The sequence below is a fragment of the Paenibacillus sp. FSL H7-0703 genome (assembly GCF_038003485.1).
Taxonomy (GTDB): Bacteria; Bacillota; Bacilli; order Paenibacillales; family Paenibacillaceae; genus Paenibacillus; species Paenibacillus polymyxa_B.
In genome coordinates this window covers 4,972,511-5,030,181 of sequence record NZ_JBBOPF010000001.1, presented here as the reverse complement: position 1 = coordinate 5,030,181, position 57,671 = coordinate 4,972,511, and the positions used below count along the sequence as shown (strand labels likewise).

The following is a 57,671-nucleotide window of genomic DNA, read 5'->3' as shown; positions in this document are numbered from 1 at the left end:
CAACCATTCTTTTCTCCATTGGCCCCCTGCATTACTTGGATTGGAACCTCTTCTATAGCCCTCGTTAAGAGCTCATTCCGATTAGAGAACATAATAGAATAGACAGCCTCATTTGTGCCCTGTATCTCTATCTCTCCAATCGGCGATACATACTTCAATACGTAAAGTTCACTCATAAAAGGATACAACCTCCTTCCTTATCTATTCCTTATTCAACTTTCTATACTCACTAGGAGAACAATGGTTCAAGCTGCGAAACGCCTTATAGAAATGGGAGGGACTTTGGAAGCCCGTCTCATAGCAAATCTCAAGATTCGTAAGATTTGTACTTTTAAGAAGATAGGCTGCCTTATCTACTCTTATTTTTTCCAAATACGTACGCGGGGTTTCGGCGGTTTCCTGTTTAAAGATCCGATCCAAGTAAAAGGAGCTTATTCCGATATGATCCGCAATATCCTGCAATACAATTTTTTCCTTGTAATGATTGACCAAGAAGGTTACTACATTCTGCACAAGTCTGATATACGGCGAATGGTCTGTATGGGGCTGGCATCTTTTGCAAGCACGAAAACCCGCCTTTTCCACTTTGTCCAAATCAAAGTAAAACTCCACATTTATTTTTTTCGGCTTTTTGGATCGACAGGAAGGTCGGCAGTATATGCGAGTTGTTTTCACAGCGGTAAAAAACAACCCGTCATACTTACGATCACATGCTATAATTTTCTCCCACATTTCTTCAAAAGAAAGACTAAGGTTAGCCATGATCGAATGCTCTGTCCTTTCTATAGTTCATATTCATCTAGCTCAAGGATTTTGCAAAATCCTGATATAAATGTGATGTATCTTGTAGCTCTATCAACTGTTCGGCATTCTTTTGCAAAGCAACTATTATCTTATCAGAAAATGCATTTCCAAAGCTAAACCGTTTAACACCTAACTGCTGAAGCTGGTGGACATTCGTCAGACCCGGCAGGGATAAAACATTAAGCGGAGCATGTACATGAAACACAACTTCCCTGATCTCTTCATCACTCTTTAATCCTGGAACAAAAATTCCGCTCGCACCACTATCCACATACGCTTTGGCCCGCTCTATGGTCTCTGAAAGTGGGGCATCCATCTGCAAATATGTATCCGTTCTTGCGTTTATAAAAAACTTTTGAAACCACGCCCATCCAATGCTGTTCTTATTTTGGACAACAGGTTACTGTGCAGGCCCACTTCTCGAAGTCCCTTTTGCGTTTTCAAAGAATCCTCAATATTAATCCCTGCAACTCCCACATCGGCTACCCTTAAAACATGCTCAACAATCGTTGCCGTATCCTCCCCATATCCTGCTTCAATATCTGCCGACACTGGAATCTGAACATGCTCTGCAATCGTCCGAATAATGCTTACATGCTGGTCAAAATCAATAAGCTCTCCATCTGAGAATCCAAGCGTATTGGCAATTCCCCAGCTCGTCGTACCTATCGCCTTAAATCCTGCCTTCTCCAGAGCCACCGCAGATAGCATATCCCAGGCGTTCCCTAAAAATAAAAGTTCCTCTGATGTGTGAAGTGCATGAAACTGATGAATTTTGTTCATAAATTTAGCCTCCTGATATGTGATGTAACTCATTTTATCAAGAGGCTATATTTGTTTCGTCCTCATTCTTGCACTTATGGTCTGTAGGAATCTAGGAACAACTAGGTCCATTTATTCACATTTAAATCATAATTTTTGAAAAAAACGGTTATTTAAGCTCTATTCAATCCTATGCTTCTTATCTATACTCTTGCTAAATCAATTCGAGTTAGATGCAAATCTACGCTTTTAGTCTTTCACAATTACATTATTATAGGAGGAGTTATATGTATAAAACAAAGTTCCTTATGATCTTACTAAGCTTTACTGTAATCGCTTCTTTCTCTAGCTTGGCCGGCCCTTCACCTAGCAAGGCTTTTGCTGAAGAGAATGGAACTCCGGTGCAGAAAACGATCGATTTAAATGAGGGCTCAAATGAAGCTAGTATAGAGCCATTATCCCTCACCAGCGAAGAAGCTACTAGCCAAGCAACGGTTACAGCTATTGATCATGATGCTAATTTCTCACCTTCAACACTTCAGTTTCTGAAGGCTAATACAGGACTCGACGGTGAGCAATGGGATAATATTATGAAGCTAGTGAACAAACCAGAGCAAGATTCTTTGAAATGGACTGAATTCTATGGCTATGCTGAAGATATCGGCGATAATCGCGGATACACAATCGGTATCTTTGGAGCAACAACAGGCGGTTCAAATGATACAGGACCCGATGGTCCGGACTTATTCAAAGCTTTTGATGCTGCTAGTGGAGCTAGTAACCCTTCCATTGCAGGTGGATTAACACGTGCTGGTCTGAAGGGGAAAATGAGTGGTTCGATTCTAAAACTCAGCGATAGCGATAGTGTAATCAAGAAGAAGATCAACGCTCTCCAAAACAATGAAGCTTGGAGAGAAGCCATGTGGCGTACGTTCTATGACACCTATATCGAATACAGTGTACAGCAAGCACAGAAACGCGGATTTAATACTGCTCTGACGATTGGATCATTTGTCGACACAGCACTCAATCAAGGCGCTACTGGTGATTCAGGTAGTCTTGAAGGAATCCTCTCACGCTCAGGCAGTAGTACGAATGAGAAGAAGTTCATGACTAGCTTCTATGCTAAGCGTACATTGGTTGTCGATACCAATGATTATAACCAACCTCCCAATGGTAAGAATCGTGTGAAGCAATGGAGCTCTCTCTTAGCTTCTGGCGAAACAGATCTTAAGAACGCAGATGCAGCTGTGATCAAAGCAACGAATTGGGAACTGAAGTAAATATAATATACGTCATTAGGAGGGCATATCGTATGTCCTCCTTTATCTATTTTTCATGAACATTGAGTTCGATGACTGCTAACAACATCCCATTCTCCCATACAGTTCCTCTCATCATTCGAGTATGTAGGTCGCGTGTACAAATAGAGAGACTGTCCCAGAAGCCCGAAAGTTGCAAGCTCCTGAAACAGTCTTGTAAAATGGTTTATGAAGTCGAAATAAGGCTGTTAGATGATTCGATAGCCAGATGGCAGTCTACCGCTACTGCGGATATTACGGATTTGCTGCAACGTCAAACGTTGATTGGTAGAGATAATAGATTCCACATCATTCCCGCGAATCAGATCATCCAGGTCGGCGATGTTGCGATTGCCTCTAAACACACGGAAGTTACCTCTAAACCGCGTGCCAGTAAAGAGTACAAGTGTAGCATTGCTGCTGGTAGAAAAGAAACGCAGACTTTCGATGCCGTCGAGAATGTTATCGGTATTACGAATGCCTAGGTTTCCTCTGAATACTCTCCTGGAACCCCGAAAATTTTCTTCGTTGTAGACTGTAAGACGTGGATACGTTTGAGATACATATGCTTTGTTGTCCATGTTGTAATTCCTCCTTTCAACTTTATCTTATGCTTCACCATCCGATTGGCGCGGGCCTCGCAGCATCCATCTAAAAATAGTTATGTGATTGAATAGAGCAGATGTAGACTTGAAAAAGGAACATATGTTCTGTATAATCTAGCTTAGCAATTTGGAAAATCCTGAACTAACGGAGATGCGGACATGGACGATAAATTTATTGAGGAACTACGTGAAATTAGCAGAAACGACAAGCGAAGATCCGAATTTCTTATTAAGGGTATGAAGGAAACACTTCAGGAAAGAAAAGAAAAAAACTTTATCGAAAGATGGATTTGGCGACAAAAAAATAAGAAGCTTATAGCGCGGAAGTTTAAATCCTAGTAGATATAACAACTGGATCTTCATAGCATCTTACTTTTCATAGCACTTTAAAAGTGCTTAGGTCATAGCTCATTTTTAGGAGGCCGAGTCATGATTGAGCTACTAGTCCCAAACGACGATATATTAAATCAAAATCAATTTTTGGCTGATGAAGTTCGATACAATTTGATCCATCGAATTTGTGAGTCAGAAGGGTCAACATGCCTCAAAACGTCTGATAAAAATATGATCTTTGCTCAATCCCCCGGACATAAGGCTTGGTATGGATCTCACAACAAATCACAGATAATCATAAGTTGACCTATATAGAAGAACTCTTACGTTATTTAAAAGGAACCACACTATCAGGTGTATGTGGTGATGCCAAAACAGTCGAGAAGTTCGCAAAAGCTTACGCACAGCGTCATGCTGCTCAGGTACATACCCACATGGTTATGGAATCTTATTTCTGTCCTAAATATAAAAAGCCCTCGGGCGTTGAGGGAATGATCCGACAATCCATCACAGAGGATGTACAATTAGTTGCCCAGTTTCTAGCTGGTTTTTCAGAAGAGGCTTTTGGTAGTTCTATTGATCCGGTTAGTCAAATATCAGTTGCGGAGAAGACCATCAGGACAGGAAATTTGTACCTTTGGATAGTAAATAACATGCCCGTATCCATGGCTAATATTGCTCATTCAAATCAAACAAGGCCCGCAATGTTATCCATCGCTGGGCCTCCTCTTCACTTATCTATGCACTTTACTCCGTAACACCCAATCCCGTGTGAACTGAGGATCTTCGTGAAAGTAAATATACAGCTACAATGGCGATGACGACACCTGCTGCTCCAAACCAAGTGATGGAAGCCAGCGAAACCTGACCAACAACTACACCGCCGATTCCGGCTCCGGCTGCCATAGCAAGCTGCATCGTAGACTGATTGAGACTCAGCATCACACCGGAAGATTCAGGCACAAGTGTGACCAGATTATATTGTTGAGTAGGTCCAGTTGTCCAGGCTGCGAACGACCAAAGGATCAATAAAGCAAATACTGCGATCAGGGAATGAGCGGCAAAAGGAAGTAAGAGTAAGGAAATACCGTGCAACACCATGCCCCCTAATAATGTAAAGGGTATACCCTTTTTATCCGCACTGTACCCACCAATTTTTGATCCGATTAGACTGGCAATTCCGAAGGCGAGCAATACTGAGCTTAGCATATCCTCTCCTACACCTGATACATTCAGCAAATACGGTGAGATGTAAGTATACGCGAGTGAATAACCTCCTAGCCAAAAGAAGGTAATACCTAATCCCAAAGCAACTTCAGGCTTTTTCAGAAGAGCAAACTGTTGTAGTAAGGGGACTGGTCGATCTCCTTTTAAGCGGGGAATTGTCATAGATATAACAATTAGGGCAATAATCCCTGTCAACGCGATGCCGAGAAATACGGTTTTCCAGCCATATGCAGAAGATATCATTCTCCCAAGCGGCACCCCGATAATCAGCGAAGCTGTAAAACCCATAGTGATTGTAGCAATAGAACTGGCCTGCTTGCCGGCTGGGGCAATTTTTGCTGCAATGCTCAGTGCTGTAACCACGACCATCCCCGCCCCGAGGGCCATAAGAATACGCGCGGCGATAAACATTCCAAAACCAGGCAGAATAAAGGAGAGGACATTAGCTACTGCAAATAATCCGAGCGAACTCAAGAGCAGCTTGCGTCTGTCCCATTTAGCGGTTACTGCCATCAGAATCGGCGTGCCAATCGCGTATGCAAGAGAAAAGACTGTAATCAGCTGGCCCGCTGCGGACACCGTAATCCCCATGGTTGTCGCAATTTGATCCAAAATGCCTGAGATAATGTACTCGGATGTGCCTACCAAAAAACTAACAATTGCCAAAATATACACTTTCCACGTGCTCTGCATTTTTAAATAACGCCTCTTTTCTTTTGATATTTTTATATTTTTACAAATATCGAAATTAAGACTAAAAAAATTTATGTTATTAGGAACGGGGCATATTTCTGCGCTGCTTCCACATCCAAGCTGTAATAAATAAACGTCCCCTCTTTACGGTATGTGAGCAGCCCCGACTCTGCCATTTGCTTCAGATGGTGCGATAGTGTTGAAATAGCTACACTGTTCAGCTTCTCGCCCAGCACAGAGCAGCATTGGTCACTTTCCTCTTTTAGCAGAAGTGCTATTTTGAGACGAGTCGGTTCTCCAAGTGCTTTATATATTTTTACAGCCTGCTGCATCTCTGTTGTATCTTTCACCTTGTTCGGCTCCCTTCTGTTCCAGTCTTAATTTCGATGTTTGTCGAAATAAAATTATCACAAACATTTGTAAAAGTAAACCCGTTTATTATAAAGGTACAGCTATTTTACACTCTGTGGTGTGAATAATGTTCTTTCTCATCCGATAAATCCCCCCATCCATAAAGGATGGAGGGAAAAATGACTGAGTAGAGAGGGGGAATCTTAGACGCCATGGCGTTAATTCGGGCTTGCCGTGGGTCTGACAATAATTTCATTAACAGTACATGGCAGAATGTAAAAAAACAGCAGAAAACAGCCGCTCCTCCGGTAGAGACGCGGCCGTTCAATATATTCCTCTATCATGTGGTCATCACTATTTGAGCATCAATACGGATTATCCAGCTTGACCAACAAGGCTCGAATGACATCCTTCTCTGCCGAAGTAAGCTTTTGTCCTGCCTGCCATTGTTGAATCTCTTTCTTGACTTCCTTGGGTTCTCTATAGCTGAGAGCATACCCGATGCTTCCTATACCTTGTGTGCGGTTGGTTTTGTCCATATTTGCCAATGCTCGGGTCATCGCAGTTCTGTCTCTTGTAAACAAATCTCCCATAAGACCAGCATAGCTTTCGCTTAAAGCTCCATCCAATCCGTCAGAAGCCTGGATCACATTTGAAAAACTTTCCGATGGAATAAAAGCGCGCTGCCTATACAGATATTCGATAATTTCCAGGCTTTGATGTTCATTGATTTTTTTCATCTTTCCCCATTGAATTCCTGCTAAATGGTCCGTCATATGACGGACTTTTGCTTCATCACTGAGGGATGAATCCTTATAAAAGGACAGCACTAGCTCCTCTTTACTTTGCTGGGTATGCTGCGTATTGACTGCAGTTTGCTTGGACTCCCCATTGTTTGCCCCGGACGGCGCCGCAGTTTCAGCATCCTGTCCCACTGGATGGGGAGTGCACCCTATGGTTACAGCCAGCAATAGTGCAGTACAAGCTACAGATACAAACCCATTACCTTTTAACATGAATCCACTCTCCTGTCTGAACAAACAATGGTCGTTATAATTGCCCAAAATCCAATCATACCCTACTACTCATCACGCCCTACCGTGGGCTTACGGATCACAGAGACGCTCGATTCCCTCACGATCAGACGAGGTTCGAATTGCACACGCTCATACTCCCCAGGTGTCTGTTCCTGAATCCGCTTGAGCAGCAGCTCCGCAGCCAACCGTGCCACCTCTTCCCCCATGATGGAAACTGAGCTGATCTGAGGGGTCGTTACCATAGCCCACAAATTGTTATCAATACCGACTACAGCAACCTCATCTGGCACCTTTACACCCAAATCCTTAAATCGATTGACGATCCCTATCGCCACCATATCATTAACCGCATAAATAGCATCCGGCATATGTTTCAGGCTGAAAAAATAATCGGCTGCACGCAGCCCTGTCTCAAAGGAAAAATCATCGCCAAAATAAACGAGTGAAGGGTCAACATGCTGGAGAGACTGCTCATAAGCGAAATATCTCTCCTCGATTTTGTCCTTCGCAGCGCCTGCATAGGCGATTCTTGTTCTGCCGATTTTAAGCAAATGCTCCATCACGAGTCTTCCCTCTTGTCGGGCCAGACTGACGATATCCGCTTTGACATCTTCGCCCAGCTTCTTGCCATAGTTAATAATGGACACAGGAACGCTGGCTTTGTTAATCAGATCTACCAACATTTTGGGATACGCCAGCGGCATAATGATGAGCCCGTCGACATGCAGCTTCTTGACCTCACGAACTGTTTCAAGCTCCATTCTGGCATTCCCGGCGGTATTGATTTGCACGACACGGTAACCATGCTGCTTGGCAGCCTGCTCTACGGACCAAGCGATCTCCGGAATAATCGCGTTACGGATATCCGGTACGGCCAGCGCAATTTGGCGTGTCTGACGTACCTTTAGACTCTGAGCCGAGGTGTTGGGCGTAAACCCCATCTCTTCAATCACTTGCAAAATCAAGGCTTTCGTTCTCGGGCTGATGCCCTCACTATCATTAATAGCTCTGGAGACAGTCGCAATACCGACTCCTGCCCGCTTGGCTACATCCTCTATGGTTACTTTCTTTTGATCTGTCACGCCCAAAATCCTTTCAAGAACGGAATCGTTTTCTGACTTTCTAAAATAAAGTCTTAATATTGATATTATACCACAGAATGAGTATCTAAAAATTGAAGTCGTTTTCTTCTTGTCTTTGCTTCACCTAAAAAATTTGCAAAATCTCTTGGTATAAAAGTAAGGAGCCAAATATAGCACTGTAGTCACAAGTGATTATATTCACAAAAAAATCAAGTGCTTTTTGCATTAAATTGGTTTGACAATGTGTAAAAATTGTGACATATTATCTTTCGGAAACGTTTCCTAATTCATTCACTTTTATAGAGGCAATGATCATATATTCTTCAAGGAGATGACAAACATGCAAGCATTGAGATGGCATGGAGTAAAAGACTTACGTTTGGAAAACATTGAGCAGCCCGCTGCTCTGGCAGGAAAAGTAAAAATCAAGGTAGAATGGTGCGGCATTTGCGGAAGTGATCTTCACGAATATGTAGCAGGACCGATCTTCATTCCCCAAGATGCTCAGCATCCATTAACTGGCGAAAAAGCGCCGATCGTAATGGGACATGAATTCTCTGGACAAGTTGTCGAAATCGGCGAAGGTGTAACCAAGATTCAAGTTGGCGACCGTGTAGTTGTAGAACCGGTGTTTGCATGTGGAGAATGTGATGCATGTAAACAAGGCAAATATAATCTTTGCGATAAAATGGGCTTCCTCGGTCTGGCAGGCGGCGGTGGTGGATTTTCTGAATATGTCGCAGCTGACGAGCACATGGTTCACAAAATTCCAGAAAGCGTATCTTTCGAGCAAGGCGCATTGGTAGAGCCTTCGGCCGTTGCTTTGTATGCTGTTCGTCAAAGCCAACTGAAAGTCGGCGACAAAGCTGTAGTATTTGGCGCTGGTCCTATCGGATTGCTGGTTATTGAAGCGTTGAAAGCTTCGGGTGCATCTGAGATTTATGCAGTAGAGCTTTCCGAGGAACGCAAAGCTAAAGCTGAAGAGCTGGGTGCTATTGTGCTTGATCCTAAGACTTATGATGTGGTGGAAGAACTGCACAAACGGACTAACGGCGGTGTAGATGTAGCCTATGAAGTCACTGGAGTACCTCCTGTACTGACTCAAGCTATTGAATCCACTAAAATTAGCGGACAAATCATGATCGTCAGCATTTTTGAAAAAGAAGCTCCGATCAAGCCTAACAATATCGTTATGAAGGAACGCAATCTGACTGGTATTATCGGCTACCGTGATGTATTCCCAGCTGTTATCAGCCTGATGGAAAAAGGTTATTTCCCTGCCGACAAGCTGGTTACCAAACGTATTAAACTCGAAGAAGTGATTGAGCAAGGTTTTGAAGGTCTCCTGAAAGAGAAAAATCAGGTTAAAATCCTGGTATCTCCGCAAGCCTAATATCGAAAACAAACCAGATGTCTGCTCTATGCAGACATCTTTTTATAAAAAAACGCTCTCCTTCCTGCGACATGCTGTCGTCAAGATGAGTAGCGTTTTTTGATTACCATTTGGATTACTGAGTTACATTTTTCAAAACATCGTCGATCATTTGACTGTTTGCAATTGTACCTGTATACAACCAGCTGGAATCCTTACCAAAATCGTATACATGGCCTTCTTTAACGGCTGGAATTCCCGCCCATACAGGATCTTTTACAATATCTTCTTTACTTACGTTTTTGCTGTTCACGATAAAGATATAATCCGCATCCAGCTCGGCCAGCTTCTCCAGCGATAAATTACTCCAGTTCGCCTTAGCTGTTTTGGAAATCTCCTGTACGACTTGTGGAATCTTGAATCCCAAATCCTTATACAATACATCACCGCTGGATAGATTCTGGTTTACGACATACACATTTTTATCCGTTACCCACAATGCCGCCGCAGTTTTTTGTCCTACCGTCTGACTCAGCTTGGCTTTAGCCTCTGCTGCTTTTTTGTCGTAGTTGCTCACTGCCTGCTTCGCTTCACTGCTCTTATTCAGCACCTCACCCACGGTCAGCAGCTCTTGACGCCAATCATTGTTCATATTAGTGCCTACCACGTAGGTTGGAGCAATCTTAGAGTATTGATTATATTTGTCGCCTTCCACCATGTTCGCACTGTCCATAATGATTAAATCAGGTTTGAAGTTCAGAACCGCCTCAAACGGAAGATCTGAAGCAATGGTAGGAACGTCCTTCAGTTCTTTTTGCAGGTAACCTTGAACTGAATTTTTCCCTACCGACCATTGGGCTACAGGTTTGACCCCCAGCGCAACCAGATGATCCTCCAGATAAGAAGCGATCACACGCTGAGGCTGAGCCGGAATTTTTACCTCATGCCCAAGTGCATCCTTCAGCACCCTTTCCTGTGATGTTGGTTCCGCTGATGTATTATTGGTCCCTTGGGAAGCGCCATCGGTTGCCGTAGGACTTGATGTGCCTGAGCACGCGCTGAGCAGCAGGGTAAAACTAAGCAATAAAATAAATGCCATGGAATGCTTTGCGTTACTATTCATTCGTAAAATCCCTTCATCATGATTTTGATAATGATTATTATCCTCAATAACAGTATGCAGGGGGCCACTTATCGAATCAATGGAACATCCGGACATGCTTAATGGATTATTCAGACTGGTATCTCTCACAAAAGCAGATGAATATAGGCTGTCCCGGTAATGAACCGGGGATACACCCGTATATTTTTTGAATGCGCGACTAAAGAAATAGACATCCGGGTACCCCACACTGACAGCGATATCCTGCAAAGTCGCATCCGTCTTCCGCAAAAGCTCCTTCGCCTTGTCCATTCGCAGTTGAATCAAGTACATAATCGGGCTACAATCCGTTTGTTTTTTAAATAACCGGGTCAAATGTCTCGGACTGCATTCCAACAATCCGGCCAAACGTTCCAGCGTTACGGACTCCGCATAATGGACCTGCATAAATCGAATCGCCTGTGTCACGATATCCCGTGCAGAAGTTCGAGCCTCCGGTTCCTGCAATTGCCGTATACATTCATATGCAAAATCATAGAACCGACCCTGAGCCTGAATCTTGGATAGCGTCTCTTGGTCCTGCCATGCATCATCCAGTAGTTGCAGCTTTTGATACAGTATAACCGGATAGGGCGGTATAAAACCATGAGCTATCGAAGGATGATTATACACCGTATGTCCAGATAGAGAAGTCGCTTTATATAGTACAAGGATATATTCTATCCCGCATTGCGAGGGTTTCATATTCAGTTCAAAGCCTTTGCTGCCATGCAGTACGTACCCTGAATGTGGCGTATCCTTCCAATCACCATCCAAACGCACGCTACCCTGCAATACAAATACAAAAGCCTGCGCTGGAAGACGATACGGTTGAAGCAACGCTTCTGGCTCCAGTCGAATATGCCGGACATCCATGACACGGATCGACGAATGGAGCCATAGGGACAGCAGTTTGTTTAACTCATCAGCTTCATGTCCCTTGCTCATCCCGATATAGGAACCTGCCTGCTTTTGCCGATCCTGCTTCACGTATCAAAGCCTCCGCTTCATAAATATCATACTTTTTTTCCAAACCAACCTCATTATATATCATCTTTTACTGCGTCTACCATGAGACAAATATTCCTGCGCGAAACAAGGTGAATATACCATTTCCATGGTACAATTTGTATAAAAACAAGATTTAAAATACATAGGGGGTTTGACAGCATGAGCGGTCCCAATATTGCATTGAGTACAGGAGCTAATGCACCATTCGGTAAGGAAGATACAGTGCGGGTCACCATTACATGGAAGCATGCACCTGCCGAACTGGATGTTAGCTGTTTTATGGTAGGAGCAGACGGAAAGGTTTCCTCAGATGACTATTTCGTTTTTTACAATCAACCCGCTGACCCGCACGGCCATGTACGGTTACAGCGTCCAAATGACAGAACCACTGAGTTTACTGTAGCGCTCCAGGAACTGGAACGAACCGGGGTGGAAAAATGTGTGTTTGCGGCCACACTGGACGGCCCAGGTACTTTTGCCGATGTGGTCGGCTGCTCAGTTACTGCTCAAGGCAAGCAATCCCATATCACCTACAGCATCACCGAAGCCACCAGTGAGACATCGCTTGTACTGGCAGAAGTGTATCGTCATACGTCTGGCTTTAAGCTTCGCGCAGTTGGACGCGGTTTCAACGGAGGACTAAAGCCGCTTGCCGAGGCTCACGGTGTCACCGTAGAGGAGACGGAATCGCCAGCAGCACCGTCAGCGGATACAACCAGCGTGAAGAAGCCTTCTCCTGTGAATGGAAGAATTAATCTGCTTAAACAGAAGGTACAAATTTCACTCCAAAAGAAGCAGATAGACCGTGAAAAAGCACGAGTAGCGGTTGTATTCGATGCTTCTGTTTCTATGTTCAAATTGTACACGGGTGGGACGGTGCAAAAAGCCTGCGAACGTGTGTTGGCTGTAGCCGCCTGTATGGATGACAATGGTGAAATGGATGTATGGTTTTTTGCAGACAAAGCCAAGCGTGCTCCAAGCGTCACAGAGAGGAATTTCGAGAATTACATTCATAGGAATTATGCTGAGCCTAGTGAAGATAGTGAGCTGGGGTGGGGCAATAACGAGCCGGAAGTCATGAAGGATATCATACTTAAATACACAAAGGAAGATCCCAACGATATAATCCCGACCTACATTATCTTTTTCAGTGATGGAGGTATTTATGAACAGAAAAAAATAGAACAGCTGCTGATTAAAAGCTCAAGCACTCCGATTTTCTGGCAATTTGTAGGTCTTGGTAAAGCCGATTACGGAATCCTTCGAAAGTTGGATAAGATGCGCGGCCGCGTAGTGGATAATGCAGATTTCTTTGCCTTGGATGACATTGACTCCGTGACAGACGAAGAATTGTACGACCGTCTGCTGAATGAGTTTCCTGGTTGGCTCAAGCAAGTGCGGGCTAAAGGAATATTGCGGAGCTAATCCTTCACCGCAATGCGATACTCCTACATGATCACTTAAATATCCACCGAGCAGAGCAATAGAGGCAGAATGACCGCAGATAGAGCAATCATCAGCGCCAGCATTCTGCCTCTGTTTTCTTCAGTTTGTCCTTTATCGATTTCAATCTCCCTACCAGATCCTATTTCTTTCATTTCCTAATTGGATATTTTCATGTAGTATAAGTCTAATTGAAGTAACCCTGTTTGGGCTATGCTGAAGCTATACACTATATGAAGGAGGATTTCATATTGAAATCAAATGAAGCAACTTTGCACAAAAAGCTGCTCCCACGGCATATTACCTTTATGGCTATGGGTGGAGTCATCGGAACGGGAATTTTTAAAGGAAGTACCGAAACGATTAGCTTGGCGGGACCTGGAGTTATTTTATCCTATGTCTTCGCGGGACTCCTGCTCTTGGTCGTTATGGGCGCAATTGCCGAGATGGCTACCGTCTATCCCAACATGAATATGAAGGATTTTATTCGCAAAGCTTTTGGAGAACGACTGTCCTTTATTATCGGCTGGTTGTATTGCTTCATGTGGCTGGCCGTCTGTATCATTGAGGTCATTGCTGCGGGAAGCTTCCTGCAATATTGGTTGCCAGATGTTCCTCTATGGGTACTCAGTTTAGTGAGTGCAGCTTTCATTATTGTCGTCAACATGCTGAGTGTCGGCGGTTTTGGGGAGCTAGAATTTTGGCTTGCGGGTATTAAGATTGCCATGATTATTATCTTCATCGCCTTGGGTGGCTGTATACTGTTCGGGATTATTCCCACTGAAACTCCACCTTATCTAAGCAACTACGCGCAGCACGGCGGATTTCTACCCAATGGCTGGTTGGCTATCTTTTCAGCGCTGCTGGTCGTTACCTTTTCATACGGCGGGTCCGAGCTGATTGGACTGACGTTGACGGAGACAGAAAATCCGGAAAAGGTACTGCCTAGAGTGGTTAAAAGCTTTATTCTTCGCGTTGTTTTGTTCTATACGTTGCCCATTCTCATCATTTGTGGCTTGATTCCCTGGAACCAACTGGATGCGAATACCAGCCCGTTTGTACAGGTATTGTCTTCTGTAGGGCTTCAAGGCTCGGCTCATGTCATGAACTTTATTCTGATCACTGCTGTACTGTCTGCCGCCAATTCGGGGATTTACGGGGCTACACGTATGCTACATTCGCTGGCTATCAATGGAGAAGGTCCCAAATCACTCGCCCGCTTATCTTCAAACGGGGTTCCGGTAAATAGTCTCAAATTGTGCGCTGTAGTCCTGATTGTCGGTTCCATGGTTGCTTATGTCGCTCAGGACGGGCTGTTCCGTATTTTGATGGCTGTACCTGGCTTCGTCGTGTTGCTCGTCTGGAGCTGCATTTGTCTGTCCCAATTGAAATTGCGCAAATCTTATCCAGTGGAGCCTACTTTCAAGATATGGGGATTCCCCTATGTAACGGCGGTTACAGTGGGATGCCTATGGGTCATTGCGTTCCTATTCTTGCTTGACCCGCAAAATCGCATCAGCATTAGCGTGTGCGTGGCTTTCATGGCATTTCTAATCATCTGGTCTTTGGTGAAATTCCGGAGAAAGCAGGCGTAAGCAGCACATGATTCAATCGTATCTATTTCCTGTTTCGTATGCCTTTCTTGCGTTTCCTTTTGCTGCGTTATTGTTTACACTGCCTTTTCTAATCGTGCAATATCGCAGGCATGGCTATATTCACAAAGCTAGAGCATGGCTGCTTTACTTGATGCTTTTATACTTGATGAACGTCTTCTTTCTGGTCATACTCCCGCTTCCGGCATCGCGTCATAATGCTGCATTAGCCGGGGGAGCGTTGCAGTTGATGCCCTTGCAGTTCGTTCATGACATTATAAGAGAAACATCCGTCTCACCCGCCCATCCCTCCAGCTATGTTCATTTGCTGAAGGAGCGCGCTTTTCTGCAAGTCGTTTTTAACGTTGTGATGACCGTGCCTTTCGGTATGTTCTTACGTTATTATTTCCGTGCACGATGGGGATGGTGTCTGATTCTGTCCTTTATCCTCTCCCTCTTCTTTGAGGTGACGCAGCTGACAGGACTGTATGGATTTTTTGACCATGCGTATCGCGTGTTCGATGTGGACGATCTATTGGCTAATACCTTGGGCGGTATGCTAGGCTTTCTATTAGGCGAATGGTTTTCACGCTTCCTGCCCCGCTTGGAACATCTGGACAAGCATGTGGACATGGCAACGAAGCGAGTGTCCTATACCCGACGGGGCGTAGCCTTTTTCGTGGATTCTATCATATGGATCGGGCTGCTCGGCATCATGGAGTCTCTGCATGTTCCTGCTGCTTTCTGGGTTTCCAGTGGGGTCTACTTTATGGTGGTCCCTTACTTAACGAATGGACGAACTCCAGGGAAATGGCTGGTGCGTATTCATCTTATAGGGACAGGACAACGGATTTCCCTGTGGGGGCTCATCAAGCGTTACAGTCTCTTGTATTGGTTGTATTTTGGACTTAATTACGTACTGGGTGGACCCGTGCTGTGGTCTCAAGTCTCTCCATGGGTAAGTGTTCTGATCAGCCTTTTGTTGTTGGTGATGAATGGATGGTTTTTTTTCCATCTGGTCATACGTCTAATCAAGAAAGCCCCGTTATTTTATGAGGAGCTTAGCCATACTTCGCACCAAATTATATGGCCCAAGCATTATCATCATCCTCAGAATGACACCGCTGATTCGGCAGAGACGTCGGGAGAAAATACCGTGACATGATAACCGAAAGACTGACAACGTGATAAGCACCCGCGATCTACGTTGCATCCAAGCAAATAAAAAACAGGCGAAGCAAAGGAATTTCCTTTGTCCGCCTGTTTTTTTATGTTGTGTATAGATGTTAGTTCGTTTTCCTTATTTCCACTGTGCAATTTGATCAATGGGCAATCGTGTGGACGGATGACCATCGTTGATACCTTTACCCATGGAAATGAGCATAACAGGGACATAACGATCTTTGTCCAGACCAAAGGCTTCAGCAATTTGATCCTTTTCAAAACCACCAATAGCGTTAGTGTCATAACCATGAGCGCGCGCTACCAGCATAAGCTGCATGGATACCAAACCACCGTCAATCAGGACCGTTTCTTTGTTCACAACTGGATCAAGCGCTGCAAAATGGGCTGCTACTTTTTCCTGTTGCATTTCTTTAATGTCTTTTGGCATATAGCCCAGTTCTACAGCTTCTCCGAAAATTTGTTCGAAATTATCAAAGTTGTTCAAATCTCCAAACACAGCGATCACTGCCGAAGATGTTTCTACTTGACGTTGGTTGAAACGGGCCAATGGCGCTAGTGTGGCTTTACCTTCTGGGCTGTCAATGACGAGGAAACGCCAAGGTTGCAGGTTAATGGAAGATGGTGCGCGCGTAGCTTCCGTCAAAATCTCTGTCATTTCCTCGCGGCTGATCTTCACGGACGGATCGTATACTTTTACAGAACGACGTCCCAGGGCGATTTCTTTAAAATCATTCGTTTTTACAGTACTGGATGTGTTCGTATTATTCATTCCAATCTCTCCTTATCCCTCTGTGGGTATAGTAATGTTAAAAAAATGTTGTCAGTCCATATCGGATATATGACTATTCATCACTTGCAGCATATCAGCTAGTTGGTGCCGTTGGGTCTCGTCGAAGCTCTGTAGCAGCTGAGCTACAAACTGCGAGCGCTCCTGCTTAAAGATGACAATGCGTGCACGCCCATAATCGGTCAGGCTTACCAAGGTAACCCTGTTGTCCTCTGGCTTCGTGCGTCGTGTGACCATTTCTGTCGCTTCCAGTTGTTTCAAATGGCGCGTTACGGCTGCAGCATCAATGCCAACCTCTTTTTGCAGCAGAGTTTGACTAATCTCCTCCACTTGATACAATTTGCACAATAACTGCAATCTGGATGCGCTGACTCCTGCACAACGCTCAAACTTGGAGCTAATCTGCTTGTTCAGCAACAACAGCATGTCAAAAATATACTCAGGTTCGGATGGTGTCTGGGTGATATCAATCTCTCCTCCCTTAAGCATATCGCTGGGCTTCATGATCCGACCTTTGATCTATCAATTATTGATCTATCAAGTAATATACATCCTCTTTAAAAATAAATCAAGTCCCTGAGAAAAATAAAGTGCTCTTTGCAAATAAAAGCTGAGCGGCTCACACAGGGCCACTCAGCTTTTGTTTTCATTAGCTTACTTATTCAATCATCAATCATCATGTAATAGGAGATAAGGGTTGGTATACCGTTAAGTTAAATAATCCCGTGGGACAGCATTGCGTCAGCCACACGCACAAATCCTGCGATATTGGCTCCGACAACCAGATTGCCCGGCACGCCGTATTCCTCAGCCGCCTTCACGCTGTTAGCATAGATATTTTTCATAATATCATGCAGCTTAGCATCCACTTCCTCAAAGGTCCATGACAGGCGCATGCTGTTCTGCGACATTTCAAGCGCCGAGACCGCTACTCCGCCTGCATTGGCTGCCTTGGCTGGTCCAAACAGAACCCCATTGTCCAAAAACACTTCAATGGCCTGTAGCGAGGATGGCATATTGGCACCTTCGCCAATAGCTTTTACGCCATTACTTACCAGCAGCTGGGCTGCTTGCTCGTCAATTTCATTCTGTGTTGCGCATGGCAGTGCGATGTCGCATGGGATCGACCAGATCCCCGAACAGCCTTCTGTATAGATTGCTCCTGGACGCTCTTGAGTATACTCGCTAATCCGCAGACGATTCACTTCTTTCAGCTGCTTCACCAGCTTCAGATCGATACCGTCTGGATCATAGATGTAGCCATTCGAGTCACTACATGCCACGACTGTAGCACCGAGCTGCTGTGCTTTTTCAATCGCATAAATGGATACGTTCCCCGAGCCCGACACGACGACGCGTTTTCCTTCAAAGGACGATCCCTGCGCCTGCAACATCTCGTTTACAAAATATACACAACCGTAGCCAGTCGCTTCTGTACGTGTGAGACTGCCTCCGTAATGAATCCCTTTACCCGTCAGGACGCCACCTTCATGTCCTCCGCGAATCCGCTTGTATTGTCCGAACATGTAACCGATCTCGCGGCCACCTACTCCAATATCCCCAGCCGGAACGTCGGCATCTGGACCAATATATTTATACAACTCAGTCATGAAGCTTTGTGTAAAACGCATCACTTCGTTATCTGATTTCCCTTTGGGATCAAAATCCGAACCGCCTTTACCACCACCGATGGGAAGACCCGTCAATGCATTTTTGAAAATCTGCTCAAAACCCAAAAATTTGACGATTCCCAGATATACAGACGGATGGAAGCGAAGTCCACCTTTATAAGGCCCTATCGCACTGTTAAACTGCACGCGGAAGCCGCGGTTGACCTGTACAACCCCCGCATCATCCACCCAAGGTACACGGAAGGTAATGACTCGCTCCGGCTCCACTAGCCGTTCCAGAAGCCCCTGCTGCATATACTTAGGATGCTTAGCCAATACCGGAATTAGCGAATCCAATATTTCCTTGACGGCCTGATGGAATTCATTCTCATGAGGATTGCGCGCGATAACCTTCTCAAAAACGGACTGCACATATTCGGCTGCTGCTTTTTGACTCTGCTCTGGACGGATCATGGTCATTATTTAATACACCCCTTTTATAATTAGCCCCTCTGTTAAATGACGGAACGACGTTATTCTGCACCTTCGAGAGTGGAACTTTATGTATTCATAAAATTTAGTTAACTATACATGATTTTTTATAATAATACATCTAATTCGCCTATAAAAAATTTTTGTATCCTTCATCAAATAACTCTATGAACCTCTCATTGCCTGTTAGTTTATTAAAGCTAAATCCCTTGATTCACGGGCTTTTTTCACGATTTCTAAGGCCCTAACACCTTACTCCACATGGCATTATAATGTGAACAAATTGAAACTAAAACATACAGCACATCTGGAAAATATGGAAATAAAAAAGAGGCTGCGCGCAGGGCGTAGCCTCCTTTCCCATTCTTTTACACATAAAAAGCTTCAAGCTGACGCACAATTTCTGCCTCGTCATGCTCTACCACCTGCTGATGCTGCGATTTGGAGAACAATTGTTCAATTTGCGCCGGGAACTCCTGCTTGATGTCCACCAGACGGATGGCTTCATCAAATTTGGCCGGATGCGCTGTCGCAAAGGTCACACATACTTCATCCGCGCCATTATACGCCTCATACGCAGCAATACCGCATGCCGTATGGGGGTCCAGCAAATAATCGTACTCGGCTTTGTATTTTTTGATCAGCTCCAGACACTGCTCATTCGAAGCACCCAGCGCTTCAAAATCCTGCTGGACACGCTTCAAATCCTCTGCACCGATCACAATCCGTCCCTCGGTTTTGAGGTTATTCATGTATTCAGATACCTTGGCTGTATCTTCACCGAGAAAGTAATACAGGTATCTTTCGAAATTGCTCGCCACCTGAATATCCATCGAAGGACTGTATGTGCTTTTAAAGTCGCCTGGCTTGTATTCGCCTGTCTTCACGAAGCGCTCCAAAATATTATTTTCATTGGTGGCAATAATCAGCTTATGGATCGGCAAGCCCATTTTTTTCGCAAGAAAGCCAGAAAAGATATTGCCAAAGTTGCCGGATGGCACGCTGATATTAATCTTTTTCGTACCGGCAGACTCCTGCGCCCGGAAATAAGCATAAAAGTAATATACGGTTTGCGCCAAAATGCGCACAAAGTTAATCGAGTTAATTGCCCGCAAATGATGTTTAGCTTTGAAATCCAGATCGGCAAACAGGTCCTTAATGACCTTCTGACAATCGTCAAAGTTCCCTTTGACGGACAGATTCAATACATTTTCATCGTCAACTGTCGTCATTTGCAGCTCTTGTACCTTGCTCACCTTTTGGTGTGGGTGCAAAATACAGATTTTAATGCCTTCCTTGCCACGCACGCCCTGAATAGCTGCTGCCCCGGTATCGCCTGAGGTTGCACCCAAAATGTGAATGATCTCATTCTGCTTTTTGGACACATAGGAATAAAACTCACCCATAAATTGCAGCGCCACATCCTTGAACGCGAACGTAGGCCCGTGGAACAGTTCCAAAATAGACAGGGAATCGTTGATCTTCTTCACTGGCGTAACTTCCGGGTGACGGAAGCTCGCGTAACTGCGCTCCACCAGCTGCTCCAAATCTTCACGAGGAATCTCATCATTGATATACAGCGCAAAAACTTCCAGCAGCAGCTCTCTGTAGCTCAATGTTGCCCATTGCTCCAGCGTAGCTGCCGACACGGTCGGAATCTGCTCAGGTACCATCAGACCTCCATCGTCAGCTAACCCCATGAGCACGGTATCAATAAATCCCTTGGCTTCTACTCGACCTCTAGTGCTTATATATCTCATATACATCCCCCAATAAAAATTCAATTCGAACCTTTTTTCGAATATATTATTGTCTATAATACCCTGTCGCGGTGCTGTAACCAAGCCTTTTTTTCATATTTCACAGACTTTCTCCTACTTTACCATACCCTGATGCATCAGGCATCTGTAATCACTAGGCAATCGGAACGTCAGAAACAGGCCGTGAGTCTGAAAAAAGAAGGCTGCTCCAGTCATTAGGAACCTGAAATCGAGAGTGCAGCCAGCTTGAGCGAAGGGGATGTGCAGCTTCCCGTAAAACGCAAATCGTTGCCAACTTCCTCTACCTGCTGCAACACGTCAAAGAAGTTGCCCGATACGGTGATCTGATTGACTGCTCTGACCACTTGCCCCTGCTCAATCCAGTATCCCAGACAAGCCAGCGAAAAGTTACCGGACGCCGTATTCGTACCCGCATGCAGCCCTTGCAACTCGACGATCATCAACCCGCGATCCGTCTTGCGAATCATGTCCTCCAACGTAGACGTCCCTGGTTCCACATACAGATTATGATACGACACACCAATTTTACCGTTATAGCTGCCCTTGGAAGCATTAGAGGTACTTTCCACCCCAGCCTTGCGGGCCGTCTTGCGGTTATGGAAATACGTCCGTAGTTCTCCGTCCTTGATGATCTCGTTACGATGGGTTGCGCAGCCTTCGGCATCAAACGTACTGCCTGCGGGAACGTTCTCCATCAGCGGATCATCAATCAGCGTAATGCGCTCGCTTGCCACCTTTTGCCCCAGTTTCCCAGCTAATCGCGAAAAGCCTTTATCCACCGATTCCGCTGAAAATACCGACGTATACGCAGCCAGCAATTGCGCTGCTGCATCATGACGGAAAATGACCGGATAGTTATCCGATTGGATCGTGTGCGCACCCAGCTTGGAAACAGCCTCTTTTACGGCTTTACGCGCCACATCCGCAATATCGATTTCCTCCACGCTCCGCAGCGAATAATCATGCCAACCCCCAGTTACCGTCTCGTCATGGTCTGCTGCAATCACATACACATAAGCGCTCGCCAGACTTTTGCGACGATGGCAGTGCAGTCCTTTTGTATTTACTATCAGAACCTCATTTTCACGAATGCTGACCGAGCAATGCCGAGCCATCACAATCCGTGGATCTGCGGCAAGCGCTGTACGTTCCATTTCTAGCGCCGCCTCGATCAGAATCTCAGGAGCCGTGTCAGCCAACGCTGCGGCATAAGCAGGCTGCTCAGGGTAACTCTCAGAGCCTGCGAACAGCTCATCCTGCTCCTCGCTTTCCAATATGTCCGCGTTGCTGCGAGCCTCTTCCAATAAAAAGTCGATCACGTCCGGTTCCAGCTTCTCTGTAGAGGCATAACCCATTTTCCCGTTAATGACACCCCGAAAGGAAAGCCCACCGTTTTCGACGATGGTATATTGGTCAATTTCTCCCTTCAGTACCTTCACTGAGGTAGAACGTCCATTTACATAGTAGATTTCCATATCCGCGTAGCCGATTTCCCGGCCTTTTGTGAACAACGCTTCCTGAAATTGCTGAATATTCATCGCCTATTCCCCCTTCCGTCCGCCGACGGTCATCTCGGACACACGAATTGTCGGCTGTCCGCAGTTGACCGGAAGACTTCCGCTGACCGAACCGCACATCCCCTGACCATGATCCAGATTGTTGCCGACCATATCAATATTTTGCAGGGTTTCAATGCCTTTGCCGATTAGCGTTGCGCCTTTGACCGGCTCGGCAATTTTGCCGTTGCGAATCATGTACGCCTCTTCAACCGCAAAATTAAACTCGCTCGTCGAGGTATTCACCGACCCGCCACCCAGCGATTTGGCATAGATTCCGTACTCCGTATTCGCAATGATCTCTTCACGCGTAGAATCCCCGTTCGCAATAAACGTATTGTTCATACGGGACGCAGGTGCAAATTTATAGGACTGTCTTCGTCCTGACCCTGTCGCAGGCACACCCATCTGACGCGAGCCCATGCGGTCGATCAGATATCCTTTTAAAATACCGTTCTCGATCAGTACGTTGCGCTGTGTCGGCGCCCCTTCATCATCGATATTGAGCGAGCCCCATGCGTTCTGAATCGTTCCATCATCTATAGCCGTGACAAGCGGTGAAGCCACCTGCTGCCCGATCTTATTGGCAAACACGGAGGTTCCATGGGCCACCGCCGTAGATTCCAGCCCGTGTCCACACGCCTCGTGGAAAAGAACGCCGCCAAAGCCATTCTCAATTACGACAGGCAATCTGCCGCTAGGTGCATATCCCGCTTTGACCATCGTGGTGGCAATACGAGCGGCGTGTCTCGCATTTTCTTCGATATTCAGATTCTCCAAGAATTCAGTCCCTGCATACGCTCCTGGCCCACGGAAACCGGACTGTCTATGCTCCCCATCAGTCGCAATCGCGCTTATTCTCATGCGGGTATACGTACGGGTATCCTCCACCAGCAGCCCGTTGCTATTGGCGATTAAGACGTTCTGGATTGAATTGCTAATCCCAACAGAGGTTTGTGTAATGGAAGGATCGTATTGGCTTGCCGCCTCATGCGCCCGTCTCATCATGTCAATCTTGGCACGTTTCTGTGAAGCGTCAGGAATGATCGCAATTGGATGGTGATTAGGGATCGCATGGGGATGGAGTGTAATGGTGTGTGTACCTGGCGCTCCACCGCCGCGAATGGCCTTGGCGGCCGATTTGGCCAGTCGGATCAGGCTCTGTTCGCTCATATCACTGGTATAGGCATACACCGAAAAATGCTCCTTCATGATCCGAATGCCAATCCCAAAATCCCGGCCTGACAGCGCCGTATCCACGACTCCTCCGGTCATGCCCAGTTGTCCATTCGTACGGTCCTCGACGAACACCTCTGCAAAATCCCCGCCCGTCTCTAGCGCGGCTTGCAGCATATCCTGAATCTGTGTTGGATGTATCATCACGTTCCTCCTCGTTTTTGCCATGTTTCATATTGTACGGCTAAGCGTTCCTGATTATATGCGGGTTCATGTTTATTTCCCATAACTTTACTATACATGATGTTGGGAGTGGGTGTAACTATTTGGGTGTCGAGTGGTTTCGAGGGGAGTGAAGATTTATGGGTGGGGATGAAGGGATTGAAATGAGAAAACCCGATCAGACCGTGAAGGGTCATGTCGGGTTATTTGAGCAAATTGATTACTGGGCGATTGAGCAAGTACGTGCATATGAGGGCGATACGTAGACGGATCATTCTTCCGATCGCTGTTGCCCCCAGATTTTTTTGATTATATTTTAACGGTAAAAATCCGGGTTCAAAGGCGAACGCTCCGCTTCTTCAGAACGATTCCGTCCCCTCCGCTGCTATGCTTGGGTTTGCTTCATTTTGCTCGCCAAAATACTTTTTTTCAAACGAACTTTAAACAATTCCCTGCGAAGATCCAGTTCCATGATATGAAGATGATCGGCCGCTTCTTTGACGGTTTCCATGTGCAGTACGCTTGCCTTTTGAGAAATAATAGCTAGAGCATCCCAAATGAGCTTTGTGCATGTTTTAAGTCTCTCTATGTGTTCGTCTTCTTGCTGCACCAAGTTCTCGTATTCTTCAGCAGTATTTTCAGATGGCTTCGTATTTTCTTTGCCCTTTAATTGTTTAGGTTGAGTATCCAAGTGATCATCTCCTTTTTATTCAAAGTGTAGCAAAGGATGATGACGGATGTGGTACGTAGATACGTAATATTAGATGAATTAAATATTATTCTAGCTTCACACGAAGATTTTGTTTCTAGATTCACTTTGATCAGGAACAGGTTTTATACCGCCATTCCACGAGATCTTCGGTATACGTTCTAATTTATGTAGATGTTCCTTTGATGGCTTTAAATCTTTCTTCGCTTTGAAATATTCACGTTGCTTTACCTTTTCATAGAATATCAAATTCTGTTACTCCAAATCTTCAAGCACACTTTTCCACTTTCCATGCATCCTCGATGATCGTATTATTTCCATAATATGGTATGACGTTAATACGTGGAATATATAGAACTGATTGTGCTGCGGAACGATTTTGTCGAGTGTAAAATGTTGATACAAATCAGCAATATACTTTCTTGGATAAATTCTGTTCGCTGTGAACGTCCCATCGCAGGTGCCTTGATCAAACGTGCATATTTTCTTCCATCATATATATTAAAACGAATGTATGTTTGCACTTCAACGGTTAACTTCGTTTTTAAAAAAGTGAACTGTTCTGTTTAGAGGCTACAGAAATCATATTGCCTTTCATTATCAAAATCCTCGGATGTAGTATCTCTGAATAACTCAGGACTTTTTTTAAAAGCTCTGTTCTTATATTTAAAATCCATTGAACAGATACTCCGCAAGTAATAGGAAGGATACGTTAAGTTTAGAGTTCCAGGAGTCAATATGTCTTCAGCCTTTGATTTCAACACAGACAGCAAAGAACTCCTAAGTGACACCGATGCAATTAAACTTCTTATCATCTTTTGAAGATTGTTATATATATTTTTTTCAGCAAATGTGTAATCACCTCCACATACAGGATATCGTAATGGGGTTTCACCCTGCCAGTTGTACTCTATGTTCTCTTCAAGATCATAATTTAGGTTTTTTTATGTAAGGTCTACACAAGGGGGTCCCATCAAGATATTTAATATGAGGCACCACGTTTTCCACAACACAAAGTTTATTTACCGCTCTAGAAATTTTATCCAAATTACGCTTCACATATTTATTAGCCATTTTATGGATTAAAAGCCCTTGCAAATTAATAGTATATTGCAATGTACTACTAATGTAGTTTTTCAAAACTGCATTATCACTTAAACGATCTTTAGCGTCAAGTTCTGAAGAAAACTCTTCACTATTAGGTAGAATGCAAAATAAAGGCCCCACTCCTGCATCTTCAGGCAACTTAGCGTTCTTTATAATATAACCTAAATTGGTATATACCTCGCTATATCTTTGTATGTTGTTAGCAACAAATGGAGTTAGATGTGGAATAGCTTTTTCTTTTTTCAATAATCCAATTCTCGCTTTCTGTGCCTTATAAATACAATTATTATTTGTCTTCGCCCTTCTCGCACACTAGGACAAAAATAGTCCCATACACCAAGTAATAGACAAATAATATCCCTAGTTTCACGAACAAGAGACTCCCGTAAGTGGCAGGAGTCCCGTCTCAATTTAGTCCTAATGACCTTATTTAATCACTTTATCCATCAACCTGATTTACTATCTCAACACCTATTAGGCCGATGCGTAGGCTAATTTGATTGAGACTATCATAACCAACGACCTCTTGCATGCCTGCAAACGCTCTACCACCGACGGTGAGTTTCACAAACCCAACAACATCGGAGTACTTCAGGGGTTAGGTTATTTATTATTCCACGATCTTCCGAATAGTTCATTTCCGTTAGGAGAAAGTTCTAGAACCTTTGTTTCTATTAATATTTTTTGAGTCCCTGCTGTATATGCTTTTTTCTTATCAAATGAAATAAATATCTGCTTCTCTGATTGAAGGTACTTCAGCAATATTTTTTCTACTGCTACATCGGCAATTTGTTTTAAGACTACAGAATCATGAATTAGTATTGGCAATGCTGTTAGCTCCAGTACACTTAGATCATACACCACCATATTCTTATAGAATGTACCTGTGCCAGTATCGTCAATAGTTTCAAACTTATACTGATTTTTATCAAAAGTAATAACAGGCGGTTTCTTTTGTTCAGAGTATATATAATCATTAATCTCCTGCATCTTGGTGTTAATTTCTATTTGAAGTAGATATAATTGATCTCTTCTCATTTGATCTCTGCGAGCTTTGGTATCATCTCTAGATGTTTTAAGAGTTATTGAAGTTAAATAAGCTTTGTTTTCACTTTCCAATTTTTCGCTCATTTTTTGTATCTCTGAATATTTTGTTAGTATGGCTTTTGATAAATTTGGTATCTGAATAATTTTCTTAATATTTTCTTCAATCGTATCAATTTCATTTTGTGATACGGAAATTATTTTGTTCAACTCTCCTTTCTTTGCCTTCAATTCTGTCTTTAAAACATTCCTTATCTCATAATGAAATTTCTCGACTTCTGCAATATTTCGTATATTAGCATCAGGAAAGAACCGTAACAAATCATCAAACTGTTCAGATCTTATTGGTGAATTTTCTTTCATGTTATTCTCGATAGTTACATATTGAGAATAATATTTACTTCTCTTTCTCTTTGCAACGGAAAGTCTTTGTTTTAATTTGATAACTTCTTCTGCTTTTTCTGAATCAATATCTAATAAATTATTATCCAGATCTTTTGAAATTTGTTCTTTTATCTCATCAAGTTGGGTAAGTTCTTTCAAGTTTTCATTATATTTTCGTTTACCAATCGAGGATACAAAGTTATACCTCTGTGCATTTCTATAAGCACTTAGTTCTGTTTCTCTTTGCTTTAATAAGTCCTCCAATTCCGAGATTACGCTAAACAATCCAAACAACTTTAATAGTGCATTTATTGGAGTTCCAGCAGCTTCATTATGAACAATATCTAAAGGACGCTTTTCATTTAGATTTTCTTTCCCATAAATTCGCGAATATCTCCCAACTATATCTCGGAAACTAATATTTGGGAGGTGTATATTGTATCTATGCTTTAAAAATTCGCAATACTGTGAGAGAGGTATTTTTGATACAACATTATATGATTCGTCACACTCACTTACAGATTCCAAATCTTCGGTGTCTCTCAAAAAGTAGTATTTTTTTTCTTGAAATATGAAGCAAAACTTTATTGTATGTTTGCCCACATGTCTTTGAATCTCTGCGGACTTTAAAATATAATCTTTCCCACCAAATACAAAATCTATAATCATTAGAAACGTAGACTTGCCAATGGAATTACTCCCAATGTCATCCCCTAATACAGTATTTAATGTAGGAAGGAATTCAACTCTCTTCTGTTTGAACTGATCGCAAATAATTTCAAATAACATTGTTAACTCTCCTCGAATCAAAACTGTATTCTATTTTTCCTAATGCATACAGACAATCGAGTGCATCTAGAAATTCGGTGATATTTTGAAATTTACTGATGACACTAGAATATAAATCAGAGAGGGAAAAATCCTTATCATTTTCTATTTCATTCATGATAATGGGAAGTTTACTAATAATACTTTCATTATAAGTATATAATTTATTGGGAAATTTCATGGAACACCTCACAACTCTGAACAAAATACGATATGACTGCTTCGCAGGCTTCACTTGATGAGCCATTTGATTTGGATTTCAGCCATTTTACGAGTGCTTCAAATATCTCACTTTTACTAACAATTTCTTCATCACATTTTAAGAAGCTTGATCTAACTTCAGAAGCAACTAAATCAAAGTTTAATTTATTCTCTTGATCTAAGTTCTGAAATGTTTCTTTAATTAGATTGAAATAAACACAAACGTATGTTTCTATTTTAGCTTTCAAAATGGAATATGTCATCTCAATCTTACTAGAAATTTTTAATGCTTTATATTCCAACTCCATTTTTTGTAGCGCTATAGGATCAATACTCATCAATGAATTGATAACTAATACTATTTCTTCTTCTATGTCTTGATGTGAGGTGGATATCTTGGCTTTAGAAGCAGCCAATAGACGTTTCTTGATCTTAACTAGTTTCAAATATTCTTCTTTAGTCTTATGATCGTCATAATATCCATGACAATCCTTACACAGAGCTACTTTATTTTCAAACTCTTCGCAGTTAGTACCTAGTCTTTCAAGCCCCTCAAGTTCTTTTACTTCATGAGGGATTGGACTATTCGGATATATATGTGCAATTTGATACTTTTTGTTCAAACGTTTACCTTTTTGTATGAGCAAGTAATTTCCACATAACGGACATATTCCATCTACCTCTAGCAAATGTGCATTATCCGTATTTTCTGTGATAGAGACTCTTGCTATGAGATAAGAATCATTTAATTCTGGCATTTCCAATATAGACCCTCCATGACTTTGAATTAATGCTTTATATTTCTTTTCTCAAAATGAATCTGCCTTCTCAGCACGGCAACGCCTTTTATGTTTCTATTACCATCCTTTTCGTATCTTTCAATTCTTCCAAAGAAGGTTACTTCTATAGGCTCAGCTTTTCTCTTGGCTTCATCTAATTGTTTCAAAAAATTGGTGAACATCGGTTTAAACAGTTTGATTTGCGTAAATGTCTGAGAAGTGGTTTTTGAGGATATGGATGTCTTCATTAATTTAATATGAATCCACTCGTACCCATTATTATCTACATATGGTCGACCCGTTGAAGCATAAACTCCTCTTAAGCAAACCAGTTCTTTTGGTGATTTTGTTTGGAATTTTTCATAAACTTTATCCCACTCTTCAAAATATATATCCATCCATCTTGCCGTGATTCCAAAAAACTTAAATTCAAGATAATTCTGAACTTTATTTTGCTCAAAATATTTAGCTATTTTTGCGAAAGCTCTTGCTGAGTTTATGTAGTCTGATAGTTCGCCCTCACTATTTGAATAATTCCCTGGTGATTTTTTAGTTTTAGGATTCTCCGATTTCTCCTTTTTAGGTATTAAGTCTTGAGATAATAAATCCATTAAAGATTTTTTTAATTCAACAGGGATGTTAACCCTAATAACAGTTTCTTTATCAAGGACAACACCCGCCACTTTGCTTTTACGAAGTGTCTGAGTTTGGTTGTTAGATTTATTATAAGGACATTCTCCCCCGTCATATTCTAAATGGTTCTTCCTACCTTTTTTCAATCGTAAAATTGGTGCAACATAGTTGTCCTGCTTTATATACGTTCCTACAAAACTTAAATCAACATGACAAAACTCACATTTAAGTGATTCATTTAAGGTCTCATCCAATTGAATATCATCGACTGATACTCTGCCAGCAGTAGGGTGTAGTGCCCAACTCATCTTCATTTTTGAACTCATACTAGCCCTCCACATTTTGGTTTGAAATACTTGATGTTTCCCGCTCTGTTTCGCTACCGGAATCACGATTTAACGATGTGCTAAACCTACAATAATCATAGCCTATTTAAGTTTTAAACTCCAGAAAATATTCCCACTTTCGACAAATAGAAAGATTCCTGCAAGTGTCAGGAGCCTCATTTTGAATTAGTCCTATAGACCTTACTCAGTCAATATAACCATGTACACCTGATTCGCACCCCAACACTTATCGTCCTGATAAACTGGAAAACTTGATATTGTTCGGACGAACATCAACTCTGCCAATGATTATCCAAAACAATTTCTTCCACTGATCAACGGAAGCCTCATCGAATACCCTCCGCTCAATTAATTACTTGGGTTATAATAAATATAGCCCGAACTCAAGAGGGTTCGGGCAGTTTAAACTATTCAAACAGGTAAATGTGGCTCCAAAACACTACTCCCTAACCAACAACACACAGCACACCACGTGCATTGTGAATGAAAATAAAATATATTCCCGCACTCAACCCTAAAGCGTCTTTTTGAATGCAGGAACATATTAAAATTGCTCTCAAACCCTCGTACATCAATACTTTTCATCTCGATATATTACTACCACGCACTCCACATGCCTTGAGTGTACAAAAATGATGACCTTAAGGTCTGGTCGCCCCTTGGCGGAAAATCTATCGTTTTTAGATCAGAGTCTTTAGGTCTTTCTTTTTTTATTTTCTACTGAAAGTGTCCCTCCTGATCCATCTGCCCCAAGGCAGTCTTGGTTTTTCTGACTTTCTGACAATCCTGTCAAACATAAAACCAGTAAAATAATTTATTGCTCAACTACCCCAAAATCATCCACATAAACATATGCTGTACCAGGATTCTTGTAAGCATACACTGTTGCCCTGGTAGCGCCTGCTCCGGTTGTAAAAGGAATGTTTACCATTGTCCAGGATGTACTGTCAGATGTTGCGGATGCATCCGTTCCTTCAAAGCCATTAACGCCAATCTGAATCCGCTCTCCTATGTCTGCCTTAACCCAGGCGGTACACATATAGCTGGTATTAGGACTTAGCCCCGTAAGTACCTGCTCGATACCATCTTCTCCGGGTCCCAATCTAACACTCTTAGAGCCGCTTCTTGGTACCGATACACTTGCAGCAGTATCTGAATATGTTGCTGCCCATGGTGAGATTATCCCTTTCTCGAAATCTGATTGCCTTACGTTATTAACATAAAGTAAGCTGACACTCTCAAAAACCGGGTCCGGAGGTGAAGAAAAATCATGCCCGGCAGTCCAGTCAGTTCCACCGAACTCATATGCTCCAATATCCGGTGCCGCACCAACATAATCATTGGTGATTCCAGATATTACAACCCCTGCATTAATAGCTGGAGAAGTAGACTGCAACCTGAAGTCATATGCTGTGGGATTCACAAATAACGGATTGGTTTCTGAGGTAATATTATTTCCCTCTATATGAGTACCAGGCAGTGTAAAGGCTGTAGTAAAGATATTGTTGAAAATTCTGTCGCCGTACATATCTGACTGAAAATTACTTCCCCAATATCCTACATTTCCGTTACTGTAGGTAGTATTGTTATAAATCAGGTTAAAATTACTGGGTGTATTCAATCTTATCCCTGTATAGTTTCCCCATACAACATTATGATGCACAATATAGCCCTTGCTACCGTTATCCAGATAGATACCAGTGCCGGAATAATTCTTTGCCAGATTATCATGGATGTAATTATGATGAATTACCGTCCCTTGCCCATCCCAGGCAAATTCATAGAGTATTCCGCAGTCTTTTGTCAGCTTTCCTGCATTGTACAGATTATTATATTGTATCTGGCTGTTTTGGGTAGGCATAAATATCAGATGACGCCCAGCGTTATATACCGTATTATGACTGATTAGATGGTTTGCCCCCAATAGATAGATTGCCGGAATATCCGCTGCCGAATAATTTGCTTCATGAATAAGATTATTAATTACCTTATTTCCTGTTCCCTCTATACTCACCAGATTACCGGAACTGTAGGTCAAAGTACTGTCTCTAAGCTCATTATTGGTACCGGACATAAATATCCCTGTACTGTATTGTCTGGTAACATCCGAATCATGACTGACATATTCCGCAATCATATTAGAAACTTTACAGTAATTAGAATTTGACATTTTAATGCTGGAGGCAAAGATATTAATTCCGGTAATATTTATGTAAGAGCGGGAACTTAAATCAAATGCATAAGTCCGCTTCTTTGCTTCTACTGTCAAAGTATTCGGATCAACTCCACCAGGTGCCCATAAATAAAGTCTGCCAGTAGTGCTGTCATAATACCATTCTCCCGCACTGTCAAGATCTTTAAGGTTACCAGTAATATAATAGCTGTTACCGCCTGTCGCTGCAGTATCTATTTGATCAAAGGTAATGGAGCCGTCACTTGAGCTGGTAATGGTACTTTTATAAGATTTGTAGCCTGTTCCCGGAACACTCCAAACCGTTTTGCCAACCCAGTATCCAGGTGCCTGAGTTAAGTCTCCATCCTTGATGGTTGTAGTGGAACCGGAATCAACTGTTGTATATGTTAAATTTAAGGGATCAAGTGTTGGTGAATTGGGCCATCTGGCTTCAAATTGCATTTGCTTATTAACAAATATCTGATTTTTTGTTCCAAGGGAACCCTTCATTTCCGCATAATAGATGGATCCAGAGTAATTTTTCCAGCCAGTAACCGGATCGGCACCGGATACCGTTACGTTCTCTCCTGTATAAGCCTTAAAGTTTATGGGTTTTGCAGAAGTTCCGGAAGTATGAAGTGTTACTGTTTCCCGGTATGTACCACCTCGTATGATGCAGGTATCTCCGGCTTTCATGGTATCTGCTGCCTTTTGTATGGTTTTCCATGGATTTGATAGTGTACCGGTTCCAGTGATGTCATTCCCCGTTGTAGAAACATAATATACGGAATTTGCCTTTACAGTTTCCACACCCAGATTAAAAGTAAATACATAAATCATCATAATTACAACTAAAAATCTAAAGCCTGTTCTCTTATTCATAGCTTACCTCCTGGAATGAATTCTATTTTTAGATACGGCTTCTACGCTTGGGCCTAAGTTCACTGCTAGGTATGTTCTAATATAGAAATTTGTGTATATATAAGCCCTTAATTATTTAATCGACTTATACCGACTTAAAGTTTATGATTCTTTCGGCGAAGCTTCTCCGATACTGAACCCATCCAGCCATTTCATTGACCATGCATGGTATTATTTTCTTTCCGAAATGGGTGCATGAGCATCCGGAGATTAAAGTACGCTATCAAAATGATTTCATCCCTCTGATGGAAGAATCGCGTGAAAAGTATGAGACTTATCCGAAGCATGTAGTTCCTGAATTCGCATATATTACTTTCATTGAAAATGCAGGTGTGAATAACGAGAAGTTGATTGCCCAGGCACCTTACGCGGGCATGACAGATGATATTCGTGCGGGTAAGTTGCAAGCATAGTCAATCAAGACGAATTGAACTGAAAAGCCTGAGCCTGTGTCCCATAACGTAAGACAAATTAAAACACCTACCAACTTGGTCATACCCTGTCTACTTGACAGGGGTATGACCAGGTTGGTAGGTGCCCAGCATCTTTTTTAATGTTCTCTATAACCATCTAATCTCCATTGGCTATTCTTCTTTCTCTTTTTCATCATGAAGCATCATCTCTAATACAACATATACAAACTGTGCTCCGTCCTTCATGCCCTGCCAGTACAAAGCTTCATTCTCCAATGCTTGCTTGTAATGATGCTTATCCTTCCATTCCGAGAATTCAGGTCTGTTCACAATATCCATCTCAGAAAGTCTCTTCGATTCCTCTGGGCAAGGCATCAGGATCAATATTTACGCTAATTCCCAGTCGGTCAACAACTAGGTTCTGAATCGTACTTTTACCGCTTCCATTATTCCCCGCAAATACATACATCATTGGTATATGTTTATGCATGAGAACTTCCGTATCCACAACAGGAACAATGTCTCCATCGTTGTATTCTTTTACAATTTGGCCACCCGGCGTTTTATATACAATATAGGTATCGTTCGCTTTCGCATCCAACTTGGCGCGATCTCCTGTAAGCTTAATCAATTTCTCCAGACCTTTAAATTTATCCAAGGGGTTCACCTTCCCTGCATCCGTATTTATTTAAAGTAATTGCACCACAGCAAGTTGATTGCACGTCACAGAAGGGAATAACCTTATTGCTTGAGGAATTCTTACAGGTAGCGTACAAAGAAAAGAACGCCAAACTAAGGACGCTCTCTTGAATACTCACATTTTCAGTTAAATACATCGGATGTGTCCAACCCCTTTAAATCCAAAAAAATCGAAACATTTATTTTGTTGTGCCATACCTTATTTCTATAAACTTTTCCCCAGCTCGTAAAGGACATAGGAAGCTACAATTAAGCACCTCTATATATCGACTCAACATAGCTTTACTACGGCCTCAACGTGTGTCGAGAGGATGGAACGGATTTACTTGAAATTAACTCGTTCCATTTTAAAAATAATAGTTCAATTTCCTTATATTTCTTTTTCAGCTAAGCTAGCATGCTCTCTTTTTAGCAAAGAATAATGATATTGATCGCATACCGAACCATCACTAAACCAGTAATGCTCTCGATAAGTCCCTTCCAGCTTAAAATGGAATTTTTCTAATAATTTTATGGATGCTTGATTACACGCTGCAACCGTCGCGTAAATTTTATTCAACTCTAAATCCTTACGTTCAAAAATGGTATCTATAAATAGCTCTAGCAATACATTCGCATATCCTTGTTTTCTATGTTTTAGAGGCAAGTAGTATCCGATCTCGGCACTTTTATTTCGAGAATTATAGTCAAAAAGCTGTATCTTTCCTATCCGCTTATTACTGTTACTTTTATCAACCAAGATATATATTAATTGCCCATTTGCAAGCCTTTTCAGTACATTCTCTTTATAATTGTTATATGGAGGAAGTTCGATTATGGGTCGGCAAGTATGTTGCTCTTTTTCGCTTTCAGTATGACTCCACTCATATAAGTCTGGTAAGTAATCTTCAATATTCCCACCAGTTAAAAGTACAAGTCCTCTTATCATTCTATCACTCCATTATTTTTAAATTTAGATCGTTTGGATAGGGCATCATTTTGGTTTTAAGTATCTGTTTTGGCAGCATGAAAAGCATAGAAATGGCAAACCATGTGGCGCATTACCATATTCCTATATTAACTCATGTTACACTTCCCTCTCATCCTCCTACTTCCAAAAATAAACATAGTAAATCCCCCAACCAATGGGTCATTCTGTAACTAAATCTCTCTTTTAACCGATATATACATATGCTGGACTGTTATTTAAATATCTCCTCTTGCCCTTTGTACCTTGAATGGAAGCTTACTTGAAACTCCTAAATCCGAATGACAAGGTTTCTATGCCAAACAAACTCAGTGATACATATGGGTCTTAACTCAAGTTGTACTCATCTGCGGCTTCTATAATCAGAAGCAAATTCAACTTAGAAAATACCCATCACATCTGGAAAGGAGTTATGAACTCACTTGAGCGTATTATCAGATGGGATCGGATATGAAAGCCTACGCTTTTATGGTCCCTTTCAGCCACTACACATCGAACAACTTCAAATAACACGCACCATTAATGATCATGCCTCTTTACATATCAGTGGCATGCTCTCCGAAGAACAAGGAGATGCATGCATCGGACAGGATATGGAGCAAGAGCCGATTGTGATTCGTCAGTTGAATGATCAGGGACAATCGTTGAGAAGGTTGTTCCATGGGATTGTTACACATATGTCCGTACAATGTGTGCGAGGCGTATATACGTTTGAGCTGGAGGCCGCTTCCCATTCATACCAGATGGATATTAAACGTAAAAGACGCTCCTATCAAGATACTCACCGCACCTATGATGATCTGGTCACTGCGCTGATTCGAAAATATCAGTACGGAGATGCCATTGATACGGTAAGCAACCATGCCAAACTGGAGACATTTGTTTTACAATATGAGGAGACGGATTGGGCGTTTTTAAAACGTCTCGCTTCTCGCTTTGGCTCCGTACTTGTACCAGAGGTAACCGCAGCCTCGCCCAAGGTTTTCTTCGGGATGCCTGAAGGCAAGCAGCATAAGGTAGAGCGGGATGTATTTTATCGAGTACGTAAAACATTTCATGAGCTGGATGCGGAAAAGTCAGGCGAACGTGCTAGCTCGTATGTCACCTATATGATCGAAAGTCTGCAATACTATGCGCTGGGCGACCTCATCACGTTACCCATTGGACAAGGCAAAGAACTGGTCGTGGTTCGAGCCGTGACCACACTAACGGATGGCCTACTGCGTACCCGTTACGATCTTCAAGCCGAACAGGATATCCGGTATGCCCGGTATGAAAACGACCAGGCCACCGGGATTTCACTGACAGGAACGGTGCTCAAGGTACAACAGGATTTTGTACAGCTTCAACTAGAGATTGACCCGAAGCAAGATCCTGCCAAAGCCTGCTGGTTTCCCATAGCCACCCGTTATGTCGCCGAAGAACATAGTGGCTGGTACGATATGCCTGAGATCGGGGAACAGGTGGAATTGTATCTACCTACCCACTGTGAACAGGATGCCTATATAACGGATTCACTGCGACAACAACGCCACACTAATGGACAGCCGAATGTGAAGGTATGGCAACATGTGCAAGGTAGCGGCGTAGAAATGTCTGAGCATGAACTGACCCTATCCACCTCCGGTGAATTTTCCATTACACTGCATGACAGTAGCGGCATTACCATCGACAGTCCGGGGAATGTGCAGATTCAGGGTGGTCACGTGAAGCTCGATGCAGGCGAGGAACTTTCACTCGAAGCTGGAACGGCGCTGTATTTAAAAGGCGGAGCCAGCAGCATGGTACTGGACGGTGAGACGGATACCAAGGCTCCGGTGATTTATCAGGAAGGTACGGTGAAGGCACCTGTTTTCGTAGCTGACCTCCCTCCTGTGCCTGAGCCACCATTGATGAGCATCAAAGCATACGAGGCGGCGCAATCCGCAGCAGCAGCCAAGGCCCCATCCAGCAGCACTCCTACCGCCAAAGTAACAAGTCCGGCTGCACTTCAACAGGCCAATTCTTTGTTGGGTACGGTGTCCAAGCTATTAGGCTCCATTCCAGTGATGGGGAAAGTGGCTGGCGTTGTTGCAGGAGCTTTAGGTGGGCCTGCGGCGGGTGTCATTCTGAAAGCAACCGCAATGATCCCCGTCCGGAGCAAAGGAACAAGTCACGCTGGAGGTAGTTCTCCTAAAGGTAGTTTGCATCCACTGAAGCATCTGGCTAGTTTAGCTCTCCAAGGGCTAATAAGCCAATACGAGCATGAGCGGGCTAAGGAAGCCTATTATAGCAAGTGGATTTTGGGGAAAGTGTTTACGAGTGCACGTCATATAGCGCATTCTGGTGGCCCATTAGAACTGGTTCAAAACCTGCTGAAAGAGTCAAATGCCATGGCTCAAGCGTATCAGCAAGTTCCTAAAAACATTCAGAAGAAATGGCTCCGAGATTATGAAGAAAAACAACGCCTTCAAGCAGCACAAACGCAGAAACATGAGAATCCAAAACTTGCATTATGGAGAGAAAGAAAAACTAGTGAATATACTTCATATTGGAATCAAACTGATTATTTTACAGCCAACTGGTGGCAGGATGAAAATAAGCTAAAACAAGCAGAGCAAGCACTGCGCACTGAAATTACAATGAAGCGCAAACTATCATTGTATGATATTAAAGATCCTAATAAATTGGCCGCTATCCAGCGTATCGTCAATGCAAAACGCACACACGTATGGGATGAAGGAACTCTCAATGCCATTGAAGATGGTTTAGTAGCGATGGGTGTGGACTCTACAAATGCTATTGAGTTGGACAAAGAGAAAATGGATGCACTCATTACTCGATACAATCAAGGCTTTATTGGACAAAAATCTGGAGATTACATGGAAAGGACAGGCTTAAGCGATTTAGTCGAAGACACGACTTATGGGATTGTAACAGCTCGTATCGGCATGGGGAGTGCAGGAAGTTCTCCTACTAGGTCCAGCCAGCCACCTATTGCAGAGAATCCGCCTGCAAAACCCAATCCAAAGGGTGGTCCAGGTGTAAACAGGCCCATTGATGAGTTCAATGATTCGGCGATTTATAATGGGGCAAATTCAAGTAGACCTAAGGAGTCACCTAAACTACCAAATTCGAGCAAGCCCGCTGAGGGAACGTCAAAAACCGGGACTTCTAATAATGGGCAATACTCAGGGAAATTGGTAAAGGTTCCTAAAGAGGATGAAGCAGCTGATATGTTGGCAGAAAAACTAGGTGGAGAATCCAGAGTTAAATTTAGTAATGACCCTAAGGGACGTGAGTTTGATACGGTAAGCGACCAGTACATTGCTCAAACCAAACCACCGTTGAACAGTTTAGATAAGCAATTTAGAAAACAAGCGAAGGCTACGATCGAAGCCGCAATTGAAACGAACAGAAAAGCATATTTTCACTTTGAAGGTAAGCCTGATGACAGAGTGCTAAGACAACTTAAAGAATATGCCGAAAGATATGGTGTAGAAATAATTATTGATACTAAGCCCCTAATACCATGAGAGGATGAGTAGAAATGTTTGAGTATCACGGGTGGGTAACCATCAGAGAAAGTTCCTCATTTGAAGATGATGATGAAAAATTATCGTTAATTATTCAAGATATACAAAACTTTTTGAATGAATTGGATTGGTCTTCTGGTGTTCTGGATTTAAGAGCTGTAAATGGAGATTATCAACTCTGGATAGCAGGTCTTAACAATCATAAACCTACTGCTAAACATAATCCAATAGAAGTATTAAAAAAGGTAGGGGAGTTTGCCCCAGGTTCATATGGAGTTTTATATATAAGGGATAGCGATGATATGAAGTTATTTAATGAATTTAGGGTTCATGCGTTAATTCGAGGTGAACTGACTGAACACACGGACCCCTTCTTGTCTCCATTCATACCTAAAGTAGAAGATGACTATGAGGATTGAAATGTTTTAAAACAGAACGACAGATTTCCCCCAGACAGTAAAACTAATCACTATAGCCAACAAACGCAACATAAAAAACGAAAAATTGATAAAATCTCAAAGGCTTATTCCAACTTGATCCAGTAGTAGGAATAAGCTTTTGTAATTTCGAATGATAAAAGCAAAAAACCGCTCAATGGGTGGGTTTCAGTATAGAAACGTGAGGAGTTTTCCCCTTTTCCAAACTTTTTTGCTATGCATTAATTACTATTACTCCTCAAGCCTTACGAACCAAGATTTGAAGAGTAATTGGTTTGTTACTCATTCCAAGCAATCAAGCATTATTTCTTAATGTCAACATGTAATATTCCATTGATCGTAGTTGTATTTACTATAACTCCCAGAACTTCCGAAACAAATCTAAGAGGAACCATAACCCGATTTGGATATTCCGGCATAAGCGGAGCATTCCGCATTATCTTTTCTTCACCGTTCACGTATGCAACTTTGCTACCCAAGGTTAATCGTATAATTGTACCATTCTTCGATTTAATTGTAACTTCTTGTGTAGGTCTGTTCCATGTGACAGACTCTCCCAAGTCCTCAGATATAATTTAATAGGGGCATATACGGTGTTTGTGGATTTCTCTCTAAGTGGATGTTAATGCGCTGTTATCTACAAAAACTTCAACATTATAACTAAATTTAGATCCCGCATGCGCGCTCTCAACTGAGACAGAAGAAACGAGAACAAAGATAACAGCTAAGGGCAAAATTATATGTTTAACATGGTTTATTACCTCTTCTCTATTTATCAACTAGCCCTCATTGAGGAGCTAAAACACCGATGCACCCTTATTCAATATTACTAACAGCGCTCAACATGCCTTATGTGGTGATAATGATACCTTATTTTCCGCCAACTATTCGGCATCCGAATTTCTATTACACCATTTCAGCAGGTACTGGACGGAAATTCACAAACGGCGATAAGTCTGTGTTCTATCATCCAGAAGCAGGGATGCATGAAGGGTCAGACATTGGATTATCAAGTGGTCAGACAGGCAAAGTCAAGGTAAGGGGATCTGATTATAAACCATTACCCGGCGGTAAGGCTACATTATTCAAAAATAAAAGGGGGTTGTTGTGTGTGGAGAAAATATCCATAGAAAAACTCATGGAGCTATACGTAAATACGATTGATAAGTGTGGAACATATCTGCTAAGCGAGGATGATATGGTAATTGGGTACAATATCTTTGAAGAGTTTGATACAGGGGTAATTTCATTTTTACACGCTGATATCTTACAAAAACTTAATCATGCAGGACTAATTAGTGATGAGATGGTGTATAAAGTTCTATTTTAAGAAACTTAGTTCTAGAATTACAGCAAGGCGATAATTGGAATGTTAATGCAGTTAGAAATTCACCTGATTGGAGGAATGTACTTGAACTAGCTGATGAAATCAAGGGTTGCTTGGGCGGCTGCTTAAAAAGCCCTACCCAGTACCGAATGATTCCATCATTCAACCAATAACACATACAACCCATGTAATATCCGTATAAAGATTTCTACATTTTGATTGTATACACATCAAATGCTTTAATTTCATAACCTAAATAATGCTTTTCAGTTATATTGAACAGGGTGACTAGAGGCCGATAATATTATTATGGAATGAATAAAGGTATACAAGTGGAGATGAAAAGAACGCAAGATTATTGGGAAGCAAAGACAAAGCAGGATTACTGCCAAAAGATTCTCTTAATGAGTATGCAGTGGGAAATTGCGCAGAAGTAGATGCAGTGAATCAAGCACTGAATCAAAAGGCTAATGTGAATGATATATATACTATTAAAACAACTCCACACGAATTTGGAGCAGCAAAAATAGCTTGCGAAAACTGCACATTTACTTTTAAAGGAAATAGTGCTGACGCACTAACCGGATGGTATAAAGGAGACTAACGATTATGAACATGGAAAAATTTAGGCATATTTCAATGAGAGGTAGAGTTGCATATGGTATTAGCTGCTTTGAGAACGCTATTATAGCCTTGAAATATGACATTAATGATTGGAAGATCGTTTTGAATTATTTATGGGAATTTACTAATATACAATACTTGGATGATTGGAATGATATAGTCGTCGAATTAATTCCTGAGAATTTAACAGAATTCAGAGTTTGAGAAGCTGAGTAAAGATGAATTCATATATTTGTATAACTTATATCAAAATATTGATGGATCAGTCGATGCCTTAGTGCGAGGTATTTATGACCTTGGTATCAGTCATACGTACACTTTGATCGAAGGATACGGCGAAAGCAGTTTGAAATCTTTGGAGAGAGTTATAAAGCTCATGATAGATTACAATTTTCCATTGCCAAGTATCGACCCATTTCTAAAATTTTCTATAGAAGAAAATAGAGGATGGGGTGACAAGTTTGATGGTACAAAATTCTCTAAAATCCTTTAACATAAAGAATGATTAGTTTAAGTGTACCTAAACATTATAATTTTAAAAGCTTATTCCAACTTAAATCTATGAGTAGGGATAAGCTTTTTTCTAAAGATCTGGATGATTTATATACACACAGTTAGCCCTATAGCAGATTCTACAAAAATATTGTCGTGATCACAATCACGGTTTAGACTGTAAATTTAAGTTAAAATACAAACAATTTTAAATTTATTTCATCTAAAATCAAAGGCACTATGATGGATCACAAAGAAAAAACAAGGAAGTGTACAAAGATGAAAAGAACAGATTTACCTCTTGTCTATTCTTGTTCTGGATGTTCCTCCGCAGCACAAACCGCTAACATGATCGCTATACAAATGGATCGAGAAAAAGTCGCTGAAATGTCCTGCATTGCTGGTGTTGGTGGTGATGTCAAACCACTTGTCAGAACAGCAAAATCGGGACGTGACATTATTGCAATTGACGGCTGTCCCTTGTCCTGTTGCAAGAGTTGCTTAGCAAGGCATGAAGTTCAAGCCAAACACCATTTCCTGCTGTCTGACTTTGACGTACCCAAGATAATAGGAGAAGATCCTAACCCCGATCATTATAGGAATGCTTATACACAAATCTTAGAACAAATTGGACAATAATTCTTAATCAAAATGAAGGTGTGTATCGAAGGATGGCTTACCTTTTTTTTAATTCCTTCAAGGTATTGGAACAGCATACAGTAAAAGTATAGCTGGCTCTTATTATGTAACAATATCGTAAATTAGTTTTTACTGGTGGCTCCTAACACTTCTTTAAGGGCCACCAGAATTTCTATTACATCATTTCAGCAAACTGTCACTTTTAATAATTTCACCAAAAAAATGATTGCATTTATTCTCCACTAAAGCTTTTCGCCCATTCAGCAACCCTACGACTGCTTTCTTCTTCTGACAAATCCTCGATCCTGGTCATAATAGACCATCTTACTCCGCAAGGATCCAATATACTTGCGAATCGATCACCTGAAACAAAGTTTGTAACTGGTTCCCTTACTTTCGCTCCTCTTGTTACCGCATTTTCAATAACCTGATCAACATTCATGACGTAAATTCCGAAAGAATAACACGCATTGCCTTCATCTGGCGGCAAAACCAATTGATATGCCGGATTCGCTGCTCCCAGCTGCAAAAAACCATTTCCAAAATCTAATTCCGCATGAACAATTATTTTATTGCCATGCTCATCAGGATATTCAGTAATATCCTTAACCCTTGCATTGAAAACACTTTTATAGAACTCTATTGCTTCCGAAGGATTCTTCACTGTAATAAACGGGGTAATAGACGTAAAGCCGTTGGGTGTTCCCTTCTTTGTATATTTACCTGACACTCCCGTATATTCTCTGCTTTCAGTCATTTTGACTCCTCCTTTAAATGATCGTAACAGTCCAATTTAATGCTTATACCTTTATTGGATTGAATTCATCAACTCATAGTAATATTTGGGTGCGCGAGTCTTATTTAGACTATACCAGGCTTCTAATGTTTTAGAAGAAAACACACCCAGAGCTTTCAAAACGTGTACGGAAAATTCCAACGGAGCTGTTCCAGATGCAGTGATCAGTTTTCCATCCGTTACAGCAGACTCCACTTTGTAATAATTTTCGCCCGTGTAGGTGGGACAGGTCATTTTGAGGTATCCTAGATCATTGCTTGTATGCCAACGTGAATTCAGCAATCCTGCCTGGGCAAGTCCCATGGTAGCACCACAAATCGCTGCAACCCATATCCCTTCCTCTAAACACCTCTCAGCGATTTTTAAGATGGGTTGGTGAATGGTTTCTGTCCATGTATCTCCACCGGGTAAAATCAATGTATCTGTGCTTTCAATGCTGCACTCATCCAGTGTGATGTCAGGCAGGATTTTCAATCCCCCCATTGTGGTTACAGGAGTCTTTTCCATTCCCACGGTAACTATTTTGGATGGAACCAGCCCCTTTTTATAATATCTCCCCGAGTTCAGTTCGGCAGTTAAGTAACCGATCTCCCAGTCTGCCATGGTGTCAAACACATAAAGATATACCGCACTATCCATTTACATATTCTCCTTATTTTATAATTTATCAAGTAATACCAACCCTCGGTAATCCATGACTATCCTCATTATAAAAAAGCTTCACTGACATCTGCTGTCAGTGAAGCTTTTAACGTTGATAATATTCCATTAACTCCGACGCAACAGCAACAAGCTTTTTCTTCAAACTCTGTGGTTCGATGACTTGAATGGACTTCCCGTAGGGTAGGAGTAAATAAGGGACATATGTATGAAGTGATTTTTCCTCAAGCAAAAAGATGGCTTGATTGGATGTCCGCTCTTTCAGATGATGCCCCAAAAACCAATGCAGACATAAGTCATCCAATGCCTCTGGCCTGCCTTCGATCATTAAAGAAATTAAACCGTCCTTGCCTACTAAATCAGGCAACAGATTTTGCATAAAAAATTCACGGGCCGAAAAAGCTTCGGAACGCTTAAATATGATTGGAGTACGCTTGATTTGTAGAATCCGATCTGCCCGAAAGCTACGTATCTCATTTCTTAGGTGACAAAATGCAACAGTGTACCATTTGTTGTTCCAGTAAACCATTCCATAGGGGTCTATCACCCTATTCTTGGGTTGTTCTTCATGGCTTGTGCGATAATCCATTTCTACAGAGAATTCGTTGGCTACAGCTTGCTCCAATTCCGCCAATATCGGCTGAAGAGAAGGGTCTCCCATGCGATTAATCACTTCAAATCCGGCTAAATGACGGCTAAGTATACTTTCCTGCTCTTGATTCGAATACATTTTCAATTTTGATGTTGCATTGTCTAATGCCTCACTCAAAGGGTATCCAGCCTCTTTTGCAAAAATAGCAGCATGAAGGAGTGCCTTTTTTTCCTCAATATCAAATAGTAAAGGTGCTCTGATGAAATTATTCAGCAAGCTATACCCGCCATTATGACCCGTGTCGGATATTATAGGCACCCCACTGGCACATAGTGCATCAATATACCGATAAACTGTCCTTATATTTATTTCTAACTTTTCGGATATTTGTTTTGCAGTCATTTTTACGCCCGAATTCAACATCCATAGAATGGCCAGCATATTATCGTTTTTTGGCATAACATGAACCCTCATCTCTCATTAAAGTTCAATCTTTTATAAATATCTTCTTATACTCTCTCTTACCATCTATTATATGCTTTTTTCCACCTTATACTTCCCTCTCATATCTTCTAATTCCAGATTTAAACATAGTAAATACCACAATTAATGGTTCATTCTGTAAAATAACTCTCTCTTTTAACCGATAAATACATATGCTGGGTTGTTTATTAAATATCACCTCTTGTCCCTTTATAGCGTACAAATCTTGCATTACATATCTATCTTGACTGACAGTTGTACTCATCTGCGGCTTCTATAAACAGAAGCAAATGCAAGATGACGTGCTTCACTTGGAAATACCCATTGCATCTAGAAAGGAGTCATGAACTCACTTGAGCGTATTATCAGATGGGATCGGATATGAAAGCCTATGCTTTTATGGTCCCTTTCAGCCACTACACATCGAACAACTTCAAATAACACGTACCATTAACAATCATGCCTATTTACACATCAGTGGCATGCTCTCCGAAGAACAAGGAGCTGCATGCATCGGACAGGATATGGAGCAAGAGCCCATTGTGATTCGTCAGTTGGATGATCAGGGACAATCGCTGAGAAGATTGTTCCATGGGATTGTTACGCGTATGTCCGTACATTGTGTGCGAGGCGTATATACGTTTGAACTGGAGGCCTCTTCCCATTCGTACCAGATGGATATTAAGCGTAAAAGGCGCTCCTATCAAGATATTCACCGCACCTATGATGATCTGGTCACTGCGCTGGTTCGAAAATATCAATACGGAGATGCCATTGATACGGTAAGCAACCATGCCAAACTGGAGACATTTGTTTTACAATATGAGGAGACCGATTGGGCGTTTTTAAAACGCCTCGCTTCTCGCTTTGGCTCCGTACTCGTGCCAGAGGTAACCGCAGCCTCGCCCAAGGTTTTCTTCGGGATGCCCGAAGGCAAGCAGCATAAGGTGGAGCGGGATGTATTTTATCGAGTACGAAAAACGTTTCATGAGCTGGATACGGAAAAGCCAGGAGAACGTGCTGGCTCGTATGTCACCTATATGATCGAAAGTCTGCAATACTATGCGCTGGGCGACCTCATCACGTTACCTATCGGACAAGGAAAAGAACTGGTCGTAGTTCGGGCAGTGACCACACTAACGGATGGCTTACTGCGTACCCGTTACGATCTTCAAGCCGAACAGGATATCCGCTATGCCCGTTATGAAAACGATCAGGCTACCGGGATTTCGCTGATAGGAACGGTGCTGAAGGTACAGCAGGATTTTGTACAGCTTCAACTGGACATTGACCCAAAGCAAGATCCTGCCAAAGCCTGCTGGTTTCCTGTAGCGACTCGATATGTTGCTGAAGAACATAGCGGCTGGTACGATATGCCTGAAGTAGGAGAACAGGTGGAATTGTATCTGCCTACCCACCGCGAACAGGATGCCTATGTAACGGATTCACTGCGGCAACAACGACACACCAATGGACAGCCGAATGTGAAGGTATGGCAACATGTGCAAGGTAGCGGCGTAGAAATGTCTGAGCATGAGCTGACTCTATCCACCTCCGGTGAATTTTCCATCACACTGCATGAAAGTAGCGGCATTACGATCGACAGTCCAGGGAATGTGCAGATTCAGGGTGGTCACGTAAAGCTTGATGCTGGGCAGGAACTTTCGCTCGAAGCTGGAACGGCGCTGTATCTAAAAGGCGGGGCCAGCAGTATGGTACTGGATGGTGAGACAGATACCAAGGCTCCGGTGATATATCAGGAAGGTACGGTGAAAGCTCCTGTTTTCGTAGCTGACCTCCCTCCTGTACCTGAGCCGCCATTGATGAGCATCAAAGCATATCAGGCAGCGCAAACTCCATCAGCAGCTAAGACATCATCAAGCAGCACTCCTACCGCCAAAGTGACAAGTCCGGCTGCACTTCAACAGGCCAACTCTTTGTTGGGTACGGTGTCCAAGCTATTAGGCTCCATTCCAGTGATGGGAAAAGTGGCTGGCGTTGTTGCAGGAGCTTTAGGTGGACCTGCGACGGGTGTGATTCTGAAAGCAACCGCAGTGATCCCTGTTCGGAGCAAAGGAACTGCTACAATTGGAAGCGGTAAGGGGAGCGGTATTCATCCGTTGAAACACTTGGCTGGTCTAGCACTACAAGGATTGATTACTCAATACGAGCATGAGCAAGCGAGACATGCCTACTATAGCAAATGGATTCTAGGAAAAGTGTATACAAGCGCACGTCATATAGCGCATTCCGGTGGCCCATTAGAGCTGGTTCAAAACTTGCTGGCAGCATCAAAAGCTATGGTTCATGCCTATCAACAGGTACCTAAAAGTGTTAAAGATAGAATGCTGAGGGAATATAAAGAACAAGAAAAAGCTAGAACTGAAGCTGCCCTTAAAGCAAAAAAAGAAGCTGCGCCACCAGAGCTGACAGAAGAAGACTACAAAAGAATCTGGCAGGATTATCTTAGGGCAGCATATACCGAAGACTTTACACCCAAACTTAAACCGGGGAGTTATCGAGGAGAAGATGGTCTTGTCCGTACTCGTGACGGTAAACCGGATCGCCAATACTATAGTGAATGGAAACATAATTATCCCGGCGATTTCTTCATGCTAACTAGGAAGCAAGGAGTATCCGACGAAGAGAAGAAATGGATGTTCTATGCTATTATCACAGAAAACCCTCTTATGTTTGGTGGTCGAGGGGGGATAGACCATACTAAAGAATTAAAGGGGATACTTTCAAAACTGGGTAGAGGAAAAGGGTTCTTTAATATTTCTTCTGGAGTAAGTGCAAAAGTAAGAGTCCAGGAATTATTAGCGAGACAACAAATAGAAGCTAGAGAAAACATAGCTAACCCAAAAAATAACAAAACTCTTGAAACCAAAGGCTACAAACCACAACCAAATGAAAGGTTAACAACGAAAAACCAATATAAACAACAGGATCAACAGGCAAGGAAAACGCTACGAGAGACTGCCTCCAAGGCAACTAGAGAAGAAAATAGTAAAATTCAAAAGAAGGTCATATATAATGTAGCTAAGAGTACAAATACAAGAAAATCCTCAAATATAAAAGAATATTTAAAAAAGGAAAAAGAAATTGTTAAATCGAAGAATACTAAACCTGTAAATTCCTCTATAGAGTCTTTAACAAGAGACCAGGCCAGACAAGGAGCACAAGATCTATTAAAAAATGGGGAAATTAGCTTATCCAATTTAGAATCTATGATCCCCCCAGATACGTCAAATACATTTTTTCCAACAAATACAATTAAAGATGGAGCAAAGTATGAATTTTTACTAACTGATGGACAGAAGGCAATTATTCGATGGCATTCGCCAGATCCTATAGCTGCAAGTAAGTACTCTGGGTCAGTATCAGGAACATGTTGGACTGCACAAATAAAAATAGGTAATAAACAATTAAAAACCGATGGAACATGGACTAAAAATCAATCCTTAAATGAAGTTCACATTCCAATAGAGGGGAAATAAAAAAATGAATCTTAAAGAAATTGAGAAATTACCCGATGTATTACCAACAGAAACATTAGCATTGATGTTTCAAAACGTATTGAATGAATTTAATACTGGTAAAATTGAGAAAAAGGATTTTTTATTAATTCTTAGCCAATTAACAGATAGACAAGTTATGACCTACGAGTTATTGGAAAGTGAAGTAAGAAATAGTATAGATAAGGTTCTTCACAGGTTATGGAATACTGATTCTTATGATGATGTAGATATCATTCTTTCAATTGTTGTAAACCTCGGACTAAAGAATTGCTTTCAAAAAATTAAAGATTCAATAAATCAAGATAAGGATATAAATGAATTAATATTGGAAGAAATAATAGAAGCAATTGATGAAGTTGGTGAAAATATTTCGAATCCATATCATGGTTTAGAAAGATTCAAATAAGCCATGTCAGCAGCTTGTTAATAACTTCGGACAAATTCAATTTATAATATTAACAGATATGCAAACCAACAACTTAACACAAACATGATAGCCTTTTAAAAGCACAGTCCCACTTGAGATACGAGTAGGAATGTGCTTTTTTTATGCCAAAAATAAGCAGTCAATTAGCAGAATGAATCCCAATTCCTATATGAATAACACAACTTGCCCTTCCTCCCTATCAGGGTTACCAACCACATCATAACCTCTGATCCATTCACACAATTGGTCGGTAAATAAATATCAACACGTTCGTTTGCTTTCCATTTAATTTCTGAAAAAACTTAAAATTATGGAGTTACTTCATTAAGTATTCCCCTCACCTCAAACCTAGACTCCATGAAAATGCACCCCTAGCATTTATGGACAAACCAAGAGGCTTGTTCCAACATTTACACTAGGGGATGCTCTTTAACTTCGGCAGGGAAATTTGTATCCCGATAGCTCTTTGCCCATACCGTTTATCAGTTATGCCTTGAATGTTTACCCCTTAACCGACCCGGCCGCGATCCCTTCCACAATCCGGTCACTCATGATGAGGAACACTAGCAAAATGGGCAAAATGCTGATCATCAACGTAGCTCCGATCGCTCCCCAGTCGGTCGTATATTGTCCAATAAAGTTCTGGACACCAACGGTCAGTGTTTTGTTTTCGTCCGAGCTAATGAACGTATTGACGAAAATAAACTCATTCCAGTTATAGATCATGTTAATAATAGATGTCGTTGCCATGACCGGGGTAGTCATGGGCAGCACGATTCGGAAGAACATCCGGTTGACGGAGCAGCCGTCCATAACGGCCGCTTCTTCCACTTCACGGGGCAAGGCGTAATAGAAGCCCAGCAAGATCATCATCGTTGTCGGTAGATTAAAAGCAACATACGACAGGATGATGGAGAGTGAAGTATCTGTTAAATGCAGTTTGAGAAACATACTGAACAACGGAATCAAGGTGGAATGGACTGGAATCATCAGTCCGACCATAAATAGCCCGAGAACCAGCTGACTTCCTTTCCACCGCATACGCGTAATGGCAAACGTTACAAAGCTGGCTAGCAGCACCGTCAACGCCACGGATATGACCGTAATCCACACACTATTGAAAAAATACCGCCCGATATTGCCGCTGGTCCACACATTCATATAGTTCTCCCAATGCGGCTGGGACGGGAGTGCAAACGGCGGAAGGTTAAACACTTCCTGATTATTTTTAAGCGAGAACAGCATCAGCCACACCAGCGGTAAAAGCTGCGTCACCGCCAAGATGATTAAAATGATATACAAAGCGGCATAACCGACCCGAGTTAACATTTTGCCGCGGGTAGCGACTCCTAGCGGATAGTTGGCGGCTGCCTGGGTTTTCATATCCGATCCTCCCTCTTCCTGTCCTTTGTTACCCTCATCTATTAGCAAGACTGCATTATGAATACTGGATGGTGTCACTCGTAGCCGTAACCTTGCGAATCAGCCACGTAGCGATTAGACAGATGAGCAGCAGGGCAAAGGCTGTAGCACTGCCGTATCCAAAATCAAAGCTGCGGAATGCCTGATGGTACATGTAAGAGGCCATCACTTCACTGGCTCCATTCGGTCCACCGTCCGTCATGACGTAGATGAGGTCGAAATATTTGAGCGAGCCGACAATGGACAATATGATCGTAACGTTAATCACCTCGCGCAGCAGGGGCAATTTGATACGAGTCGCAATCTGCCAGGCACTGGCCCCGTCGATCCGGGCAGCCTCCATTAGCGTTTCGGGAATGTTTTTCAGCCCGGCATAATAGATCAGGATATAAAAGCCTGCATATTGCCAAATAATCGGAATGAACAAAGCAAACAGCACCAAGGACGGATTAGCTAACCATTCAGGCGGATTGTGGACTCCGACCGACGCCAGTATGGAATTGAACACTCCGTTCGTTGGATGATACATTTTGAGCCACAGCTGTGCGATCGCTACAGATGACAACAGCATGGGAATCAGATAAATTTTCCGCAGCAGATTCGCTCCCTTGATTTTTCCTGACAAAATCATCGCAATGACCAGATAACCGATCAGACTGATGCCTGAAAACAAGGCCAACAGCAGCGAATGCCAGGCACTTTGCCAGAATGCACTGTCAGTGAGCAAATGTTGATAATTGTCCAGCCCCACAAAAGTCATAGAGCCGATTCCATTCCACTGATTCAGGCCGTAATAGCCGGTCAGAACGATGGGCACATATATTACGGCGAATAACAGCAGCAGAGAAGGCAATACATAGAGAGCAATGACAAGCTTATTGGACATGACCTTTTCCACGGTCGGACCTCCTTAGGTGGTCAATTTCAATTTCCTTTCTCGATGGCAGCCTTATGCTGCTCGGCAAATTGTTGCGGTGTCACCGCTTTACCAAACAACGCCTGAATCATATTCAAATGTACCTGCGCTGCATTCGGCTTCATCTGTACATCGGCGAACAATGTAATGCTGCTGGCTTGATTCAGTCCGTTCAGCAAATCGACATACAGCTTGGGCAATTTTTCTTTGGAGGTGTCCACTTTCGTCGCCGGAATTACGCCCGCCTGTGTGACCGATTGCTCTCCCCATTTGACTACGAAGTATTCAACGAACGCTTTGGCCTCTTCTTTTACCTTGGAATTTTCCGAAACGAACAAGCCTACTCCCGGACCTCCTACCCAACTGTTCTCGTTGCCCTTGCCGCCTGCAACCATCGGGAATTTAAAGAAGCCAATTTGATCTTTAAATGCTTGTGGGATTGCGGGATTGGTCGTAAAATTCGGCAATTCCCAAGTAGCCATCAAATACATCGCTGCCTTGTCGTTCATAAACTCGGATTTTCCCTCATCATTGGACAAGCCGTTAAATCCTTTGTTAAAGGCATTCATATCCACAAGCGTCTGGACTTCGGAGGCCGCCTGAATTAAACCAGGGTCATCGAACGATCCTGAACCGTCAATCGCTTTTTTCAGCGTTTCGTTACCTGCTATACGCTCTGCCAGATACATGTACCAGAGTGAGCCGGTCCAGCGGTCTTTATTGCCCAATGCAATCGGTGCAACTCCATGATCCGTAAGTGTTTTCACAACCTGCTTAAACTCGTCAAATGTCACAGGTACCTTCAAGTTGTATTTTTGGAATATGGCTTTGTTGTAATAAATAGGTGTTATGTTCAATTCAATCGGAAGCGCATACGTTTTGCCATTCAGCGCATAAGCTTCGGTCGTTCCCGGTACAAATTTGTCCTTCAGCTTGGAACCATTCAACAGGTCATCCATCGGTGTAAATAATCCACCTTTAACGTAAGGCTCCATAAAACCCGCTGCCCAGGTGATGCCGATATCCGGCAATTCATTGGAAGCTGACAGCACTTTGAGTTTGTTTTTGTATTGTTCATTTTCCAGCACTTCCTGCTGAATGACGACATTCGGATGATCCTTTTGGTATTGATCTATAATCTGAGTCACAAGCTTGCTCTGCTGTGCCGAGCTTCCCTCTGGCCACAGGTGCATCATTTTGAGTGTAACCTTTCCCCCTTCTCCACTGGAACCGCCTTGACCATCCTTACCAGCACCGCAACCGGATAGCACCAGCATGAATGACAGCAGCAGGGTCAACCCAGCAAACCATTTTTGATGTGAGCGCTTACGCAAACCATACTCGTTGGACATCGTTAGACCTCCGTTTGTTGTATTTATATTTTTGTAACCGTTATCATTTGTTAGTTTAGCACTCCATTCCTGCTTCCAACAGGGTACACTCATTGGGTATAATTCCACTTTTATTGGGTTTGATCTGCCTACTGTCAGTCGATATTTTCCGGCCCTGTACGCATCTGCTGCCTGTAGCGGCTAGGACTTATCCCCTCGGTCGCTTTGAATACTTTAATAAAATATTTATCTGTCCGGTAGCCTGATCGCTCGCCGATTTGGGCAATCGTCAACTGGGTATGCAGCAGCAGCTCCTTGGCCCGTTGAATCCGCAGTCGATGCAGATACTCGCTGAAGGACAAACCACTTTGCTCCTTGAATAAAACACTAAAATAGCTCGCATTCAGGTGTGAATGCGCGGCAGTCTGCGCCATCGTAATGGATTCGTGAAGATGCTCCGCCATATAGGTGAAGGCACGTCGTACCGGATCACTAAGAGTAGCCGCCTGGAGATCAAGCTCTAGCAGAACAGGGTCAGCCAGCTTGTCCAGCTTCTCGTACCGTTGCCGCTCCTCTTCCAGCCGAAGCGCTTCATTGACCGCATTCAGCAGCTCATGCTTATCAATCGGTTTGAGCAAATAATTGACGGCTCCCAGACGAAGAGCCTGCTGGACATAATCAAACTCCGCATAACCCGAGATGACAATGATCGCTGGTCGTCGTGAATCCCGTTCCAGAGAGCGGATTAAATCCAGACCACTGAATTCCGGCAACCGGACATCCGTAATCAAGAGATGAACGGTCTCTGCACGCAGTATATTTAACGCTTCCAAACCATTATCGAATGTCACAATCCGGTATTTCCCGGCGGCCCATTGCTCCAATGTCTGGTGTATCCCCTGACGTGTTCGCTGTTCATCGTCTACAATGACAATGGTTTTGGATGAAACACTCATTCCTACCGCCCTCCATATTCATCAGGAATTTCAAAAGCGACCACAGTTCCTTCCTGCTCAGCACTATGTATCAGCATACCGTCCGTTGGATAAGATGCGCTGTCATAATAGAGAGCGAGCCTGCGCTGCACATTCACTAGTCCCATACCGGTTCCCTTGCTCTCGCAGGCTGCTCCCCCCATCAACGCTGTACGCACAGCCGCAAGTTCTTCCATTGTCATTCCAGGTCCGTTATCTATGACCGCGATCTTGGTCCAACCCGATCTGGTCGAAGGAGTGACACTAATTTCAACACGGCCGTTGCCGATGCGATTTTCGACACCATGCAAAATGGCATTCTCTAGAATAGGCTGGATCAGCAGTTTAGGAAGCGGAATTCTGGCTGCCTCTGAAGGCATATGAATTTTCCAGCTTAGACGTTCACCCAGACGCATCTCCATCAGTTCCAGATAACGACGGATTTGCGCCATTTCTTCCCCGAGGGTCACCCAAGAGTCATGATGAGCCGGTTCGATAACATAACGAAACAGCCGCGACATGGACACCATCAGCCCGGCAAGCTCCTCCTCTCCCTTCTCCTGTAGCGACCAGTTGAAAGCATCCAGCGTATTAAAAAGAAAATGCGGATTGATCTGCGCCTGCAGAGCTTTAAGCTCGGTCTGGCTTTGTAAAACCTCCTTCTCGCAAATAACACGGATCAATTCATTGATATCGACAATCATCGTATTGTACTCTGCGTTCAATTCTCGCAGCTCGACCGCTGCTGCCGGTTCTGGATTCAGGGCCAATGCCCCTTCCCGTGAACGACGCATCGCCTGAATCAAGTGACCTATCGGTCTTGTAATCAACGTAGACAACATAAAGGACATGAACAGAAATAGCACGGCACCAAGAGACGCGGAAATGATAAGTGTAGTCCGTAAAACCGTAATTCCGTCTGTGACGACGCTAACCGGAATCAGGATCAGCAGCGACCAGCCCGTCCGCTCCGACTGCTGAACTGCCTTCACATATTCCCGCTCCCCAATATGAACCGTCTGTGTCTTGCTATGCAGTACACCTGACAAATCCGTCTGGTTCATTGGTTCACCCGACAGCAGCTGGCCTTGACGATCTACAAGCAGCATGGTTTCATCCGCTTCTTCATTGACCGCTGACGCACCATTCAGTCCAAAATAACTTCGCTCCATACGGGTAATCAAGTACCCTCCACGTGAGAACCAGCGATCCACCAGACTCACCTGCCGAATTGCCAGCAGTGACCGGGAGTCTTCGGGATCAATGCCGATCCAGACCAGTCTTCCTTTCATCTGATTCGCTTCCCGGATGTCTGCCTGTCCAATACGTTCCTCCAGACTGCCCTCTCTAATTGGAAACAACATCTTTCCTTCGGCGGTATACAGCTCCAGTGAGCCGACACTCGGCATATATGCCTGATAGCTATGCATCACTTGCAGTAGGGATTGACGCTGTCCAAAATTTACCTTGCCCCCGTTACGCTCCTCCAGCAAAATATGCTGAACAGACGGGTGATTCGCGACCTGCTCCGTCAAGCTGTCCATCTGGCCGATTAATGCATCCAGCCTACCGCTTGCTTGTACGGCGGTCTGACCAATATGCCGCTCGGCACTGTCTTTTAACAGGTGAGATACATTGAGATAAATGAACGCACCCGCCACACTCATCATAATGAGCATCACCAGTATAAATCCGATAAAAATCTGATTACGTAATGTGTTTAATGGCTGAAACCTTGACCTTGAACGCATAAGCCTTCTCCCCCTGAACCATCGCAGAAAAATGGGTGATGATAACGCTTTCCTTTTCCTATTCTATCGCATCGTTCGTCTTTGTTGGCATATTTTCAGCAGAGATTAATCAAAAGGGGCAGGAATGCTATGAAATAGAAAGGTCGTAGGGTAAACGAAAAAAATGACTCCCGACAAATGCAGGAGCCATCTACTGACCAGTTAAACCGAAGCTTCTTTCAAATCACCCAAACTAAGGTACCGTCCAGGCTCCGAAACTTGTATATGAAATGGGTATCCTATTGGAGCGCAGCCAAAATGCGGTCGCACAGCTCCATCGTTTTCACGTTATCCCGTCCACTTGAATCAGGCGTCCGTCCTTCTTGGCAGCAGTTCATGAAATGTGCGATTTCACCAACAAAACCGCGCAAGTACAAATCACGGTATCCGCCCGACATCGCGGAAGCTGACGGTGTCAGAACCGTATCGGTTTCCGCAAGGGATTTCCAAGGAAGCTCTGTATGACTCTCCGACTTGTGAATGATCAGTGTGTTCACTTCATCCGCGTTCGCAAAACCGTGATCAAAGGTTACCGTGATCCCTTCACTCTCGCGTGTCCATGCTGTCATACCTGCGAAGTATACGCTGCCCACTACACCATTTTCAAATTTCAGGGCAATCGTATGGGAAATACACTCGCCGTTATCGTTCGCAAATCCGGTAACCTGCGCCACTTCTCCGAACAAATAACGTACCAGATCGACCATATGAACCGCCGCTAGCTTCATGAAATCTTCGCCGGTTTTACAAAACAGGGTACTGTCCACGAGGAATTTTGCCTGAAATGAGCGTGCGGCTCCAAGCGTGCCACCCTCAATCAATTCTTTTAATTTTATGTATACAGGTGCGTAGCGCTTCATGAAACCGACCATCAGTACGACACCCGCTGCTTCTGCCGCATCTGCAATTCGGGCCGCTTCCTCCGCATTCCAGCCCAATGGCTTGTCTACAAAAACATGTTTTCCAGCCTTAATGCAGTCCAGTACGAGCGAAGGATGATCTGCCGCTTGTGCAATCACGACAACTCCATCACAGTCTTCCTGCTCCAGCATAGCCTTGTAATTGTCATAAGGTGTGCCGCTGCTTCCAAACCGCTGAAGTGCTGTCTTCGATCTGCTTAGATCTCTAGTCGCAATCGCCTGAATTTCAGCACCTGCCCCAATAACGGCAGGATATATATTCGTTGAAGCGTGAAAGCCCGCCCCGATAAAACACAGCTTCGCCTTGCTCATGTTAGTCCCTCCCATGTACACACTAAAATAATCCGATCCCATCGTACCATATTGCCGAAGTATATATACAGTGGCATAAAGATAAAGGACATGATTCTTAAGGAGAACAAGCTAAAAAAACCTTAACAAAGATAATCCCTTATCATTGTTAAGGCTCTGTCTGCATCACCAGTAACGATCCTTAAATACACATTCAATTACAGGGTTCAGGTGTTATCTTATGGATAACGAAGCCCATTTTTGCTCCAGCCACTGATCAAATTCAGCACCCTTGTCACCTTCATAGATGTCATAAATATCGACTCTCATCTTGTGCAACTTTTCGCGAAAATCGTTATAGGTATGGTCGGCTGGCAGGCTTTTTTTAATCCGTACCAGAATCTTCGTCAGACCCTTAACAAGCTCACCCTCTTTGCGCACAGGCGGCTGTACATTCTCGCCCCATTCCTGAAGTCTGCGGTAAGCGGCTTCCTGAACGGCATATACCGTATCATTATTCAACCGGTGTGTCAGCAAGTCAATCGTCTGCTGGTTCTTCCATTCACCCAGATCATTTACCGCGGCTAGGCGTGTTTTCCAATCGGAGGTTCGGTTTGCAGCTACTTTAAGCTGCTCATATACTTCTGCAAATTCCTGCTGAGTTTCGTTGTTTTCCAAAATCATCTCATCCTTTTCTAAAAATCACTATATTACTGTTCATCACGATTGCCGTTTGTTAAATATAACATACTTGCCGGTCTTCTTCTAAAAAAAGATAAAAATGAAATGATCGGACGTTACAGGAAATCTGCACGTGCTGGTGTAAATGCATCTAGCAGAATACCGCCATCCTCCAGTGGGATACAGCCATGAAGAGTATCGGATGGAAAATGGATGCTGTCTCCTTCTTTGACGGTCTGGACTTCCTTTGTTTCGCCATCATCAATCATGAACTTAAAACTTCCCTTCACTACATAGGTGACTTGTTCATGGACATGCTTATGCAACAGGATCTCCCCTGTTTGTGCTTTAGCAAACATCACTTTGACATACATAAGCTGGTCGCTGTGGGCCAGCACTTTCCGGGTGGTATTACTGTCAACGATATCAATTTGAATATCTTGATCGTTAAAAAACATGGATAATTCCTCCTCTTTTTAAGCGCAAATGATTTTGACGCAAATAATTTAGATAAGTTATTTTGGAAAAACTCATAAATCGATTTAGTTTAAAACCAGCGGAAAATAAGCCAAAGTACTCCAGAAAGAGTAGTAAAGTCGGGATCGGCGAATGTTACTCCTTCGGCACCCAAAAAGGAAAAGAGCGGCAAGGTGAGGGCCGGCAGCAGACAGAGCAAGAATCCATTAAGACAACTGGAAATAACAGCTCCTCTGAAACCACCGCTGGAATTGCCGAATATCGCGGCTGCACCACCAGCGAGGAAGCAGGCCATGATCCCCGGCACAATGACAGGCAATCCGATAAACGGGAAAAGAAAGACGCAGGCAACGCCTGTGAAGAAGCTGACCAAGAAGCCTACCAACGCGGAATTGGGTGATTTATCGAACAGTACCAGAACATCCACACCAGGGATTGCTCCAGGTGCGAACACTTGGGAGAAGCCTTTGAAAGCGGGTACAATTTCAGTTGTAAAAAGCTTAACACCTGCTTTTGCGATATACAAGCCGGCAGCAAAAATAGCTGACTGTTCGAGAATGAAGACGATATATTCTTTGCCATCCGATA

At 42.9% G+C, this 57,671-nt stretch carries 52 protein-coding genes and 2 pseudogenes (2 of these 54 running past the window's edge); 16 read left to right on the top strand and 38 right to left on the bottom strand.

Going from position 1 to position 57,671, the window contains the following annotated elements:
* The 3 genes and pseudogenes from MHB46_RS22600 to MHB46_RS22590 all read right to left on the bottom strand — a co-directional run.
* On the bottom strand, window positions 1-176 hold the 5' portion of the coding sequence (locus tag MHB46_RS22600) for a hypothetical protein (RefSeq protein ID WP_341163489.1). 25 nt of this gene lie to the left of the window's left edge; the window shows 176 of its 201 coding nt (coding positions 1-176); its start codon is at window positions 174-176; its stop codon lies beyond the left edge, outside the window.
* 25 nt (window positions 177-201) lie between these two features.
* Window positions 202-762: a bifunctional transcriptional activator/DNA repair enzyme AdaA gene (locus MHB46_RS22595; RefSeq protein ID WP_341163488.1), complete on the bottom strand. Its 561-nt coding sequence runs from the start codon at window positions 760-762 to the stop codon at window positions 202-204.
* Between the two features lie 37 nt (window positions 763-799).
* Window positions 800-1,587 (bottom strand): annotated as a pseudogene (locus MHB46_RS22590) (isocitrate lyase/PEP mutase family protein).
* 266 nt (window positions 1,588-1,853) lie between these two features.
* Between MHB46_RS22590 and MHB46_RS22585 the strand changes: the two are divergent.
* Window positions 1,854-2,849, top strand: a complete 996-nt coding sequence (locus MHB46_RS22585; RefSeq protein ID WP_341163487.1) for a chitosanase — start codon at window positions 1,854-1,856, stop codon at window positions 2,847-2,849.
* 227 nt (window positions 2,850-3,076) lie between these two features.
* Here the strand turns inward: MHB46_RS22585 and MHB46_RS22580 are convergent, their stop codons facing one another.
* Window positions 3,077-3,448: a hypothetical protein gene (locus tag MHB46_RS22580; RefSeq protein WP_061828782.1), complete on the bottom strand. Its 372-nt coding sequence runs from the start codon at window positions 3,446-3,448 to the stop codon at window positions 3,077-3,079.
* Between the two features lie 620 nt (window positions 3,449-4,068).
* Between MHB46_RS22580 and MHB46_RS22575 the strand changes: the two genes are divergently transcribed.
* The gene (locus MHB46_RS22575) at window positions 4,069-4,563 is read left to right on the top strand and encodes a hypothetical protein (RefSeq protein WP_341163486.1); all 495 of its coding nucleotides are present in this window, start codon (window positions 4,069-4,071) and stop codon (window positions 4,561-4,563) included.
* Here the strand turns inward: MHB46_RS22575 and MHB46_RS22570 are convergent.
* The 4 genes from MHB46_RS22570 to MHB46_RS22555 form a co-directional block, all read right to left on the bottom strand.
* On the bottom strand, window positions 4,553-5,725 hold the full coding sequence (locus tag MHB46_RS22570; protein WP_341163485.1) for an MFS transporter: 1,173 nt from the start codon (window positions 5,723-5,725) through the stop codon (window positions 4,553-4,555). The two genes, MHB46_RS22575 and MHB46_RS22570, sit on opposite strands and share 11 nt — an antisense overlap.
* A gap of 71 nt (window positions 5,726-5,796) precedes the next feature.
* Window positions 5,797-6,075, bottom strand: coding sequence for an ArsR/SmtB family transcription factor (locus MHB46_RS22565; RefSeq protein WP_013311367.1), 279 nt, complete (start codon window positions 6,073-6,075; stop codon window positions 5,797-5,799).
* Window positions 6,076-6,441: 366 nt separating this feature from the next.
* Entirely contained in the window at window positions 6,442-7,092 is a 651-nt protein-coding gene (locus MHB46_RS22560) for a hypothetical protein (RefSeq protein ID WP_341163484.1), read from the bottom strand.
* A gap of 65 nt (window positions 7,093-7,157) precedes the next feature.
* The gene (locus MHB46_RS22555) at window positions 7,158-8,195 is read right to left on the bottom strand and encodes a LacI family DNA-binding transcriptional regulator (protein ID WP_341163483.1); all 1,038 of its coding nucleotides are present in this window, start codon (window positions 8,193-8,195) and stop codon (window positions 7,158-7,160) included.
* A 340-nt stretch (window positions 8,196-8,535) separates the two neighbouring features.
* Between MHB46_RS22555 and MHB46_RS22550 the strand changes: the two genes are divergently transcribed.
* A complete protein-coding gene (locus MHB46_RS22550; RefSeq protein ID WP_023989740.1) occupies window positions 8,536-9,588 on the top strand; it encodes a 2,3-butanediol dehydrogenase in 1,053 nt (350 codons plus the stop codon).
* Window positions 9,589-9,703: 115 nt separating this feature from the next.
* On the opposite strand, the gene MHB46_RS22545 is transcribed toward MHB46_RS22550, so the two are convergent.
* The gene (locus MHB46_RS22545; RefSeq protein WP_341163482.1) at window positions 9,704-11,698 is read right to left on the bottom strand and encodes an AraC family transcriptional regulator; all 1,995 of its coding nucleotides are present in this window, start codon (window positions 11,696-11,698) and stop codon (window positions 9,704-9,706) included.
* A 180-nt stretch (window positions 11,699-11,878) separates the two neighbouring features.
* Between MHB46_RS22545 and MHB46_RS22540 the strand changes: the two genes are divergently transcribed.
* The 3 genes from MHB46_RS22540 (at window position 11,879) to MHB46_RS22530 (ending at window position 15,919) form a co-directional block, all read left to right on the top strand.
* Window positions 11,879-13,144, top strand: a complete 1,266-nt coding sequence (locus MHB46_RS22540) for a VWA domain-containing protein (protein WP_341163481.1) — start codon at window positions 11,879-11,881, stop codon at window positions 13,142-13,144.
* A 269-nt stretch (window positions 13,145-13,413) separates the two neighbouring features.
* A complete protein-coding gene (locus tag MHB46_RS22535; protein WP_341163480.1) occupies window positions 13,414-14,757 on the top strand; it encodes an amino acid permease in 1,344 nt (447 codons plus the stop codon).
* Between the two features lie 7 nt (window positions 14,758-14,764).
* Window positions 14,765-15,919 carry a VanZ family protein gene (locus MHB46_RS22530; protein ID WP_341163479.1) on the top strand — a complete coding sequence of 385 codons (1,155 nt, stop codon included), beginning with the start codon at window positions 14,765-14,767 and terminating at the stop codon, window positions 15,917-15,919.
* Window positions 15,920-16,054: 135 nt separating this feature from the next.
* Here MHB46_RS22530 and MHB46_RS22525 read toward each other — a convergent pair whose 3' ends face one another.
* The 6 genes from MHB46_RS22525 to MHB46_RS22500 form a co-directional block, all read right to left on the bottom strand.
* Window positions 16,055-16,708: a nitroreductase family protein gene (locus MHB46_RS22525; RefSeq protein WP_013311378.1), complete on the bottom strand. Its 654-nt coding sequence runs from the start codon at window positions 16,706-16,708 to the stop codon at window positions 16,055-16,057.
* 51 nt (window positions 16,709-16,759) lie between these two features.
* Window positions 16,760-17,152: a MarR family winged helix-turn-helix transcriptional regulator gene (locus tag MHB46_RS22520; RefSeq protein WP_311083590.1), complete on the bottom strand. Its 393-nt coding sequence runs from the start codon at window positions 17,150-17,152 to the stop codon at window positions 16,760-16,762.
* A 287-nt stretch (window positions 17,153-17,439) separates the two neighbouring features.
* Window positions 17,440-18,816 (bottom strand): NADP-specific glutamate dehydrogenase, encoded by a 1,377-nt coding sequence (gdhA, locus tag MHB46_RS22515; RefSeq protein WP_341163478.1) that lies wholly within the window; start codon window positions 18,814-18,816, stop codon window positions 17,440-17,442.
* 380 nt (window positions 18,817-19,196) lie between these two features.
* Window positions 19,197-20,588, bottom strand: coding sequence for a threonine synthase (gene thrC, locus MHB46_RS22510; RefSeq protein WP_341163477.1), 1,392 nt, complete (start codon window positions 20,586-20,588; stop codon window positions 19,197-19,199).
* A gap of 215 nt (window positions 20,589-20,803) precedes the next feature.
* Window positions 20,804-22,147 carry a TldD/PmbA family protein gene (locus tag MHB46_RS22505; protein ID WP_341163476.1) on the bottom strand — a complete coding sequence of 448 codons (1,344 nt, stop codon included), beginning with the start codon at window positions 22,145-22,147 and terminating at the stop codon, window positions 20,804-20,806.
* Between the two features lie 3 nt (window positions 22,148-22,150).
* Window positions 22,151-23,545 carry a TldD/PmbA family protein gene (locus MHB46_RS22500; RefSeq protein ID WP_341163475.1) on the bottom strand — a complete coding sequence of 465 codons (1,395 nt, stop codon included), beginning with the start codon at window positions 23,543-23,545 and terminating at the stop codon, window positions 22,151-22,153.
* Between the two features lie 158 nt (window positions 23,546-23,703).
* Here MHB46_RS22500 and MHB46_RS22495 point away from each other — a divergent pair, with 158 nt between their 5' ends.
* Window positions 23,704-23,829: a hypothetical protein gene (locus MHB46_RS22495; RefSeq protein WP_341163474.1), complete on the top strand. Its 126-nt coding sequence runs from the start codon at window positions 23,704-23,706 to the stop codon at window positions 23,827-23,829.
* A 119-nt stretch (window positions 23,830-23,948) separates the two neighbouring features.
* Here the strand turns inward: MHB46_RS22495 and MHB46_RS22490 are convergent, their stop codons facing one another.
* From MHB46_RS22490 to MHB46_RS22465, 7 genes are all read right to left on the bottom strand, one after another.
* Window positions 23,949-24,254 (bottom strand): hypothetical protein, encoded by a 306-nt coding sequence (locus tag MHB46_RS22490; protein ID WP_341163473.1) that lies wholly within the window; start codon window positions 24,252-24,254, stop codon window positions 23,949-23,951.
* Between the two features lie 945 nt (window positions 24,255-25,199).
* Window positions 25,200-25,625, bottom strand: coding sequence for a hypothetical protein (locus MHB46_RS22485; RefSeq protein WP_341163472.1), 426 nt, complete (start codon window positions 25,623-25,625; stop codon window positions 25,200-25,202).
* Between the two features lie 357 nt (window positions 25,626-25,982).
* On the bottom strand, window positions 25,983-27,596 hold the full coding sequence (locus tag MHB46_RS22480; RefSeq protein WP_341163471.1) for a DUF2326 domain-containing protein: 1,614 nt from the start codon (window positions 27,594-27,596) through the stop codon (window positions 25,983-25,985).
* Window positions 27,586-27,753, bottom strand: coding sequence for an ABC-three component system middle component 7 (locus MHB46_RS26285; protein ID WP_397367322.1), 168 nt, complete (start codon window positions 27,751-27,753; stop codon window positions 27,586-27,588). Before MHB46_RS26285 ends, MHB46_RS22480 begins: the two co-directional genes overlap by 11 nt.
* Window positions 27,754-27,799: 46 nt before the next feature.
* Entirely contained in the window at window positions 27,800-28,594 is a 795-nt protein-coding gene (locus MHB46_RS22475) for an ABC-three component system protein (RefSeq protein WP_341163782.1), read from the bottom strand.
* Between the two features lie 29 nt (window positions 28,595-28,623).
* Window positions 28,624-29,574 (bottom strand): hypothetical protein, encoded by a 951-nt coding sequence (locus MHB46_RS22470; protein WP_341163470.1) that lies wholly within the window; start codon window positions 29,572-29,574, stop codon window positions 28,624-28,626.
* A gap of 835 nt (window positions 29,575-30,409) precedes the next feature.
* Window positions 30,410-32,650, bottom strand: a complete 2,241-nt coding sequence (locus tag MHB46_RS22465; protein ID WP_341163469.1) for a right-handed parallel beta-helix repeat-containing protein — start codon at window positions 32,648-32,650, stop codon at window positions 30,410-30,412.
* 200 nt (window positions 32,651-32,850) lie between these two features.
* On the opposite strand from MHB46_RS22465, the pseudogene MHB46_RS22460 reads away from it, so the two are divergent.
* Window positions 32,851-33,102, top strand: a pseudogene (locus MHB46_RS22460) (phenolic acid decarboxylase); the annotation flags it as partial.
* A 171-nt stretch (window positions 33,103-33,273) separates the two neighbouring features.
* On the opposite strand, the gene MHB46_RS22455 reads toward MHB46_RS22460, so the two are convergent.
* The 3 genes from MHB46_RS22455 to MHB46_RS22445 all read right to left on the bottom strand — a co-directional run bounded on the left by MHB46_RS22455 (window position 33,274) and on the right by MHB46_RS22445 (window position 34,729).
* Window positions 33,274-33,441, bottom strand: a complete 168-nt coding sequence (locus tag MHB46_RS22455) for a hypothetical protein (protein WP_341163468.1) — start codon at window positions 33,439-33,441, stop codon at window positions 33,274-33,276.
* A gap of 1 nt (window position 33,442) precedes the next feature.
* Complete coding sequence (locus MHB46_RS22450; protein ID WP_341163794.1) at window positions 33,443-33,760, bottom strand: hypothetical protein; 318 nt, start codon at window positions 33,758-33,760, stop codon at window positions 33,443-33,445.
* A gap of 411 nt (window positions 33,761-34,171) precedes the next feature.
* Window positions 34,172-34,729, bottom strand: coding sequence for a GNAT family N-acetyltransferase (locus MHB46_RS22445; protein WP_341163467.1), 558 nt, complete (start codon window positions 34,727-34,729; stop codon window positions 34,172-34,174).
* Window positions 34,730-35,190: 461 nt separating this feature from the next.
* Here MHB46_RS22445 and MHB46_RS22440 point away from each other — a divergent pair, with 461 nt between their 5' ends.
* Entirely contained in the window at window positions 35,191-38,283 is a 3,093-nt protein-coding gene (locus MHB46_RS22440) for a restriction endonuclease fold toxin (RefSeq protein WP_341163466.1), read from the top strand.
* A 14-nt stretch (window positions 38,284-38,297) separates the two neighbouring features.
* Window positions 38,298-38,702 (top strand): Imm7 family immunity protein, encoded by a 405-nt coding sequence (locus tag MHB46_RS22435; protein WP_165178620.1) that lies wholly within the window; start codon window positions 38,298-38,300, stop codon window positions 38,700-38,702.
* Window positions 38,703-39,022: 320 nt separating this feature from the next.
* Here MHB46_RS22435 and MHB46_RS22430 read toward each other — a convergent pair whose 3' ends face one another.
* Window positions 39,023-39,280 (bottom strand): copper amine oxidase N-terminal domain-containing protein, encoded by a 258-nt coding sequence (locus MHB46_RS22430; RefSeq protein WP_341163465.1) that lies wholly within the window; start codon window positions 39,278-39,280, stop codon window positions 39,023-39,025.
* A 248-nt stretch (window positions 39,281-39,528) separates the two neighbouring features.
* Between MHB46_RS22430 and MHB46_RS22425 the strand changes: the two genes are divergently transcribed.
* The 4 genes from MHB46_RS22425 to MHB46_RS22410 all read left to right on the top strand — a co-directional run bounded on the left by MHB46_RS22425 (window position 39,529) and on the right by MHB46_RS22410 (window position 41,802).
* Complete coding sequence (locus tag MHB46_RS22425) at window positions 39,529-40,050, top strand: hypothetical protein (protein WP_165178354.1); 522 nt, start codon at window positions 39,529-39,531, stop codon at window positions 40,048-40,050.
* 355 nt (window positions 40,051-40,405) lie between these two features.
* Window positions 40,406-40,651, top strand: coding sequence for a hypothetical protein (locus tag MHB46_RS22420; RefSeq protein ID WP_238808093.1), 246 nt, complete (start codon window positions 40,406-40,408; stop codon window positions 40,649-40,651).
* A 5-nt stretch (window positions 40,652-40,656) separates the two neighbouring features.
* Window positions 40,657-40,875 (top strand): hypothetical protein, encoded by a 219-nt coding sequence (locus MHB46_RS22415; RefSeq protein WP_341163464.1) that lies wholly within the window; start codon window positions 40,657-40,659, stop codon window positions 40,873-40,875.
* Between the two features lie 567 nt (window positions 40,876-41,442).
* Window positions 41,443-41,802 (top strand): putative zinc-binding protein, encoded by a 360-nt coding sequence (locus MHB46_RS22410; protein ID WP_029515604.1) that lies wholly within the window; start codon window positions 41,443-41,445, stop codon window positions 41,800-41,802.
* Between the two features lie 232 nt (window positions 41,803-42,034).
* Here MHB46_RS22410 and MHB46_RS22405 read toward each other — a convergent pair whose 3' ends face one another.
* The 3 genes from MHB46_RS22405 to MHB46_RS22395 form a co-directional block, all read right to left on the bottom strand.
* Complete coding sequence (locus MHB46_RS22405; RefSeq protein WP_341163463.1) at window positions 42,035-42,559, bottom strand: VOC family protein; 525 nt, start codon at window positions 42,557-42,559, stop codon at window positions 42,035-42,037.
* Window positions 42,560-42,610: 51 nt separating this feature from the next.
* Window positions 42,611-43,237 carry a type 1 glutamine amidotransferase family protein gene (locus MHB46_RS22400; protein ID WP_341163462.1) on the bottom strand — a complete coding sequence of 209 codons (627 nt, stop codon included), beginning with the start codon at window positions 43,235-43,237 and terminating at the stop codon, window positions 42,611-42,613.
* 109 nt (window positions 43,238-43,346) lie between these two features.
* Window positions 43,347-44,309, bottom strand: coding sequence for a helix-turn-helix transcriptional regulator (locus MHB46_RS22395; RefSeq protein ID WP_165178623.1), 963 nt, complete (start codon window positions 44,307-44,309; stop codon window positions 43,347-43,349).
* Between the two features lie 377 nt (window positions 44,310-44,686).
* Here MHB46_RS22395 and MHB46_RS22390 point away from each other — a divergent pair, with 377 nt between their 5' ends.
* Both MHB46_RS22390 and MHB46_RS22385 read left to right on the top strand, forming a co-directional pair.
* Window positions 44,687-47,833: a contractile injection system protein, VgrG/Pvc8 family gene (locus MHB46_RS22390; RefSeq protein WP_341163461.1), complete on the top strand. Its 3,147-nt coding sequence runs from the start codon at window positions 44,687-44,689 to the stop codon at window positions 47,831-47,833.
* 4 nt (window positions 47,834-47,837) lie between these two features.
* The gene (locus MHB46_RS22385) at window positions 47,838-48,260 is read left to right on the top strand and encodes a hypothetical protein (RefSeq protein WP_220030017.1); all 423 of its coding nucleotides are present in this window, start codon (window positions 47,838-47,840) and stop codon (window positions 48,258-48,260) included.
* Between the two features lie 522 nt (window positions 48,261-48,782).
* Here the strand turns inward: MHB46_RS22385 and MHB46_RS22380 are convergent.
* From MHB46_RS22380 to MHB46_RS22340, 9 genes are all read right to left on the bottom strand, one after another.
* Complete coding sequence (locus tag MHB46_RS22380; RefSeq protein WP_013311404.1) at window positions 48,783-49,664, bottom strand: carbohydrate ABC transporter permease; 882 nt, start codon at window positions 49,662-49,664, stop codon at window positions 48,783-48,785.
* A 55-nt stretch (window positions 49,665-49,719) separates the two neighbouring features.
* Complete coding sequence (locus MHB46_RS22375) at window positions 49,720-50,601, bottom strand: carbohydrate ABC transporter permease (RefSeq protein ID WP_039273005.1); 882 nt, start codon at window positions 50,599-50,601, stop codon at window positions 49,720-49,722.
* A 26-nt stretch (window positions 50,602-50,627) separates the two neighbouring features.
* Window positions 50,628-51,971, bottom strand: coding sequence for an extracellular solute-binding protein (locus MHB46_RS22370; protein ID WP_341163460.1), 1,344 nt, complete (start codon window positions 51,969-51,971; stop codon window positions 50,628-50,630).
* Between the two features lie 134 nt (window positions 51,972-52,105).
* Window positions 52,106-52,906 (bottom strand): response regulator, encoded by an 801-nt coding sequence (locus MHB46_RS22365; RefSeq protein WP_341163459.1) that lies wholly within the window; start codon window positions 52,904-52,906, stop codon window positions 52,106-52,108.
* Between the two features lie 2 nt (window positions 52,907-52,908).
* Window positions 52,909-54,675 carry a cache domain-containing sensor histidine kinase gene (locus tag MHB46_RS22360; protein ID WP_341163458.1) on the bottom strand — a complete coding sequence of 589 codons (1,767 nt, stop codon included), beginning with the start codon at window positions 54,673-54,675 and terminating at the stop codon, window positions 52,909-52,911.
* A 278-nt stretch (window positions 54,676-54,953) separates the two neighbouring features.
* On the bottom strand, window positions 54,954-55,946 hold the full coding sequence (locus tag MHB46_RS22355; RefSeq protein WP_341163457.1) for a Gfo/Idh/MocA family protein: 993 nt from the start codon (window positions 55,944-55,946) through the stop codon (window positions 54,954-54,956).
* A 213-nt stretch (window positions 55,947-56,159) separates the two neighbouring features.
* A complete protein-coding gene (locus MHB46_RS22350) occupies window positions 56,160-56,603 on the bottom strand; it encodes a HEAT repeat domain-containing protein (protein WP_341163456.1) in 444 nt (147 codons plus the stop codon).
* A gap of 119 nt (window positions 56,604-56,722) precedes the next feature.
* Window positions 56,723-57,064 (bottom strand): cupin domain-containing protein, encoded by a 342-nt coding sequence (locus MHB46_RS22345; protein WP_341163455.1) that lies wholly within the window; start codon window positions 57,062-57,064, stop codon window positions 56,723-56,725.
* Between the two features lie 89 nt (window positions 57,065-57,153).
* A protein-coding gene (locus MHB46_RS22340; RefSeq protein ID WP_341163454.1) for a PTS ascorbate transporter subunit IIC crosses the window boundary here: on the bottom strand, window positions 57,154-57,671 show its final stretch. 733 nt of this gene lie beyond the right edge of the window; the window shows 518 of its 1,251 coding nt (coding positions 734-1,251); its start codon lies beyond the right edge, outside the window — the gene reads right to left on this strand; the stop codon is at window positions 57,154-57,156.

What these genes read in the sequence shown, in the direction of transcription:
- MHB46_RS22595 (WP_341163488.1), bottom strand. Translation starts at nt 762, where the DNA reads ATGGCTAACCTTAGTCTTTCTTTTGAAGAAATGTGGGAGAAAATTATA.
- MHB46_RS22585 (WP_341163487.1), top strand. Translation starts at nt 1,854, where the DNA reads ATGTATAAAACAAAGTTCCTTATGATCTTACTAAGCTTTACTGTAATC.
- MHB46_RS22580 (WP_061828782.1), bottom strand. Translation starts at nt 3,448, where the DNA reads ATGGACAACAAAGCATATGTATCTCAAACGTATCCACGTCTTACAGTC.
- MHB46_RS22570 (WP_341163485.1), bottom strand. Translation starts at nt 5,725, where the DNA reads ATGCAGAGCACGTGGAAAGTGTATATTTTGGCAATTGTTAGTTTTTTG.
- MHB46_RS22560 (WP_341163484.1), bottom strand. Translation starts at nt 7,092, where the DNA reads ATGTTAAAAGGTAATGGGTTTGTATCTGTAGCTTGTACTGCACTATTG.
- MHB46_RS22550 (WP_023989740.1), top strand. Translation starts at nt 8,536, where the DNA reads ATGCAAGCATTGAGATGGCATGGAGTAAAAGACTTACGTTTGGAAAAC.
- MHB46_RS22540 (WP_341163481.1), top strand. Translation starts at nt 11,879, where the DNA reads ATGAGCGGTCCCAATATTGCATTGAGTACAGGAGCTAATGCACCATTC.
- MHB46_RS22530 (WP_341163479.1), top strand. Translation starts at nt 14,765, where the DNA reads ATGATTCAATCGTATCTATTTCCTGTTTCGTATGCCTTTCTTGCGTTT.
- MHB46_RS22525 (WP_013311378.1), bottom strand. Translation starts at nt 16,708, where the DNA reads ATGAATAATACGAACACATCCAGTACTGTAAAAACGAATGATTTTAAA.
- MHB46_RS22520 (WP_311083590.1), bottom strand. Translation starts at nt 17,152, where the DNA reads ATGCTGTTGTTGCTGAACAAGCAGATTAGCTCCAAGTTTGAGCGTTGT.
- gdhA (WP_341163478.1), bottom strand. Translation starts at nt 18,816, where the DNA reads ATGACCATGATCCGTCCAGAGCAGAGTCAAAAAGCAGCAGCCGAATAT.
- thrC (WP_341163477.1), bottom strand. Translation starts at nt 20,588, where the DNA reads ATGAGATATATAAGCACTAGAGGTCGAGTAGAAGCCAAGGGATTTATT.
- MHB46_RS22505 (WP_341163476.1), bottom strand. Translation starts at nt 22,147, where the DNA reads ATGAATATTCAGCAATTTCAGGAAGCGTTGTTCACAAAAGGCCGGGAA.
- MHB46_RS22500 (WP_341163475.1), bottom strand. Translation starts at nt 23,545, where the DNA reads ATGATACATCCAACACAGATTCAGGATATGCTGCAAGCCGCGCTAGAG.
- MHB46_RS22495 (WP_341163474.1), top strand. Translation starts at nt 23,704, where the DNA reads ATGGGTGGGGATGAAGGGATTGAAATGAGAAAACCCGATCAGACCGTG.
- MHB46_RS22480 (WP_341163471.1), bottom strand. Translation starts at nt 27,596, where the DNA reads ATGTTATTTGAAATTATTTGCGATCAGTTCAAACAGAAGAGAGTTGAA.
- MHB46_RS26285 (WP_397367322.1), bottom strand. Translation starts at nt 27,753, where the DNA reads ATGAATGAAATAGAAAATGATAAGGATTTTTCCCTCTCTGATTTATAT.
- MHB46_RS22475 (WP_341163782.1), bottom strand. Translation starts at nt 28,594, where the DNA reads ATGCCAGAATTAAATGATTCTTATCTCATAGCAAGAGTCTCTATCACA.
- MHB46_RS22470 (WP_341163470.1), bottom strand. Translation starts at nt 29,574, where the DNA reads ATGAGTTCAAAAATGAAGATGAGTTGGGCACTACACCCTACTGCTGGC.
- MHB46_RS22465 (WP_341163469.1), bottom strand. Translation starts at nt 32,650, where the DNA reads ATGAATAAGAGAACAGGCTTTAGATTTTTAGTTGTAATTATGATGATT.
- MHB46_RS22455 (WP_341163468.1), bottom strand. Translation starts at nt 33,441, where the DNA reads ATGGATATTGTGAACAGACCTGAATTCTCGGAATGGAAGGATAAGCAT.
- MHB46_RS22445 (WP_341163467.1), bottom strand. Translation starts at nt 34,729, where the DNA reads ATGATAAGAGGACTTGTACTTTTAACTGGTGGGAATATTGAAGATTAC.
- MHB46_RS22435 (WP_165178620.1), top strand. Translation starts at nt 38,298, where the DNA reads ATGTTTGAGTATCACGGGTGGGTAACCATCAGAGAAAGTTCCTCATTT.
- MHB46_RS22425 (WP_165178354.1), top strand. Translation starts at nt 39,529, where the DNA reads ATGCACCCTTATTCAATATTACTAACAGCGCTCAACATGCCTTATGTG.
- MHB46_RS22415 (WP_341163464.1), top strand. Translation starts at nt 40,657, where the DNA reads ATGAACATGGAAAAATTTAGGCATATTTCAATGAGAGGTAGAGTTGCA.
- MHB46_RS22410 (WP_029515604.1), top strand. Translation starts at nt 41,443, where the DNA reads ATGAAAAGAACAGATTTACCTCTTGTCTATTCTTGTTCTGGATGTTCC.
- MHB46_RS22405 (WP_341163463.1), bottom strand. Translation starts at nt 42,559, where the DNA reads ATGACTGAAAGCAGAGAATATACGGGAGTGTCAGGTAAATATACAAAG.
- MHB46_RS22400 (WP_341163462.1), bottom strand. Translation starts at nt 43,237, where the DNA reads ATGGATAGTGCGGTATATCTTTATGTGTTTGACACCATGGCAGACTGG.
- MHB46_RS22395 (WP_165178623.1), bottom strand. Translation starts at nt 44,309, where the DNA reads ATGCCAAAAAACGATAATATGCTGGCCATTCTATGGATGTTGAATTCG.
- MHB46_RS22385 (WP_220030017.1), top strand. Translation starts at nt 47,838, where the DNA reads ATGAATCTTAAAGAAATTGAGAAATTACCCGATGTATTACCAACAGAA.
- MHB46_RS22380 (WP_013311404.1), bottom strand. Translation starts at nt 49,664, where the DNA reads ATGAAAACCCAGGCAGCCGCCAACTATCCGCTAGGAGTCGCTACCCGC.
- MHB46_RS22370 (WP_341163460.1), bottom strand. Translation starts at nt 51,971, where the DNA reads ATGTCCAACGAGTATGGTTTGCGTAAGCGCTCACATCAAAAATGGTTT.
- MHB46_RS22365 (WP_341163459.1), bottom strand. Translation starts at nt 52,906, where the DNA reads ATGAGTGTTTCATCCAAAACCATTGTCATTGTAGACGATGAACAGCGA.
- MHB46_RS22360 (WP_341163458.1), bottom strand. Translation starts at nt 54,675, where the DNA reads ATGCGTTCAAGGTCAAGGTTTCAGCCATTAAACACATTACGTAATCAG.
- MHB46_RS22355 (WP_341163457.1), bottom strand. Translation starts at nt 55,946, where the DNA reads ATGAGCAAGGCGAAGCTGTGTTTTATCGGGGCGGGCTTTCACGCTTCA.
- MHB46_RS22345 (WP_341163455.1), bottom strand. Translation starts at nt 57,064, where the DNA reads ATGTTTTTTAACGATCAAGATATTCAAATTGATATCGTTGACAGTAAT.